Below are 57,671 nucleotides of genomic sequence, written 5' to 3' on the forward strand. Positions count from 1 at the left end.
GCCGGGTCGGCGGAGGATCGTTACGCGTTCCGGGCACGTGCCGGTATCGTGCCTTCCGGGACGCTCGCGCGCATGGCCGGGGTCCTCGGCGCGAACGCAGTGAGCGCTGGGGTGGCGGTTGCGCGCGAGCGAGCCTACCGGGATGTATTTACGGCGGTCCCGGAAGGCGCGATGCCGGCGCGTGCCCGGAACGCCGCAGCGACCTCACAACTGCGCCGACGCGCCTACCCGCCCAAGAGCTCCGCGTCGATCAAATCACACAAGCAATGAACGATGAGAATGTGCACTTCCTGGATGCGGCACGTCCGCTGCGCCGGCACGCGAAGCTCGACGTCGTCCGCGCGCAGCGCCTGCGCGATCTCGCCGCCGTCGCGCCCGGTCAGCGCCACGACTTTCATGCCGCGCTCGTGCGCCGCGCGAATCGCGCGCAGGACGTTCTCCGAGTTGCCGGAGGTCGAGATGCCGACGAGCACGTCCTCCGCCTGCCCCAGCGCGCGCACCTGCTTGGCGAAGATATCCGCGAACTCGTAGTCGTTCGAGATCGACGTCAACGTCGAGCTGTCCGTCGTCAGCGCCACCGCCGGAAGCCCGGGCCGCTCGAGCTCGAAGCGATTCAGCAGCTCGGCCGAGAGGTGCTGCGCGTCGGCCGCGGAGCCGCCGTTGCCGCACGTGAGGATCTTGCCGTCGGACAGTAAGGCCTGCGTCATCAGACGAGCCGCGGCGGTGATCAGGGGCGCAAGCTCCGCCGAAGACTGCTTGACCGCGATGCTTTCGCGGAAGTGATCGAGTACGCGTTCGTCCATGACCGAGAACGGTGCCGAAACCCCGCCACTGTGCCTGCAACCCGCGGACCGTTCAACACATTGCCGTCGGCGCGATCAGCCGGCGTCGAACGCGCTGCGGATCCATTCGAATCGCGGCTCCGGGGATTCGATGGCCTCGATGGCGACGACGTCGAAGCGGAGCGGCCGCTCCGCCCAGCGAGGACGGCGCATCAAAAGGTGCCGCGTGGCGTTCACGATCCGCCGGCGCTTGCGCTGGTCCACGCTCGCGAGGGCCGTGACGTACCCCGTGCTGCGGCGGGCGCGGACCTCGACGACGATCAGCATCGTGCCGTCGGTGCAGACGAGATCGAGCTCGCCGAGACGGCAGCGGTAGCGCTTCAGCAGCGTGCGGATTCCGCGTTGCTCGAGATAGCGGCTCGCCGCTTCCTCCCAATGCAGCCCGGCGGCGACGCGGTCGCGGCTCATCCGCAAAGCGCCCGGCGGCGTCTCGACGGGGCGCGCCCCCGCCTGCTGCTGCGGCCGCTTTGCGCGGGCATCGGGGCGCGGTGCCGGCTCAGCGGGCGCCGACGATCTCTCCGGCATCCTCCGGCGACGCGAGCCCGGGCGCGGGCAGGGCCTCGAGCGCGACCGGCCGGCCGTTGCGGAACTGCGCGAACGGCAGCAGGCGGTGCACTCGGCCGATGGCGTCGAGCTCGAGCCGGCCGGAGAGCCCGTCCACGGGCCAGTCGCTGGACCCGCCGTACAGGTAGCCGACCAGCTCGTACGCGTCGACGCCCATCGCATAGAAGCGCAGGTTGCTCGATGCCGCGCGACTGGGCCAGTAGCTCTGAAGGCGCCGCCGCAGCTCGGCGGCTTCCGCGTCCGGCCGCAGCAACCAGGGCGCGTCCGGAAAATAGATGTCGTTCAGATCCTCGTCGCGGGCGACGTCGGCGGGCTCGTAGATGTCGGAGGTCGCGTACGTCGGAATGTCCCCGGCGAAGTGATACTCGAGCGCCGGCGCGAGCAGACGGCCGACGCTTCGCGCCGGCGCTGCGAGGAAGATCATGTCGACGTCCTGGCGACGCCTCGGCTCGAATGCGAGCGACAGGCCGAGGTCGGCGGCGAGCTGCCGGCGCCGCTGCTCGCTGTCGTCGAGATGGAGCAGCGCCTCGATCGGCGAGGAAAAGTCCTGCGCCTCGGTGCTGTAGCTCTCGTAGCCGAGGAAGCGCCCGCCGAGCGACTCGAACTCGGTTCTGAAGCTGTCCAGCAGGCGCAGGCCCCACGTGGTCGTCGGCACGAGCGCGACGGCGGTGCGGGCGCCGGCGGCAAACGCCCTTCTCGCGACGGCCTGCGCCTCGTCCTCGGGCCAAAGCGCGAACTGATAGAAGCCGTTCAGAAGGGAGGTATCCGCCTGCACGAAGTTCAGCGCAAGCGTGGGCACGAGCCCCGCTTGTGCGACGATGCTGTCGACCTCCGGACGCAGCAGCGGGCCGACGATGAACTCCGCGCCTTCGAGCTGTGCGCGGCGATACGCTTCCGGCGCGCTGATCCTGCCGGTGTCGTACACGCGGATCACGGGATCGCCGCCGGCCGCGTCCGCGCGGCGCGCCGCGAAGTGCGCGGCGAGAAAGCCGTCGCGTATCGCGATCGCGGCGTTGCGCTGCGGCGACGTGATCGGCAGCAGCACCGCGATCTGGCTCGGATAGGCGACGACGCCGCCCCGCAGGCCGCCCGAAAGCTCGGCGAGCAGCGCCGCGGCCGGATGGCCGGCATGCCCCCGCCGCCACTCGAGCAGCTCGCTGCGCAGCTCGGGACCGGTGACGCCCGAAGCGGCGATCGGCGCGAGCGCGAGCCATCCGTCGACGACCTCGTCGCCCGTGGGCTCGGTCGGAACCTCGCCCGCCGCGCCGAGCCCTTCCCAGATCATGCGCTGGTTCTCGAGGATCGCTTCGCCGTTCTCGAGCCACGTCTCGCGCTCGACGAGCGTGCGCACGGCGTCCACCGCACGGCCGACGTCGAACAGCGCGCGGCCGCGGATGCCCTGCGCCTCGGCCAGCAGCGGAATCGGGACCGGCTCCGAGAGCTGCCCGAGCCGGGCGAGCGCGCTCTCGGCGCGCCCTTCCCGCTCGTCGACCCCGGCGAGGAGGACGAGAATCTGCTTCGCCTGGGCCTCGTCGGCGTCGCCCTCCGCCTCGGCGAGCCATGCTGCCGCGGCGGCCGTGTCGCCGACCGCGGTGGACAGCCGCGCGCCTTCGATCAGGTAGCCGGCGCGTGCGGTGCCTCTCGAGCGGTCCGCGAGCTGCCGATAGAGCTGCGCGGCGGTGCGAAGGTCGCCGGCCTCGCGGGCGTCGGCCGCGCGCGCCGCGAGCCCCGAGACGGCGTCGGGCCGCACCGTTTGCGAGGGCGTGCATGCGGCGAGCCCGAGGACGGCGGCCGCGGCGCACGCGGCGAGGGCGAGATCAAGTCTGTTCATCGGCGCGCCTGTACACTGGGTCTCACTCCATGGACCGTGTATCCGGAAAACCGAGCGGCAAAGAGACGGCGGACCGAGCGACCGGAGCACCGCCCGGCGCCGGCACCCTCTTCGTGGTCGGCACCCCGATCGGCAACCTTCAGGACCTGACTCCGCGGGCCCGTGAAGTCCTCGGCCGCGTGGCAGCCGTCGCCGCCGAGGATACCCGCCGCACTCGGGGATTGCTATCGAGTATTGGCCTCGACAAGCCACTAATCGCGTACCACGAGCACAACGAGGAGCGGCGCGCCGACGCGATTCTGGATCGGCTCGCCGCAGGCCAGTCCGTGGCGCTGGTGAGCGACGCGGGGATGCCGCTGCTCAGCGATCCCGGCTGGCGGCTCGTCGCGCGGGCGCTCGATGCCGGCCGCGACGTGCAGGTCGTTCCGGGGCCGAGCGCGATCACGGCGGCCCTCGCCGTCGCAGGCCTGCCGACGGACCGATTCGTCTTCGAGGGCTTCCTGCCGCGGCGCCCGGCCGCGCGCGAGACCCGTCTGCGGGCGCTCGCGGCCGAACCGCGCACGATGGTCTTCTTCGAAGCCGTGCACCGGCTCCCGGCGACGGTCGCCGCGCTCGAGGCGGCGTTCGGGCCGGCGCGCCCGGCGGCGCTCGCGCGCGAGCTGACGAAGCTCCACGAGCAGGTCTTTCGCGGTCCCCTCGAGGCGCTCCGGCGCGCGCTCGGCCGCGAGGTCCCGCTGCTCGGCGAGTTCGTGCTCGTCGTGGCCGGCGCCGGCGACGCTCCGGCCGCCGACGAGGCGGAGGCGGGCCGCGTGTTCGCGATCCTGCGCCGCGAGCTGCCGCCCGGGAAGGCTGCGGCGCTCGCTGCCGAGCTGACCGGCGTCCCGCGCAACGCCGTATACCGGCTCGCCGGCGGCTCGCCGGACTGACGTGCGGCCGGCGCTGCCGGCACGCGGCGGAGCTTGCCGGCTGCTATCGCGGAGCTTGCCGGCCTCTGCAAAGGAATTTGCCGGGCTCGCGCGGAGGAACTTGCCGGCTCGCGCGGAGTCGTTAAGCTGGCAGCGGGGAGTCGGCCGAGCAGTCGCCGGGACGAGTTCCCGGAGGAAAGTCCGGGCTCCATTGGGCAGGGTGCCAGGTAACACCTGGGGGGCGCGAGCCCACGGAAAGTGCCACAGAAAAGATACCGCCGGGCGAAAGCCCGGTAAGGGTGAAAAGGTGCGGTAAGAGCGCACCGCGCAGGCGGTAACGTCTGCGGCAGGGTAAACCCCACCCGGAGCAAGACCGAATAGGGGAGTGCCGAGTGTGCCCACACGAGCTCCCGGGTAGGTCGCTGGAGGTGCGCGGTGACGCGCATCCAAGATGAATGGCTGCTCTCGACAGAACCCGGCTTACAGGCCGACTCCCCCTCTCTTCCGTCCCGATGCGGGTCCCTTCGAAGCCGTCCGCACCCGCCGCCGCGCGCATGCGTCGCCGCGCGCAACCTTTTAATCCAGTCGCTGTTTGGCGACACGCCATCTTTGAATGTAGTCGCTGTTTGGTGACGCCGCCGCGCCCTGGACCGCGCCGAGCCTGTGGAAAACCGCTGTCCGTCGAGGCCGGATCGTCGCGGCTAACCGACTGTCGGGGCAACGGAATTGTGAGATGGGTCCGGTTGACAGTGGGATAGGTGTGTCTCATAGTGTCGACAAGTGGTAGAAAGTGGGCAGGAATGGGGCGACCCGTCCGGCAATGTTTCGCGGTGCCTCGAAAGTTTCCTTGGATGCCAAGGGCCGGCTGGCCATCCCGAGCCGATACCGTGAGCGGATTGCGAGCCGGGCGGAGGGCCATCTCGTCGCGACGGTCGATCGGGACTACTGCCTGCTGATCTACCCCCTCCCGGACTGGGAGGAAATCGAACGCAAGCTCGTTCGGCTGCCCTCGCTGAACCCGCAGGTCCGGCGTCTCCAACGGCTGATGGTCGGCTATGCCACGGAACTGGATATGGACGGGCACGGCCGAATTCTGGTGCCGCGGGAGTTGCGCGAGTTCGCGGGGCTCGATCGGCAGGCGATGCTGATCGGCCAGGGCAACAAGTTCGAGCTGTGGGACGAAGAGCGGTGGAACACTCGCCGAGACGAGTGGCTCGCCGCCGACGACGGGAACGCGAAGGATTTACCTCAAGAGCTTGAAACGCTGTCTCTCTAGAGCGCCCTGACGATTGAGCGGCCAGCCCGAACATCAGCCCGTGCTGGTGAAGGAAGCGCTCGACGGCCTCGCGGTGGCGGCCGAGGGCCGATACGTGGACGCGACCTACGGGCGCGGAGGACACAGCGCTGAGATTCTCGAGCGACTTGGCGGACAGGGGCGTTTGCTCGCATTGGACAAGGACCCTGAAGCAGTAGCGGCCGGACGCCGTCGTTTCGGCGCCGACGCCCGCTTCTCCATCGTGCACGCGGGCTTCGAGCACTTCGAGGCGGTGGTCGCGCCGTGGCTCGAGGGCGCTCCGCTGCGCGGCGTGCTGTTCGACCTCGGCGTGTCGTCTCCGCAGCTCGAGGATGCCGCGCGCGGCTTCAGCTTCTCGCGCGAAGGTCCGCTCGACATGCGGATGGATCCGACCCGGGGCGCGTCCGCGGCGGAGTGGCTCGCGCGCGTGGCGCCTTCCGAGCTCGAGCGCGTGCTGCGCGAGTACGGTGAGGAGCCGCGGGCTCGGGCCGTGGCTGCGGCGATCGTCCGCGCACGCGCGAAGGCGCCGTTGACTCGGACGACGGAGCTCGCCGAGATCGTGTCCCGCGCGGCCGGCCGCGGCAAGCGCGGAATCCATCCGGCGACGCGGACGTTCCAGGCGATCCGCCTCGCCGTGAACAGCGAGCTTCCGGCGCTCGAGAAAGGGCTGACCGAGGCGGAGCGGATGCTCTCGCCCGGCGGGCGGCTCGTCGTCATCAGCTTCCATTCGCTCGAGGACCGCATCGTGAAGCGGCACTTCGCGCGCGCCGCGCGAGGCGATCCCCGGTATGCCGGGCTGCCGAACGTGCCGCCGGCGGCGCGCCCGACGCTGCGGCTCTGCGGCCGGCTCGTTCGGCCCACGGCCGCGGAGATCGCGCGCAACCCCCGGGCGCGGAGCGCACGTCTCCGCGTGGCCGAGAAGCTCGCGCCGGGAGCCGCGGCATGATCCGGTCGCAGAAGGGGGAGCTTGCGGTCGCGTTATCGCTCGCCGCGGCCGTCGTCGCGTCGGGCGTGATGCTCGTGCGCGCCGAGCACGACGCGCGCCAGCTTTTCATCGAGCTCGAGGAGCTGAACCGCGAGCAAGACCGCCTGCAGGTCGACTGGGGCCGTCTGCAGCTCGAGCAGAGCACGTGGGCGACGCACGCGCGAATCGAAACGCTCGCCCGCGAGCGCCTGAATCTCGCCGAGCCCGCGGCGGAGCAGGTCGTGATCGTCACGGAGCCGCCGCGATGAGCGCGCGCCAGAGACAGGCGCCGGTTCGGCCCGCGCGCTGGCGCGCGGCGCTGCTGCTCGCCGGCCTCGTGGCCGCGGCCGGCGCGCTCGAAGGGCGCGTGCTGTACCTTCAGCTCGCGCGCCGCGATTTCCTCGCCGAGCAGGGCGAGAACCGCCACCTCCGCACGGTGCAGATCGCCGCGCACCGCGGACCGATCGTCGATCGCAACGGCGAGACGCTCGCGGTCAGCACGCCCGTCGACAGCATCTACGCGAATCCGAAGGAGATGAAGCCCGCGCTCGACCGGCTTGGCGAGCTCGCTCGCGCGCTCGGCATGGACGAAGCGTCGCTCGCCCGGCGCATCACGAGCAATCTGAATCGCGAGTTCGTCTATCTCGAGCGGCACTTGCCGCCCGCGCGCGCCGCCGAGGTGCTGAGCCTCGGCATTCCCGGCGTTCACACGCTGCGCGAATACCGCCGCTACTATCCGGCCGGCGAGGTCATCGGCCACGTCATCGGCTTCACGGACATCGACGACGCGGGTCAGGAAGGGCTCGAGCTCGCGTTCGACTACTGGCTCGCGGGCGAGAGCGGCAGCAAGCGCGTCGTGCAGGATCGGCTCGGCCGCATCATCCGCGACATCGAGCTGATCGAGGAGCCGCGGCCGGGGCGCACGTTGACGACGAGCCTCGACCTGCGCATCCAGTATCTCGCCTATCGGGAGCTGAAGGCGGCCGTGACCGAGAGCCGCGCCCGCTCGGGCTCGCTCGTGGTCCTCGATCCGGCCACCGGCGAAGTGCTCGCGATGGTGAACCAGCCCGCGTACAACCCGAACGACCGCTCGCAGTTCGAGGTCTCCCGGTATCGCAACCGCGCGGTCACGGACATCTTCGAGCCGGGCTCGAGCTTCAAGCCGTTCGCGCTCGCCGCCGCGATCGAGGCGGGGCTCTACGGTCCCGACTCGATCATCGACACGTCGCCCGGATATCTCAAAGTCGGCTCGCGCATTCTGACCGAGGACCATTCGAACCTCGGTCCGATCACGCTGACGACGGTGCTCGCGAAGTCGAGCAACGTCGGGACCGGGCACGTCGCGCTCGAGATGGATGCCGAATATCTGTGGAGCGTGTTCTCCGGGTTCGGCATCGGCCGGCTGACCGACAGCGGCTTCCCGGGCGAATCCGCCGGCGTCCTGCACGATCCGCGGCACTGGGGGCTGATCGAGCAGGCGACGATGTCCTACGGCTACGGGCTTTCGGTCACGGCGCTGCAGCTCGCGCGGGCGTACGCGGCGATCGCCGGCGGCGGCGTGCTGCGTCCGGTCTCGTTCCTGAAGCTCGACGAGCCGCCCGAAGGCGAGCGGGCCATCTCGGCGAGCACCGCCGCATCGATGATCGAGATGATGGAGGCGGTCGTGAGCCCCGTCGGGACCGGCCAGCAGGCCGCGATCCCGAACTACCGCGTGGCCGGCAAGACCGGCACGGCGTGGAAATCGAGCCCCGGAGGGTATTCGAAGGATCGCTACACGTCGGTCTTCGCCGGCATGGCGCCGGCGAGCGATCCGCGGATCGTCGCCGTCGTCGTGATCGACGAGCCGAGAGGCGGGGAGTACTACGGCGGCGACGTCGCGGCGCCGGTCTTCTCTCGCGTCGTCGCCGGCGCGCTGCGGCTCCTCGCCGTGCCGCCGGACGCGCTCGCGGAGCCCCCGCTCACGATCCCGGTGCCGCCGCTCCGGGACCCGGCCCTGACGCACGTGCCGCCCGTGCCGCCCTCTCCGGCGGCGGGCGCCGGCCCGGCCGTGTCGCTCGCGGCCCACACCGAGGTGCCGCGATGATGACCGCGCCGATCCTCCCCGGCACGCCGCTCGCTGCCTTGCTCGGGCCCGAGGCCGGGGCACTCGCTTCCGTGCGGATCGACGATCTCGTGATCGACAGCCGCGAGGCGCGGCCCGGCGCGGCGTTCGTCGCCGTCCGCGGCGGGCGCAGCCACGGTCTCGATTTCGCGGCCGAGGCGCTCGCGCGCGGCGCCGCGGTCGTCCTCTACGATCCGGACGGCGCCGGCGAGATGCCGAGCGGCGTCGCGGGCCGCGCCGTCGCCGTGCCCAGGCTCAAAGGCCGTCTCGGCGATCTTGCGCGCAGGCTCTACGGCGCCGCGCTCGGCGACGTCGACCTCGCCGGCATCACCGGCACGAACGGCAAGACGACCGTCGCGTATCTGATCGCACAGGCGATGGCCGAGCTCGGGAGGCCGTGCGGCTACATCGGCACGCTCGGCTACGGCGTGCCGCCCCGGCTCACGCCGCATGCCCTCACGACACCGGACTGCTTCACGCTCCATCGGGAGCTGATCGCGCTCGCGGCCGGCCATTCTGCCGTGGAGGTCTCGTCGCACGCGCTCGCCCAGGATCGCGTCGCGGGCCTCGTGTTCGCGACCGCGGCGATCACGAACCTGACGCGCGATCATCTCGACGAGCACGGCGATTTCGAGCACTACGGCCGCGCGAAGGCGCGGCTCTTCGCACGCGAGGGGCTGCGTTGCGCGGTGCTGAACGTCAACGATCCGTTCGCCGCTCATGTCGGCGCGACCCTGCCCCCGGCCGTGCGCACGATACGCGTCGCGGCCGCCGGCGCGCGGCGCGGCGCGAACGGTCGCTCGGCCGACGACGCGCTCGCGAGCGCCTCGGCCGCCGAGGCCGATCTCGCGGCGGCCGTGACCGCACGGGGGCTCGCCGGTCTCGAGCTCGACGTGTTCGGCCGCTACGGCGAGGCGCGGCTCGTCTCGCCGCTGATCGGCGGCTTCAACGCCGAGAACCTCCTCGTCGCGCTCGGCGTGCTCGTCTCGTGGGACGTGCCGCTCGGTGCCGCGTGCGACGCGCTCGGGCGCGCCGCGCCGCCGCCCGGCCGGCTCGAGGTCGTCGCGGCGGGCGACGCCGGCGGGACGGCGGGGGCGCCCTGCGTCGTCGTCGACTACGCCCACACGCCGGACGGCTTGGAGCGCGCGCTCGATGCGGTGCGCGCGCCGACGTCCGGCGAGGTGTGGTGCGTGTTCGGCTGCGGCGGCGACCGCGACCGCGGCAAGCGCGCCGCAATGGGCCGCGCGGCCGCGGCCGGCGCCGAGCATCTCGTGCTGACCGACGACAACCCGAGGAGCGAGGACCCCGAGCAGATCGTCCGCGACGTCCTCGAAGGCGTCGGCGCGCATCCGAGCGTCGCGATCGAGCACGACCGCGGCCGGGCGATCGCACGCGCGATCGCGGCGGCGAAGCCCGGCGACGTCGTGCTGATCGCCGGCAAGGGTCACGAGACGTCGCAGTGGATCGGCACCGCGCAGCGGCCGTTCAGCGATCGCGCCGCCGCGCTCGACGCGCTCGGAGAACGCTCTTGATGGCGCGCACGCTTGCCGCCGTCGCGGAGGCCGTGCACGGCCGCCTCGTCGGCGCCGATGCGCCGTTCGGCGACGTCGGCACCGACACGCGCACGCTTCGCCGCGGCGCGCTCTTCGTCGCGCTTCGCGGCGAGCGCTACGACGGGAACGCGTTCGTCGCCGACGCCGCGGCGAAGGGCGCGGCGGGCGCGCTGGTCTCCGCGCGCTCGCCCGCGGCGCTGCCGCAGATCGAGGTCGCCGACACGCGGGCGGCGCTCGGGCAAATGGCCCGCGCATGGCGCGCGGGCTTCTCGATACCTGTCGTGGCCGTCACCGGCAGCAGCGGCAAGACCACGGTCAAGGAGCTGATCGCCGCGATCCTCGGCGTGTCGCGACGGGTGTGCGTGACGCAGGGCAACCTGAACAACGACATCGGCTTGCCGCTCACGTTGATGCGCCTCGCGCCCGAGCACGAAGCGGCCGTCGTCGAGCTCGGCGCGAACCACGCCGGCGAGATCGATGCGCTCGCGCGGATCGCGGCGCCCCGGGTCGGCGTGATCACGAATGCCGGCGCCGCGCACCTCGAGGGGTTCGGGTCGCTTGCGGGCGTCGCGGCCGCGAAAGGCGAGCTGCTCGACCACCTGCCGCCGGACGGCGCCGCGGTGCTGAACGCCGACGACGCCTTCGTCGGCGAGTGGCGAGCCCGCTCCCGTGCCGGACACGTGCTCACGTTCGGTGTGCGGAGCCGCGCCGACTTCATGCCCGCCGGCGAGCCCGAGTTCGGCGCGTCCGGCGCCCGCTTCGCGATGACGACGCCGGGCGGCAACGTCGAAGTCGAGCTGCCGCTTCTCGGCCTTCAGAACGTCGCGAATGCGCTCGCCGCCGCGGCCGCCGCGCATGCCGCGGGTGCCGGGCCGGCGGAGATCGCCGCGGGTCTCGCCCGCGCGGTGCCGGTCCGCGGCCGGATGACGGCGCTGCCGGGACGGGGCGGATCGCGCGTCGTCGACGACAGCTACAACGCGAACCCGTCGTCGGCGCGCGCCGCGCTCGACTACCTCGCGACGGTCGCGGACGGGCGAATTTTCGTCCTCGGCGACATGCTCGAGCTCGGCCCGGACGCCGCGGCCCTGCACCGCGACGTCGGCGCGTATGCACAAGGGCGCTGCGACCGGCTGATCACGATCGGGACGCTGTCGAGGCATGCGGCCGCGGCATTCGGCGAGCGCGCCGCGGCGTTCGACGACGTCGAGTCGGCGATCGCCGAGATCGTGCCGGCGTTGGCCGAAGGTGTGACGGTGCTCGTGAAGGGATCGCGGGCGATGGGCCTCGAGCGCGTCGTCGCCGCGCTCGCCGCGCCGGTCGGCACGGAGGGCGCACCGTGCTGATCCAGATCACCGACTTCCTGACCCGCTATCACTCGGGCTTCAACGTCTTCAGCTACCTCACGATGCGCGCGATCGCGAGCGCGCTTACCGCGCTCGTGCTGTCGCTCGCGGTGGGCCCGTATCTGATCCAGCGCCTCTCGAAGCAGCGGATCGGGCAGAACATTCGCGACGAGGGGCCGATCTCGCACCTGCCGAAAGCCGGAACGCCGACGATGGGCGGCGCGCTGATCTTGGTTGCGATCGGCGTGAGCACGCTGCTCTGGGCGGATCTCCACAACCGCTTCGTCTGGATCGTGCTCGTCGTGATGCTCGCTTTCGGCATCGTCGGCTTCGTCGACGACTACAAGAAGCTCGTGCTCGGCAACGCCGAGGGGCTCAAGGCGCGCAGCAAGTATTTCTGGCAGTCGCTGGCCGCGCTCGCGGGGGCGATCGCGCTCTACGTGACGGCGGAAAACCCGGCGGTCGAGCATTCGCTGCTTATCCCGTACTTCAAGAACCTGACGATTCCGCTCGGGTCCGTCGCTTACATCCTCTTCACTTACTTCGTGATCGTCGGCAGCTCGAACGCGGTGAATCTCACCGACGGTCTCGACGGTCTCGCGATCATGCCGGCCGTGCTCGTCGGGGGCGCGCTCGGCGTGATCGGCTGGGCCGCCGGCAACGTCGTGTTCGCTTCCTATCTCGGCATTCCGTACGTCGCCGGCGCGGGGGAGATGCTGGTTTTCTGTGCGGCGCTCGCAGGCGCCGGCCTGGGCTTCTTGTGGTTCAACACGTACCCGGCCCAAGTGTTCATGGGCGACGTCGGCGCACTCGCGTTGGGCGCGGCGCTCGGGCTGGTGGCCGTGGTCGTGAGGCAGGAGCTGGTGCTGTTCATCATGGGCGGTGTCTTCGTCGTCGAGACCGTCTCGGTGATCATCCAGGTCGCCTCCTACAAGATGACGGGCCGGCGCATTTTTCGCATGGCGCCGCTGCACCACCATTTCGAGCTCAAGGGCTGGGCGGAGCCGAAGGTCATCGTGCGCTTCTGGATCATCACGGTGATCCTCGTGCTGGTCGGCCTCGCGAGCCTGAAGATACGGTGATGGGGGCCGCGATGATGCAGAGCGAGCGCGCGCGGCAGTCGTCGACGACCGGGGCCGCGAGGAAGCGGACGCTGATCGTCGGCCTCGGGAGCACGGGGCTTTCCGCCGCCCGCTATCTCGCGCGGCTCGGCGAGCACGTGCTCGTGATCGACAGCCGCGCGCACCCGCCGTGCCTCGACGCGCTGCGTGCGGAGCGGCCGGAGATTCGGATCGAGCTCGAGACGCTCGATCCGAAGTGGCTCGCGTCCGCGTCGCGCGTCGTCTGGTCGCCGGGTCTCGATGCCGCGATGCCGCTCGCCGCGGAGGCACGCCGGCGCGGCATCGAGCTCGTCGGCGACATCGAGCTCTTCGCCCGTGCCGCGCGCGCGCCGGTGATCGCCGTGACCGGCTCGAACGGCAAGAGCACGGTCACGACGTTGACCGCGCGGATGCTGGAGGCCGCGGGCTTCGCCGCGCTCGCCGGCGGCAATCTCGGTCCGCCGGCGCTCGATCTGCTGGACGGTCCGTCCGAGGTCGGCACGGAGCCGCCGGACGCGTACGTGCTCGAGATCTCGAGCTTCCAGATGGAGACGACCGACTCGCTCCGCCCGCTCGCCGCCGCGGTGCTGAACGTCTCCGCGGACCACCTGGACCGGCACGGCGACCTCGACCGGTACGCGGCGCTGAAGGCGAAGCTCCTGGCCGCGGCCGATCACGCGGTGTTCAACCGCGACGACCCGCTCGTGCGCAGCGTCGGCGAACGTTGCACGCGGCCGGTGCCGTTCTCGACCGCGGCGGCGCTCGATCGGGGCTACTCGATCGTCGAGACGAACGGCGTCCGCCATCTCGGGCGCGACGGCAAGCCGCTCGTACCGGTCGGCGAGCTCTCGCTTCGCGGCTTGCACAACGAGGCCAATGCCCTCGCCGCGCTCGCGCTCACGGCGACCTTCCTCGACTCCGTCGGTGCGCCGGCGGACGTGCTCGACGCGGCGATCGAGGCGCTGACGCATTTCGAAGGGCTGCCGCACCGCTGCCGGCCGGTGGCCGTGCGCGGCGGCGTCGAGTACATCGATGATTCGAAGGGCACGAACGTCGGCGCCACCGTCGCCGCGCTAGGCGGTCTCCCCGGTCCGCTCGTGCTGATCGCCGGCGGCCTCGGCAAGAGCGCCGACTTCGCGCCGCTCGCGCGCGCGGCCCAAGGCAAGGTCAAGGCCGCGGTGCTGATCGGCGCCGCGGCGCGGGATATCGAGGCGGCCCTCGCGGGCGTCTGCCCGACGCGGCGCGCCGCCGATCTGCCGGCGGCCGTGCACGCCGCCGCCGGTCTCGCGTCGCCGGGCGACACGGTCCTGCTCTCGCCGGCCTGCGCGAGCCAGGACATGTTTCGCGACTACAAGCATCGCGGCGAGGTCTTCGCCGCGGCGGTCCGGGAGCTGCCGCAATGAACGCGCCGGCGAACGAGCGGATGGAGATCGATCCCGCGCTCGTCGGCGGCGTGATCGGGCTCGTCGTGCTCGGCACGATCATGGTCGGCTCGGCGTCGATCTCGATCGCCGACAGGGCGACGAGCGAGCCGTACTACTACTTGCTGCGGCACGCCGGCGCGCTCGCGATCGGCTTCGCGTGCCTCGCCGTCGCCGTGCTCGTGCCGGTCGAGACCTGGTACCGGTTGAGCTGGCTGTCGCTGCTCGGCGGCATCGCGCTGCTCGCCGTCGTGCTCGTGCCGAACGTCGGTCAGACCGTGAACGGCGCGTCGCGCTGGCTCTCGGTCGGCCCGTTCACCCTTCAGCCGTCGGAGCCCGCGCGGCTGTGCCTCCTCGTTTATATCGCGAGCTACGCGGTGCGGCGGCATCGCGAGCTCACGAGCAGCTTCCTCGGGTTCGCGAAGCCGCTCGCGGTGATCGGGATCGCGGCCGTGCTGCTTCTCAAGGAGCCGGACTTCGGCGCCGCCGTCGTGCTGGTCTGCGCAGCGCTCGGCGTGCTGTTCGCGGCCGGCGCGCGGCTTCGGGACGTGACGCTCGCGGTCGCCTTCGCCGCCGGGACGCTTGCCGTGCTCGCGTACTCGGCCGAGTACCGGATGCAGCGCCTCACGGCGTTCCTCGATCCGTGGGCCGATCCGTTCGCGAGCGGCTTTCAGCTCACGCAGTCGCTGATCGCGATCGGCCGCGGCGACTGGATCGGCGTCGGCCTCGGGGAAAGCGTGCAGAAGCTTTTCTATTTGCCGGAGGCCCACACGGACTTCGTCTTCGCGGTGCTCGCCGAGGAGCTGGGTCTCGTCGGCTCGACGACGGTGATCGCGCTGTTCACGCTGGTCGTGCACCGCGCGGTCACGATCGGGCGGCGCGCGCTCGACGCGCAGCTGCCGTTCCACGGTCTCGTCGCGATCGGCATCGGCCTCACGCTCGGCCTCGAGGCCTTCATCAACATCGGCGTGAACACGGGGTTGCTGCCGACGAAGGGACTCACGTTGCCGCTGCTGAGCTACGGGCGCTCGAGCACGGTGGTCACGCTCGCGGCGCTCGGGCTGCTGTTCCGCATCCGCCACGAGCTCGGCGCGGCCGAGCGGCGCGCGAAGAAGAGGAGCGCGGCGTGAGCGGCGGCCCGGTGATGATCATGGCGGGCGGCACCGGCGGGCACGTCTTTCCGGGGCTCGCCGTCGCGGACGAGCTTCGCGAGCGGGGCCGGGGCGTCGTTTGGCTCGGCACGCGGCGCGGCCTCGAAGCGCGCGTTGTGCCGCAGCACGGCATCGAGATCGAATGGATTTCGATCTCGGGGCTGCGGGGGAAGGGAATCGGCGCATGGGCCGCGACGCCGTTCCGGGCGGCCTTCGCGGTCGCGCAGGCGCTCGCCGCGCTGCGCCGCCGCAAGCCTTCCGCCGTGCTCGGCATGGGCGGATTCGTCTCGGGTCCGGGCGGCGTCGCCGCATGGCTCGCGCGCAAGCCGCTCCTGATCCACGAGCAGAACTCGATCGCGGGCACGACGAACCGCTGGCTTGCGCGCTTCGCGGCGCGCGTCTTCGAGGCGTTCCCCGGCAGCTTCCCGAGCGGCGTCGACGCGGAGTGCATCGGCAATCCGATCCGCCGCTCGATCGCGGCGCTCCCGCCGGCCGCCGAGCGAATCGCGAGTGACGCGCGCCGCGCGCGCGTGCTCGTCCTCGGCGGCAGCCAGGGCGCGGCCGTGCTGAACCGCACGCTGCCGGCGGCGCTCGCGAGGCTGCCGGCGGAGGCGCGTCCGGACGTGCGCCACCAGGCCGGGGCGCGACACGAGGAGACGCGCGCGGCGTATCGCGACGCCGGCGTGGATGCCGACGTCACGGCGTTCATCGACGACATGGCCGCCGCATACGCGTGGGCCGACCTCGTCGTCGCGCGCGCCGGCGCGCTCACGCTCAGCGAGCTCGCCGCGGCCGGGCTCGGCGCGGTGCTCGTGCCGTATCCGCATGCGATCGACGACCACCAGAGCCGCAACGCCGAGCGGTTCACGGCCGCGGGCGCGGCGGTCGTCGTCGCCGAGCGCGACCTCGATCCCGCCCGTCTCGCGGCCGAGCTCGAGGCGCTGCTCGCGGACCCCGGGCGCCTCGCGTCGATGGCGCGCGCCGCGCGCGGGCTCGCGCGGGTCGACGCCGCGGAGCGGCTCGCGGCGGCATGCCTCGAATACGCGGAGGCGGCCGCATGACGAACCGGATGGGCCGCATCCGCTGCGTGCATTTCGTCGGCATCGGCGGCGCCGGCATGGCCGGGATCGCCGAGGTCCTGCTGAGCCTCGGCTATCGCGTGCAGGGCTCGGACCTCAAGCCGAGCCCGCTCACCGCGCGCCTCGAGTCGCTCGGCGCCCGCATCTGGCAAGGCCACAGTGACGAGCACGTCGAGCAGGCCGATGCGGTGGTCGTGTCGAGCGCCGTGCCCGCGGACAACCCGGAGGTCGTCGCTGCGCAGCGCCGCCGCATTCCGGTCGTGCGCCGGGCGCAGATGCTCGGCGAGCTGATGCGTTTCCGTTACGGCATCGCGGTGGCCGGCACGCACGGCAAGACCACGACGACGAGCCTCATCGCGAGCGTGCTCGCCGAAGGCGGCCTCGACCCGACGTTCGTGATCGGCGGCCGGTTGTTGAGCGCGGATGCGAACGCGCGGCTCGGCGAGGGGCAGTACCTCGTGGCCGAGGCGGACGAGAGCGACGCGTCGTTCCTGCACTTGAATCCGATGATCGCGGTCGTCACGAACATCGATGCGGACCACCTCGGCGCGTACGACTACGACATGGAGCGGCTCAAGCAGGGCTTCCGCGACTTCCTGCACAACCTGCCGTTCTACGGGCTCGCGGTGCTCTGCAGCGACGACGAGAACACGCGCTCGCTGATCCCCGATCTCGGCCGGCGGGTGATCAGCTACGGGCTCGGCGAGCGCGCCGACACCCGCGCGGTCGACATCGAGCGGCTCGGCCCGCGCACGCGCTTCAAGGCGCTGCCGGCCGGCGGTGCCGCGCCCCTCGAGCTCGAGCTGAACCTTCCCGGGCTGCACAACGTGCTGAACGCGCTCGCGGCCGTCACCGTGGCGCTCGAGCTCGAGATCGATCCGGACGCGGTGCGCCGTGCGCTCGGCGCGTTCTCCGGGATCGACCGGCGCCTGCAGGTGCTCGGCACGGTGAATGCTCGCGGCGGGGCGGTCACTTTCGTCGACGACTACGGCCACCACCCGACCGAGATCGCGGCGACGCTCGCCGCGGCTCGCGACGCATGGGCGGGGCGGCGGCTCGTGGTCGTGTTTCAGCCGCATCGCTACACGCGCACGCATGCGCTCCTCGACGACTTCGCGCGCGTCCTCGAAAGCGCCGACGTGCTCGTGCTCACGAACGTGTACCCCGCCGGCGAGGCGCCGATCGTCGGGGCTGACAGCAAGGCGCTCGCGCGCGCCGTGCGCGCGCGCGGCAAGGTCGAGCCGATCCACGTCGAGGAGCTCGACGAGATCCCGGCCGTGCTCGCGAACGTCGTCGAGGCGGGCGACGTCGTGCTCACGCTCGGCGCCGGCAGCATCGGCGCTCTCGCGCCGACGCTGCCCGCCGCGCTCGCGGCCGAGCCGCCCGTCGGAGCGGGAAAGTGAGGGCGGCCGTGAGCGAGCTCGAGACGTTCGACGTGCGGCGCGACGAGCCGATGCGTAAGCACACGTCGTGGCGCGTCGGCGGGCCCGCGGATCTCTTCTTCGAGCCCGCGGACGAGGCCGTGCTCGAGCGCTTCCTGCGCGCGTTGCCCGCGGATCTGCCGGTCTGCTTCGTCGGGCTCGGCTCGAATCTGCTGGTGCGCGACGGCGGCATTCGCGGCGCGGTGATCTCGACGCGGCGGCTCGCGAAGCGCCTCGTTCGCGTCGGCGACGAGCGCGTGATCGCCGGCGCCGGCCTGCCTTGCGCGCGGCTCGCACGCCAATCCGTGCAGTGGAAGCTCGGGCCCGCGGCGTTCTTCGCCGGGATTCCGGGGACCGTCGGCGGCGCGCTCGCGATGAACGCCGGCGCGTTCGGCGGCGAGACCTGGAACAACGTCGAGGCCGTCGAGATCATCGACCGCCGCGGCGACCGCCGCACGCTCCCGCGCGCCGCCTTCTCGATCGGCTACCGCACCGTCCGCCTCGCGCCGCCCGTGTCTGACACGTTTTCTGAAAAGGTGTCTGACACCTTTTCGGCGGCCGGCCTTCCGTTCTGGTTTCTCGCCGCGACGTTTCGGTTCGAGCGCGACGAGACGCTCGACATGAGCGTGATCAAGACGATGCTCGAGAAGCGCGGTGCGACGCAGCCGCTCGGCGTGCCGAGCTGCGGGTCGGTGTTCCGCAATCCGGAAGGCGCGCATGCGGGCGCGCTGATCGAGCAGGCGGGCCTCAAGGGGCTCGCGATCGGAGGCGCGCGCGTCTCCGAGAAGCACGCGAACTTCATCGTCAACACGGGAGGCGCCGCCGCGGACGACATCGAGCAATTGATCGAGACGGTGCGGCGGCGTGTAGAGGAGCGCACGGGAGTCGTGCTCGAGCTCGAGGCAAGAGTGATCGGGGAACGCCGACGGGAGGGGCGTTGATGCGAAGCCGGCCGAACCGCCGCAGGAAGAACCCGCGCAAGCTGCGCGTGCCCGCGTTGCCGCGCATGCCGCGCCTATCGCGCATTCGCATCGGTTGGAGAATCTTTCTCTGGCCGGTGCTGGCAGGCAGCACGGCCGCCGCGTTGCCGGCCGTGCTCGACGACGTCGTCGACCGGCCCGTCGGCCGCCTCGTGATCCAGAGCACGTTTCAGCGCGTGTCGCCGCTGCAGATCGAGGCCGCGCTCGCGCCGGCGCTCGACGAAGGTTTCTGGTCGCTCGACCTCGCGTCGCTGCGGCGCCGCGTCGAGGCCCTGCCGTGGGTGGATTCGATCGAGCTCCGACGCTCGTGGCCGGACGCGCTCGTCGTGCGCGTGAAGGAGCAGAAGGCCGCGGCGCGCTGGGGCGACACCGGCGTGCTCAACGTCCGCGGCGAGCTGTTCGCCGAGCGGCCCGAGCACGGCTTTCCGGAGCTGCCGAGGCTTTCAGGGCCCGAAGGGAGCGAGCGCGACGTGGCGCGTGTCTATTTGGCGATCCGCGACCGCCTGATCGCCGCGCACCTCGCCCTCGGCACGCTCAGCGTCGACGAGCGCGGCGCGTGGAGTCTCGTGCTCGCCACCGGGCAGGAGATCCGCTTCGGCCGGCGCGACGTGGGCGAGCGCATCGACCGGTTCTTCGAGGTGGCCGCGCCCGCGCTCGCAAACGAGCTGCACCGCATCGGCTACATCGACATGCGCTACACGAACGGGTTCGCCGTCGGGTGGCGAGACGCGGAGGCCGAGGACACGGCCGTCGCGGCGGGCGGGGAGAACGCGGCACATGGCTAAGCGCGACGATCGCAAGTTGCTCGTCGGCCTCGACGTCGGGACGTCGAAGGTCGTCGCGATCGTCGGCGAGCTCTCGCCGGAGGATCGCCTCGAGGTCATCGGAATCGGCTCCTGCCCGTCGCGCGGCCTGAAGCGCGGCGTCGTCGTCAACATCGAGTCGACGGTGCAGTCCATTCAGCGCGCAGTCGAGGAAGCCGAGCTGATGGCCGGCTGCGAGATCAACAGCGTCTACACCGGAATCGCCGGCAGCCACGTGAGGAGCCTAAACTCCCACGGCATCGTCGCGATCCGCGACAAGGAAGTGACGCCGAGCGACGTCGAGCGCGTGATCGACGCCGCGCGCGCGGTCGCGATCCCGGCCGACCAGCGCGTGCTTCACGTGCTGCCGCAGGAATTCATCATCGACGCGCAGGAAGGCATTCGCGAGCCGGTCGGAATGTCGGGCGTGCGCCTCGAAGCGAAGGTGCATCTCGTGACGGGCGCCGTCAGCGCGGCGCAGAACATCGTGAAGTGCGTGCAGCGCTGCGGGCTCGGCGTCGACGACGTCGTGCTCGAGCAGCTGGCGTCGAGCTACGCATGCCTCACGGAGGACGAGCGCGAGCTCGGCGTATGCCTCGTCGACATGGGCGGCGGCACGACGGACATCGCGGTCTTCTTCGGCGGGGCGATCCAGCACACGGCCGTGATCCCGATCGCCGGCGATCAGGTCACGAACGACATCGCGGTGTCGCTGCGCACGCCGACGCAGTACGCGGAGGAGATCAAGATCAAGTACGCGTGCGCGCTGTCGCAGCTCGCGAATCCGGACGAGACGATCGAGGTGCCGAGCGTCGGCGAGCGGCCGCCGCGAAGGCTCGCCAGACAAACGCTCGCCGAGGTCGTCGAGCCGCGCTACGAGGAGCTCTACCACCTCGTGCGGGACGAGCTGCGCCGCTCGGGGTTCGAGGAGCTGATCGCGGCCGGAATCGTGCTGACCGGCGGCAGCGCAAAGATGGAAGGCGCGGTGGAGCTTGCCGAGGAAGTGTTCCACATGCCGGTGCGTCTCGGCGCGCCGCAGCACGTGGACGGTCTCTCGGACGTCGTACGCAACCCGATTCACGCAACCGGAGTCGGGCTGCTCCTGTACGGCAAGGATGCCGTGCACAGCAAGGCCGAGTCGTCGGCGTCTCGGTTCGGCCTCTCGCATGCGTTCGGTCGGATGAAGGCGTGGTTTCAGGGGAACTTTTGAGCGGTCTCGGCTACGGGGAAAACGGATAAAAGGAGTGCAAGCATGTTCGAGTTGATGGACGGCTACAGCGAATCAGCGGTGATCAAAGTGATCGGCGTCGGCGGCGGAGGAGGCAACGCGGTCGGCCACATGGTTCGGGCCGGCATCGAGGGCGTCGACTTCATCTGCGCGAACACGGACGCGCAGGCTTTGAAGAGCGCGAAGGTCAAGACGAACCTGCAGATCGGCTGCAACATCACGAAAGGTCTCGGAGCCGGCGCGAATCCGGAGATCGGCCGACAGGCGGCGATGGAGGACCGCGACCGTATTCAGGAGGTGATCGAAGGCGCGGACATGCTCTTCATCACCGCGGGCCTCGGCGGCGGCACCGGCACGGGCGCGGCGCCGGTCGTCGCGCAGCTCGCGAAGGAGCTCGGCATCCTCACGGTCGCCGTCGTGACGAAGCCGTTCCTGATGGAGGGCGGCAAGCGGATGCGCGTCGCCGAGCAGGGCATCGCCGAGCTCGGCCGATTCGTCGATTCGCTGATCACGATCCCGAACGAGAAGCTTCTCTCCGTCCTCGGTCCGCAGACCACCCTGCTCGACGCCTTCAAGGCGGCGAACGAAGTGCTGCAAGGCGCGGTCCAAGGCATCGCGGAGCTCATCACCCGGCCGGGCCTGATCAACGTCGACTTCGCGGACGTGCGCACGGTGATGTCGGAGATGGGCATGGCTATGATGGGGTCCGGCGTCGCCACGGGCGAGGACCGGGCACGAATCGCCGCGGAGGCGGCGATCTCGAGCCCGCTGCTCGAGGACATCAACCTCGCCGGTGCGAACGGCATTCTCGTGAACGTCACGGCCGGCATGGACATGGGCATCGGCGAGTTCCAGGCGGTCGGCGAGACGATCAAGCAGTTCGCGTCCGACGACGCGACCGTCGTGATCGGCACCGTGATCGATCCCGAGATGACGAGCGAGATCCGCGTGACCGTCGTGGCCACCGGTCTCGGCCAGGGGGCGAGCGTGCGCGAGGAAACGCCGATGCGCGTCGTCCGGCGAACGCCCCTGCGCCGGGAGCCGAACTTCGCGGAGCTCGAGAAGCCGGCGGTGCAGCGGAAGCGCGCGGTCGGCGACGGCGTGCTCGGCGGCGGCGAGGATCTCGAGGACTTGCTCGACATCCCGGCGTTCCTCCGGCGGCAGGCGGATTAGCGGCCGGCGCCCACGCCAGGTGACTGACGACACGGAGGAGCGACTAGGGGACGCTACCGACGTCGGCCGGCGTGAACTGCGCGCACAATGCAACGCTTGACCACAGCGCGCCATTTGCGCTAGGGCCGCTCGGGCGAAACGGGGGACCGAAGGGCAGGCCGGTTGACACCGGCGGGAAGGACTTTCCGTGAATTGCAAACGTTCCTTGATGGAGACTTCGGCCCTGTGCTAGGGTTCCCTGCCGCTTCTGCCGGCCGGTGCTTTCCGCCGGCAGAGCGAGCGGGAGGGCCGGCGTCTGTGGGAGACGCCTCCCGGCAACGATCGCGGTGCGCCGCCGCCATCCACGGGCGGCTCGAGCGGCCCGTGCCGGCGACGTGCCCGAAAGGAGTTTCGGGAGCTTGAAACAGCGCACTCTCAAGGATTCGATCCGCGCGACCGGCATCGGACTGCATAGCGGTGCCAAGGTCTTCATGAGCTTGCGGCCCGCGCCGCCGAACACCGGGATCGTTTTCCGCAGGCTCGATTTGCCGGAGCCGGTCGACGTGCCGGCTACCGCGCTGAACGTCACGGAGACGATGCTCGGCACCACGCTCGAGCACAACGGCGCTCGCGTCGCCACGGTCGAGCACCTGCTCTCGGCGATGGCGGGCCTCGGCATCGATAACGCCTTCGTGGATCTCACGGCCGCGGAAGTGCCGATCATGGACGGCAGCGCGGCGCCGTTCGTGTTCCTCCTTCAATCCGCCGGCATCGAGGAGCAGAACGCGCCGAAGCGCTTCATCCGCATCGTGAAGGCGGTCGAAGTGAAGGAAGACGACAAGTGGGCGCGTCTGTCCCCCTTCGACGGCTTTCGATTGAACTTCGAGATCGACTTCGATCACCCCGTGCTGCGCAAGCACCGGCAGCGCGTGAGCCTCGACTTCTCCGCCACCGCGTTTCTGAAGGAGATCAGCCGCGCCCGCACGTTCGGGTTCCTTCGCGATCTCGAGACCCTGCGCGCCCGCGACCTCACGCTCGGCGGGAGCCTCGACAACGCGATCGTGATGGACGACTACCGCGTGCTGAACGAGGACGGTCTGCGGTTCAGAGACGAGTTCGTGCGGCACAAGGTGCTCGACGCGGTCGGCGACCTGTACCTGCTCGGGTCGTGCTTGATCGGCGAGTTCTTCGGCTACAAGTCGGGGCATCGGCTGAACAATCTGCTGCTCCGCGCGCTGCTCGAGCGGCCGGAGTGCTTCGAGGAAGTGAGCTTCGAGGACAGCCGCCGCTCTCCCGTGTCGTACCAGCTCGCGCCCGGCCTCCCGGACTAGCAGGGCGTCCCGCAAATACCCATACCTGATGCCTGCCGGGAACGCCGTAAATACATCCGTGTAGGCTCGCGCGCGCGTCCCTGCGCGCGAGCGTCCCGTCAGGCATCAGGTATGGGTATTTGCGGGACGCGAGTCGTTCCCCCGGCCGTCATTCTGTCGAATTCGACGCGCGGTGCCCGCCGATCCGCGAGGCGGCGGGGCCCGGGGCTGCGCGCCCGTCTTATGACAACGGGACGACCCGCACGCGCAGCCGCTCGGTCCCGAGCTCGGCCGCCCGATAGCGCACTTTCGCGGCCCAAACCGGGGAATCCATCACGACGACCAGCTCCCCGGCCTCGTTGGTGGTGGCCGAGACGACGTGCGCTGCCTCGTCCTCCGGGAGCCGCGCCCGGACCGCGTCGGTGGTCGCGCGACGCCGCTCGGCCTCCTGCCGGAGGCCGAGGAGGCGCCCGGTGCTCAGCAGGTCGGCAAGGCGTTTCGGGGAGCTCGGGGGCATTCTGAGAAGGTCATCACCCTTCGATTCGAAGAATCTTGAGGCGAAACGAGTTTCTGAGGCATTCTACCGGCATCGATCAGGGCAAACCGCCCGAAAGGGCGGGACGCAAAGCCACCGATCTACAGGAACGATTCCCAGGATAGCGGGGTTGCCGAGTGTCAGCGAACAATTACAAGAACGCCTCTTCGATGGCCGGCGGCCGACCGTCAGCCGGCGCCCCCCGCGCTTCGCGGCGCCAGCGTAGCCCGCGCCCGAGCGTTCGAGGCGGCGCCGGATGGATCTGATCCTCCTCAGCAAGGACCGCGGCCGGCTCGCTCAGCTCCGGCTGACGTCCGCGAAGCTCTGGCTCGCCGTCGGCGGCCTGTCGTTCGCGCTCGCCGGCGGCGCCTTCTACGTCGGGGTCAGAAGCGCGAGCGCTTTCGGAATCAGCGATCCCGCGGCGAACGTCGAGGAGTGGCGTGCGGAGCTCGAAGCGCAGCAAGCGCTTCTCGACCAGACGCGCCGCGGGCTCCAGCAAAGCGTCGACGCGCTCGCCCTTCGCCTCGGACAGATGAACGCGCACGTCGTGCGCCTCGACGCGCTCGGCGCCCGTCTGACGGAGATGGCGGGCCTCGACGACGGCGAGTTCGACTTCACGTCGCCTCCGGCGCTCGGCGGCCCGGAGGAAGTGCTCGGCGAAGCGGAGCAGCTCGATCTCGGCGGCATCGTCGCGTCGCTCGACGTGCTCGCCGAGCAGCTCGACGACCGCGGTCGCCAGCTGAGCGTGCTCGAGGATCTACTGCTGAACCGCAAGCTGCAGGATGAAGTGCGGCCCGAGGGCCGGCCCGTCGCGTCGGGCTACATCTCGTCGAGCTTCGGGCAGCGCACCGACCCGTTCACCGGCCGCAGGGCTTACCACAAGGGCATCGACTTCGCGGGCCGCGAAGGCGCCGACGTCCTCGCGGTCGCGTCCGGAGTCGTCACGTGGTCCGGGCCGCGCTACGGCTACGGCCAGCTCGTCGAGATCAACCACGGCAACGGCTACGTCACGCGCTACGCGCACAACGCGACGAACCTCGTCTCGGTCGGCGATACCGTCAAGCGGGGCCAGGTCATCGCCCGGCTCGGCGACACGGGCCGTGCCACCGGGCCGAACCTCCACTTCGAGGTTCTGCACAACGGGCGCGCCGTCGACCCGATGACCTACGTCCGCTGAAGCCGCGTTGCCCTGAGGCGCCGCGGCCGCCCGCCGCGGCCCTGGCGCCCGTCTCGGAAACGCGCGAGCGCCGCCGAGCTGCGGCTCCGCCCGCATTTCGTCCGCTCGCCGGAAACCCCGGCGGCCGAATGGCGTCCAAGCCTTGAGCCGCTCGGGGAGCGCCCTCATCTCGAAACGATCGCGCCGCCTCGGCGGCACCGGGGAGTCCTGTGCCGCAGCGTCGGGGATGGCGCGGACAGGCTGTTAGAATTCGTGCTTTCACTCCGCCCAGGGATCCGCCGTTGGCCAATATTGCAACGAACCTCTTCACCGGGCTCTTCGGCAGCCGCAATCAGCGGCTGCTGAAGAGCTATCAGCAGCTCGTCAACGCCGCGAACGCGCGCGAGCCCGAGATCAAGGCGCTCAGCGACGAGGCGCTGCGGGCCAAGACGGGCGAGCTCAAGGCCCGGTACGCCGAAACGAAGGACCTCGACGCGCTGTTGCCGGAGGCGTTCGCCGTCGCCCGCGAGGCCGCGTGGCGCACGCTGCATATGCGCCACTTCGACGTGCAGCTGATCGGCGGTATCGCGCTCCACCAGGGCAAGATCGCGGAGATGCGCACCGGCGAGGGCAAGACGCTCGTCGCCACGCTCGCGGCGTACCTCAACGCGCTCACCGGCCGAGGAGTCCACGTCGTCACCGTCAACGAGTACCTGGCGCAACGCGACGCCGACTGGATGGGCCCGGTCTACCGCTTTCTCGGGCTCGAGGTCGGCGTGATCAAGGCCGGCCAGTCCGTCGAGGAGAAGCGCCGCGCCTACCAGGCCGACATCACTTACGGCACGAACAACGAGTTCGGCTTCGACTATTTGCGCGACAACCTCGCCTTTCGGCCACAGGACCGGGTTCAGCGGCAGCTCGCTTTCGCGATCGTCGACGAGGTCGACTCCATCCTGATCGACGAGGCACGCACTCCGCTGATCATCTCCGGCCGCTCCGAGGAGAGCACCGAGCTCTACATCCAGATCAACCGCCTGATCCCTCACCTGAGGAAGCACGACCCGCCGCCGGGGCGCGCCAACGAGGAGATCGAGGCTTCCCAGGTCGAGCTGCTCGACGTGAAGGGGAAGTCGCTCGGCACGATGTCGCTCGGGCAGGCGCTCGCAAAGGCGCGCGAGGGCGGCCACCACCTGATCGAGGTCGGGCCGGGCGAGAAGCCGGTGAAGTGCCAGCTTTACGTTCCGGGCGATTACACGGTCGACGAGAAGACGAAGCAGGCGCACCTCACCGAGGAGGGCCACGAGCACGTCGAGCAGCTGTTCGCGAAGGCCGGCATTCTCGGCGAGGGCGAGAGCCTCTACGACCCGGCGAACATCCGCCTGATGCACCACTTGAACGCGGCTCTCCGGGCCCACGCCCTGTTCCGCCGCGAGGTGGAGTACATCGTCGTGAACGGCGAGGTCGTGATCGTCGACGAGTTCACGGGCCGCACGATGCCGGGCAGACGCTGGTCCGACGGCCTCCATCAGGCCATCGAGGCCAAGGAAGGCGTTCGGGTCAAGGAGGAGAATCAGACCGTCGCGTCGATCACCTTCCAGAACTACTTTCGGCTCTACGACAAGCTCGCCGGCATGACCGGCACGGCCGATACCGAGGCCTACGAGTTCCAGCAGATTTACGGGCTCGAGGTCGTCGTGATCCCGACGCACAAGCCGATGATCCGCCAGGATGCGCCGGATCTCGTCTACCTCACGCAGAAGGACAAGTTCGACGCGATCATCGAGGACATCATGGATTGCCATTCGCGCGGGCAGCCCGTGCTCGTCGGCACCACGTCCATCGAGACCTCCGAGTTCCTCTCCGGCTTGCTCAAGCAGAAGAAGATTTCTCATCAGGTGCTGAACGCGAAGTACCACGAGCAGGAGGCCGAGATCGTGATGCAGGCCGGCCGGCCCGGCACCGTGACGATCGCGACGAACATGGCGGGCCGCGGCACCGACATCGTGCTCGGCGGCAACCTCGAGGCCGAGCGGTCGCGTCTCGAGAACCCGACCGAGGAGCAGCTGAAGGCGCTCGAGGAGGACTGGAAAGCCCGGCACGAGAAGGTGCTCGCCGAAGGCGGCCTGCACATCATCGGCACCGAGCGCCACGAGTCGCGGCGCATCGACAATCAGCTGCGCGGCCGCTCCGGCCGTCAGGGCGACCCGGGCTCGAGCCGGTTCTACCTCTCGATGGAAGACAACCTGATGCGCATCTTCGGCGATCCCGAGCGCACCAAGCGGCTGTTGTCGCGCGCGGGCATGAAGCCCGGCGAGGCCATCGAGAGCAAGATGCTGTCGAAGCAGATAGAGCGCGCGCAGCGCAAGGTGGAGGCGCACAACTTCGACATCCGCAAGCAGCTGCTCGAATACGACGACGTCGCGAACGACCAGCGCAAGGTCGTGTATCAGCAGCGCAGCGAGCTGATGGACGCGGAGAACGTGGCCGACGCGATCCGCGGTATCCGCGCCGACGTCGTCGACGAGGTCGTGAGCGAGTACGTGCCGCGCGACAGCGTCGAGGAGATGTGGGACAAGGAAGGGCTGACGAAGGCGCTCGAGCGCGACTTCGGTCTCGAGCTCGACGTCGCGAAGCTGCTCGAGGAAGACAAATCGCTCGACGAGAAGGGCCTGCGCAAGGTGATCCTGGAGCGGATCGAGGCCGCGTACGACGCGAAGGTGGAGTCGATCGGAGCGCCGATCATGCGCGAGCTCGAGAAAGGGATCATGCTCCGCCAGCTCGATCTGCATTGGAAAGAGCACATCGCCGCGCTCGACTACTTGCGCCAGGGGATTCACCTTCGCGGTTACGCCCAGCGCAATCCGAAGCAGGAATACAAGCGCGAAGCGTTCGAGATGTTTTCGAGCATGCTCGATCGCGTGAAGCACGACACGATCAGCGTCCTCTCGAAGATTCAGGTCCGCCGTCCGGAGGACGTGCAGGCCGTCGAGCGACCGGCGAGCGACCCGTCGACGCTGCGCGCGCAGCATGCGGAGGCCCCGTCGCTCGTGGCGCCGCCGCCTCCGCCTGCCGGCGCGCCGCTCGGCGCCCCGCGTCCGCGGCCGGCGATGGCCGGCGCGGGCGCCGCGGCCATGCGTCCGGCGCCGGCGGGCATGCAGCGGGCGGTGCCGGCCGCCGAGCCGGTAGCGCCCTACGTGCGGGGCGAGCGCAAGGTCGGGCGCAACGAGCCGTGTCCGTGCGGGTCGGGCAAGAAGTACAAGCAGTGCCACGGCCGGCTTCAGTAAGTCCCTTGCATCCGCTGCTCGTTTCGGCGAGCGAGCCCGGCCGCACGTGCCCGGCCGGCGCGTGACTCTCCCGGAGGTTCACGTCGTCGCCGGCGTCCTCGAGGACGCCGACGGGCGCGTGCTCGTCAATCAGCGCCTCCCGGGCACGCACATGGCCGGCTTCTGGGAGTTTCCGGGCGGCAAGAGCGCGCCCGGCGAGACGCCGCTCGGCGCACTGCGGCGGGAGCTTCGCGAGGAGCTCGGCATCGAGGTGTCCTGCGCCTCTCCCCTGATCGAGCTCGTGCACGACTACCGGGAGAAGCGCGTTCGGCTGGACGTTTGGAGGGTCGAGCGCTGGGACGGCGTTCCGCGCGGGCTCGAGCGGCAGCCGCTCCGGTGGGTGGACGTGGAGGAGCTTACCGAGATCGGATTGCTGCCGGCGGACGCGCCGATCGTCGAGGCGTTGCGCAGCCGGCGCGGGTGATCAGGTGCCCGGCGTGAAGGGCGGGCAAGCGACGAGAACCGGTTGCAGACCGCCCCGAGAGGCCGCGCGGATCAGCAAAGCGCCAACAGGAAGCGCACGTCGCGGTGCGCTTGCGTCGCCCTCTTCTCCACCCCCTGCCACTCGACGAAGCGAATCGTGAAGCGGTGTTGCCCGGCGCTGATCTCCGGGAAGACGCCGCCGTTGGCGGGCAGCAGCACGCGCACCAGATTGAACTGCTCGTTGCGGGGCAGGCTGCACTGGTAGAGCCCGCCGGCCGCGACCTGCGGTGCCGGCTGGATCGTCTCGCGGGTGAGCCACAGCACCTTCGATACCGGGTCGCAGACGCGGCGCAGCTTCGTCGTCCAGTCCTCGAACTGCCGCGCGCGCTCGTTGTACGGCAGATGCAGCCAGTACGCGTAATCCGGCAGGTCGAAGACGCAGGTTCCGCCGGGGATCGCGCTGCGATGCCGGATCGAGGTCAGGAAGTCGCACTCCTTCAGCGGGTTCATGAACTGAGGGCCGGCCTCCGCCAGCTGCGCGCGCAGCGCGGCGAGATCCGCGATCAGCCCGTCGAGGCGGCGGACGTCGACGCCGGGCTTGCGCCGGAAGCGGTTCAACAGCTCCGCGTGGCGCTCGAGCTCCTTCATGACCTCGGCCCGGATATCGCCGCGGCCGAGAATCACGAGAATCTCGAGCAGGCTCGCGATCGCTGCGCGCGTGCCGAACTGCGTCGGGTCCTGGCTGTGGAACGACGCTTGCTCGAACAGGAACTCGATGCGCAGAAACGTGCGCATCCGTTCCGTGAGCGGCTGCTCGAACTTGATATGCCCGTCCTCGGGCGACGAGCTCTGAAGCTGCTCCGCGGGGTCGACCATACCGCGCTATTCTGCGCGACCGGGATGCTGTCGGCAAACCGTCGCAAGTTCGAGATACGTGCGGTGCAGTCGCTCGACTTGAGCTCGAGTCGAATCGACGGCGCCGCCGTTGTCCACGACGTCGTCCGCGGCCGCGAGACGCGTCGCGCGGTCGACCTGCGCGTCGATCATCGCTTGCGCTTCCGCGGGCGCGATCCCGTCCCGATCGACGAGGCGCGCGAGCTGCGTCTCGACGGGAGCGTCGACGACGAGCACGCGGTCGACCAGCTCGCCGAAGTTCGTTTCGACGAGCAGCGGCACGACGACGATCGCGTAGGGCGCGTCGATCTCGGCGAGCCTCGCGAGGACCCGCGCGCGGATCAGCGGATGCAGGATGCGCTCGAGGCGCCGGCGCTTCGCCTCGTCGGCGAATACGACCGAGCGGAGCTTGCGGCGGTCGAGCGTGCCGTCCGGCGAAACGACGTCCGGTCCGAACGCATCGCGCACCGCGGCAAGGCCGGGCTCGCCGGGCGCGACGACCTCGCGGGCGATCACGTCCGTGTCGATCAGAGGCACCCCGAGGTCCGCGAACATCCGCGCGACCGTCGACTTGCCGCTCGCGACGCCGCCCGTCAAGCCGATCGTCAGCACGGCCGGATCGGGCGGGTGGCGGCCGGCCCGCGCGAGACGGCCGGCCCGTGCGAGACGGTCGGCCCGCGTGGGGCGGCCGGGCCGCGTGGCGCGGACGGACGCCGAACGGGCGTCGTGCACCGAGGATCGAATGGGCTCGCCATCGCGTGCATTGGACACCCGAAAGCGGGAGCCGGCAACCGGCGAGGGCGATCACGCGCGCGGGACGGCGCGCGTCAATTCAGGAATCGCACGTACCAGGCGACCAGCTCTTCCCCCCAGAGCAACGCGATCCACCCCGCGGCGGCGAGATAGGGGCCGAACGGGATCGGCGTCTGCCGCGACTGCCCGGAAGCCATCAGCATGATCGACCCGATCACGGCGCCGACCGCGGCCGACAGCAGGATCACGAGCGGCAGCAGCTGCCAGCCGAGCCACGCGCCGAGCGCCGCGAGCAGCTTGAAGTCGCCGTACCCCATCCCTTCCTTGCCGGTGAGCAGCTTGAAGAGGTGAAAGACGACCCAGAGGCTCGTGTAGCCGGCCGCGGCGCCGATCACGCTCGACCGCACGTCCGTGAAGAGCGGCTCGCCGTCGACCGAGAGAAGGCTGATCAGGAGCCCGGCCCACAGCAGCGGCTGCGTGATCGAATCCGGCAGCAGCTTGTGATCGATGTCGATCAGCGCGAGCGCGAGCAGTGCCCACGTGAAGCCGAGCGCGGCCACGAGCTGCCAGGTCGGCCCGAAGACCACGGCGGCGACGACGCTGAGAAGCCCCGCCAGCGCTTCCACGATCGGGTAGCGCCGCGAGATCGACGCACCGCAGCTCGCGCAGCGGCCGCGAAGCCACAGATAGCTCAGCACCGGCACGTTGTGCCACGGCACGATGCGCTGCCCGCAGCTCGGGCACGTCGAAGGCGGCCAGACGAGGTTGAACGTCTTCTCCGCGGCGTGCGCCGGAACGGACGGCGCCTCCTCGCCCGCGAGCTCGCTGCATTGCTCGCGCCACGCGCGCTCCATCATCAGCGGAACGCGGTACGCGACGACGTTCAAAAAGCTGCCGACGATCAGGCCGACGACGATCGCCACGACGAAGAGGGCGACCGGCCAGACTTCGAAGAGCTCTACCAAAACGTACCGTTCTCGCCGTTATCGCGCCCGGTGACGGTCCTGCCCGAGGGGCTCGGCGCGTCTATACGACCTGGCCCATCTTGAAGATCGGGAGGTACATCGCGACGACGAGCCCGCCGACGAGGACGCCCAGAATGGCCATGATCATCGGCTCGAGCAGGCTCGACATGCTGTCGACCGCATTGTCCACCTCTTCCTCGTAGAAGTCCGCGACTTTCGACGCCATCTCGTCGAGCGAGCCCGACTCCTCGCCGACCGCGATCATTTGATTCACCATGTTCGGGAAGAGGTCCGTGGCCTCCATGGCCCGTTGCAGCCGCTGTCCGGTCGCGACCTCGTCGCGCATCTTGAGAACCGCCGTCTCGTACACGATGTTGCCGGTGGCGCCCGCGACCGAATTCAGCGCCTCGACCAGCGGCACGCCCGCGGCGAACGTCGTCGACAGCGTGCGGGCGTAACGAGCGATGGCCGACTTCTGCAGAATCGGGCCGACCACGGGCACGCGGAGAACCGAGCGGTCCACGAAGTGCTGGACGCTGCGGTTGCGCTTCTTGGCTTGAAGGAACGCGACCACCGCGACCACGATGCCGACGAGGATCAGCCACCCCTTCGACTGCACGAAATTCGAGAGGTCGATCACGAGCCTCGTGAACGCCGGGAGGTCCGCGCCGAAGCCGCGGAACAGCTCCTCGAACTGCGGCACGACGTAAATCAGGAGGATTGCGGTGACGACGATGGCGACGACGACGACCGCCGCCGGGTAGAAAAGCGCCTTCTTAATCTTCTTCTTGATGGCCTCGGTCTTCTCCTTGTACGTGGCCACCTTGTCGAGCAGCGTCTCGAGCGCGCCGGCCTGCTCGCCCGCTTCGACGAGGCTCACATAGAGGTCGTCGAAGTGGAGCGGGTGCTTCGCGAGGGCCTGCGCGAGGGACGTGCCCGCTTCGATATCCGCCTTGATGCCGAGAATCAGCTTCTGCATCGCCGGATTCTCGTGGCCCACGCCGATGATGTCGAAGGATTGGACCAGCGGGATGCCCGCCGTCATCATCGTGGCCATTTGGCGCGAGAAAATTGCTATGTCCGCCGGCGTGACCCGGCCCTTCTTGCCGAGCTGGCGCTGCTTGCGCACGCGAATCGGCACGACGCCTTGGCGGCGCAGCTCCGCCCGCAGCGCCGTCTCGCTGGCCGCGACGGACTTCCCCTTGACTCTCTTGCCGGAGCGGTCCGTTCCCTCCCAGCTGAACGGAATCTCCTTGACCGCGACACTCTGAGCCATGACTCCCTATCTCCTGCGGGCCCGCGCCAGCCGTTGTTCGCCGGCTAGTCGACGGTAACCCTGTTGATCTCTTCCAGGCTCGTGATGCCGTCCTTGACCTTCTTCAGGCCCGACATCCGAAGGTCGGGTACCTTCTCGCGTCGAGCCTGCTCGGCGATCTGCATGGCGTTACCGCCTTCCATGATGATCCGGCCGATCGTCTCGGTGACCGGCATGACCTGATAAATGCCGACCCGGCCCTTATAGCCGCCGTTGCATTGGTTGCAGCCCTTCGCGTGGTAGACGGTGACCCCTTCGTTGACCTGCTCCCGCGAAAAACCTTCCTTCAGCAATGCCTCCGCCGGGACGTCGACGGGCTCCTTGCAGTTGTCGCAGAGCCGCCGCGCCAGCCGTTGGGCGATGATCAGGCTGACGGAGCTCGCGATCGCGTAAGGCTTAACCCCCATGTCGACGAGGCGTGTGAGCGTCTTCGGAGCGTCGTTCGTATGCAGCGTGGAGAGCACCAGGTGGCCGGTCTGCGCCGCCTTGATCGCGATCTCGGCCGTCTCTAGGTCGCGTATCTCGCCGACCATGATGACGTCCGGGTCCTGCCGCAGGAACGCACGGAGCGCCGACGCGAACGTGAGCCCGACCTTCGGGTTGACGTTGACCTGATTGATGCCGGGGACGTTGATCTCGGCCGGATCCTCGGCGGTCGAGATGTTGCGGTCGCCCGTATTCAGGATGTTCAGACCCGTGTAGAGCGAAACGGTCTTGCCGCTGCCCGTGGGGCCGGTGACGAGGATCATGCCGTACGGCTTCATCAGGTAGTCGAGGTAAAGCCGCTTCTGGAAGTCCTCGTACCCGAGCGCGTCGATGCCGAGCTGAGCGCTCGCGGGGTCGAGGAGCCGGCAAACGACCTTCTCGCCGAACAGCGTGGGGCACGTGTTGACGCGGAAGTCGATTGCGCGGTTCTTCGAGAGCCGCATCTTGATGCGCCCGTCTTGCGGAATCCGCCGTTCGGCGATGTCGAGACGAGCCATGACCTTCAGCCGCGCCGCCACCTTCATCGCCAGCGCCACCGGCGGCTTGGCGATCTCGGTCAGCACGCCGTCCTGGCGGAGGCGAATCCGGTAGAACTTTTCGTACGGCTCGAAGTGGATGTCGGAGGCGCCGCGCTTGATCGCGTCGAGCATGACCTTGTTGACGAAGCGGACGATCGGCGCGTCGTCGACGTCGGCGCTCGTGATCTCCCCGCCGACTTCCTCCTCGCCGCCCGATACCTCGAGCTTCTCGAGGTCGAAGTCGTCTTCGTCGAAGCTCGACATCGTCGTGTCGACGGCCTCGATCGCCCGCGCCACACGGTTCTCGAGCTTGTCTTGCTCGACGACGATCGGCTCGACACGCATCGTGGTCTGGAACTTGATCTCGTCCAGAGCGTGGAGATTGGTCGGATCGCTGACCGCGACGTAAAGCCGCTTGCCCCGCTGGAGGATCGGCAGGACGCGGTGCTTCGAGAGCAGCTTGTCGTCGACGAGGCGGACGACGTCGAGGTCCGGCTCGACGGCGTCGAGGTCGAGGAGCGGGACGCCGAACTCGTGGGCCGCGGCGACGGCGATCTGGCGCGCGGGTGCGAGCCGGTTCTCGACGAGGTACGAAACGACGCTGCCCTCCCCCTTGACAGCATTGAGCGCATTCAGGATGTCGTCCTCGGAAACGATCCCGTCTTGAACCAGACGTCTGGGCAGCCCCGTAAGAGGTCCTTGCGTTACGCTGACGGCCATCACACGTCCAAGGTTAGGATTTGTGGGAAGATTTGTCGTCTCGATGCAGGTTCGATACTTTCACCGCATGCCGAGGGAACTGTCAACTATGCGCTTCTCCTTTTGTGACAAGGATTTGAAGGGTGGCGCGTCATCCGGCCGATGCCGCCGTCTACGAGTTTCGCGGAGGCCCAGGTCAGAGGTGGCGCTCCCCCCACACAGGGGGCTGAGCAGTCGGAGAATATGTCGAATTCTCGCCAAGTTTCACGTCGGTTTCGGGTCAGGACATTCGGAAATCGGGTCCGGCTGCCGTACGGGATGGCGGCTTGAATGCGTTTCCCACGTAGTGGGTGCTCGAGCCCGTATGCCCGTGCCTCGGATGAGAAGGCTGGGACGCTGAACGGACTTGACTGCGCTCGCCGAAACAGCCCTGCTCGTGACGCGCAACCTTCCACCCCTCCGAGGGGGAATGGAACGTCTCAATTTGCACTTGGCGTTGTCGTTGGCATCCCAATATGAAGTGGCCGTGTCCGGTCCGGCGGGTTGCAGTCGATACTTGGCGGGCTGCAAAGGGTCCATCGCCGAGACTCGGCATCAGCCGCTTTCGCGGTTTCTGGTCGGAAGCGCGCTCCGCGCTCTTTGCATCGCCAGGCGCGATCGCCCTGCTTTGGTCATAGCCGGTAGCGGCCTGACGGCGCCGGTTGTGTGGGGGATAGCGCAGCTGGTTGGCGCACGCAGCGCGGTTTACCTGCATGGGCTCGATCTGGTGGTCCGCAACTCGATCTACCGCAGCGCGTGGCTGCCCTTCATTCGCAGGATGCAGGTGGTACTCGTGAATAGTCGGCATACGGCCCGACTAGCCGAACGTGAAGGTATTCCCAGTAAGAGAATACATGTCCTGAACCCCGGTACCGAGCTGCCGCAGCTGAAGCCCGATGTGGCATGGGAGTTTCGGCAGCAGCATGGTCTCGGCGATAACCCGCTGCTGCTCTCCGTTGGTCGGCTCACCGCACGGAAGGGCATCGCAGAGTTCATCCAGCGCTCACTACCGGCACTTTTGGATTTGGTGCCCCGTGCGCTGTTCCTCGTGATCGGCGACGATGCACACGATGCGCTCAAGAACGGGCCCGGGTCGGAGCTCAACCGCATCAGGCAGCTCGCGATCGATTCGGGCGTCTCCGAATCCGTGTTGTTCCTACCGCCTTGCGACGACGCAACGCTGTCGGCCGCCTACAGTGCTGCAGACGTTCACGTCTTTCCGATAGTGGAGGTGCAGGGGGACGTCGAAGGGTTCGGCATGGTGGCGATCGAAGCCGCGGCTCATGGCCTACCGACCGTGGCGTTCGCCGTCGGCGGCGTGAGTGACGCAGTGCTCCACGGATCTACCGGCGAGCTTATCGCTCCCGGCGACTATGTCGCGTTCACGGCTGCAGTGGCTCGTCGCCTTGCCCAACGGCATGAGCCCGCGGAGCGACTTGCGTGTATGCAAGCGGCTGGAACCTTCGCCTGGGAAAAGTTCAGTGAGAGACTGCTGGCGCTTCTCCATGAGCCAGAGGTTGCAGCAAGGCAATGAGTCGGGAGCGTCAATGACGGTAGATCACGACCATGTACGGCGATTCTATGATTTGGAGTACTACGGTGCGGATCGTGCGAGCACTGCGTCTTGGCACACGAAGAGAGTGGCGGGGCAGCTCGGCGACTTGCGGGGCAAGGCGGTACTGGACGTAGCTTGCGGGGCCGGCGAGTGGCTGGAGGAACTGGCAAGGCGAGGAGCACGGACCGCGGGCGTGGACATTTCGGCAGTCGGTATTGAGCGCTGCCGGAATCGTGTTCCCGATGCCGAACTTTTTTGCTGTGCGGCGGAGGAATTGCCTTTCGACGATAATATCTTCGATATTGTCACGTGCTTGGGCTCACTCGAGCATTTCCTTGATGAGCGCAGGGCGTTGCTTGAGATGTGCCGCGTGGCGCGGCAAGATGGACAAATCCTCCTTCTGGTACCCAATGCCGGCTTCCTTACGCGTCGCTTGGGACTCTATCAAGGTACTGAGCAGACCGTCGTCAAGGAGGACGTCAAGTCCCTGGTCGAATGGGAGGAGCTGTTCAGTTCCGTAGGGCTGCGAGTCGCGGAGCGCTGGCGTGACCTACACGTTCTCTCGCGTAGCTGGATTGGGCGCGGAGCTTGGCCGAATTGGCCGCTTCGCTTGTTGCAGGCGATTGCGCTGCCGCTATGGCCGTTACCTTGGCAGTATCAGGTCTACTATTTGTGCCGCATCGAAGGTTGCGTCCGAGAAATCGATCAAGGCAAATAGGATCTGAGACTTAGCGTTGGAGTCCCGTCAATTTGGCGCATCCGACCCGTGCGCCGCCCCAGTGCGTTCTGTCGCTCTGACCTCTCTTCACTGCCGAGCGCGTTGCGGCCGGATGTGCCGGTAGTTCTCGACTGAGCGGGAAGATTCAGGGCCCGAACCCCGACAAACCCGGGCGGCTCGGCAATTGTGCTCCGCTCCGCGAGCACGCCGTCGAACGCTCCGGCGACGGCAGCCGCCCCCGCATATTCGTGACCCACTTCATCGTGCGGGACGACGCCGGTTGCCGTAGCCGTGCGATATGACGGAATCCACAGCGCAGTGTTGACGGTTGTGACATCATGCGCGCGCCGTCGTCTGGTCAACGAACGTAATCGGCAAAACGTTAGGCAGTTTGCTTGACGAAGCTCATTCTTTGCGAAGCCCGGACTTGCCCGTCGTACGAAAACTGCAGATGCTCCTTCAAGGCATTCGATTGAAGCAATTCTGTCGACGGGTTCGCGGTCAACTGAGCATTTCAGCGGGCCTTTCACGGCTCTAAAGGGAAAGTGCGGTGCGCGTTCTGGTTGTTGGTGCGGGCTTTGCGGGCGCCGTCCTCGCTCGGGAAATGGCGGAATCGGGGCACAACGTGCTTGTTATTGACCGAAGACCCCACATTGCGGGAAACGCGTACGATGAGTATGACGACTTCGGCGTGCTGGTTCACCGATACGGCCCACACATTTTTCACACGAACGCTGAGCGCATTTTTCGCTACCTGTCGCGGTTCACGGAGTGGCGCCCCTACGAGCACAGGGTTCTAAGTGTAGTCGGCGGAGTGCAATATCCCTTTCCCATCAACCGCATCACATTGAGCATGCTGTATGGCATCGAGCTTGACGAAGCCGGAGCAGCTGCTTGGCTTGAAAGGGTGAGGGAGCCCAAGAATCCAGTGCTTACGAGCGAAGACGTGATTCTCAACTCTGTAGGGCACGATTTATACGAGAAGTTCTTTCTGAACTACACGAAGAAGCAGTGGGGTTTGCATCCTTCGCAACTGAAGGCAGGGGTTGCTGCCCGCATACCTGTCCGAACGAACACGGATGATCGCTACTTCACCGACCGCTATCAGGTGATGCCACGGGACGGCTACACCGCCATGTTCCGGAACATACTGGACCACCCCACCATCACACTCGACCTTGGCGTCGCGTTTGAATCCATCAACCGTGACAAGTTCGATCACGTCATCTATACAGGTCCGATCGATGCATACTTCAGCTATGTCTTCGGCCGTCTGCCGTATCGGTCGCTGCGCTTCGAGCATGAGCATTTGTCGAATGTCCAATCGTATCAACCAGTCGGAACGGTGAACTACCCCAATGAGCATGCCTACACGCGGATCACCGAGTTCAAGCATTTGACCGGCCAGCAGCACAGCGGGACGTCGATCGTGCGCGAGTATCCGGAGGCCGAAGGTGAGCCGTACTATCCCGTGCCGCGACATGAGAATGAAGCGCTCTACAGACGCTATGTGGAGCTTGCCGACCGCGAAAGCAGCGTGACTTTTGTGGGGCGGTTGGCACAGTACCGCTACTACAACATGGACCAAGTCGTTGGTGCGGCTTTGGCTGCCGCTGATCGCCTGCTGGGGAAGGACCGTGGTAGCTGAGTCGGTTTGTGCACTTGTTGTTACCCATAACAGGAAGCTTCTGCTCGCTCGTTGCCTGGAGGCACTAGCCGCGCAATCAGTGCCTCCACAGCGAATCCTTGTGGTCGACAATGCCTCCACTGACGGCACGCCCGAGTTCCTTCGCGAGTCAGGGTGGCGGGATCGCCCCGACCTTGAGCTGTTGAGGTTGAACGAGAACACAGGAGGCGCCGGCGGTTTCAGCGAGGGCATTCGTCACGCACACGCGACGAGAGCTGAATGGATCTGGCTGATGGATGATGACGCGGCCCCCCACAGGGATGCGTTGGGCTCTCTGTTGGCCGCGGAGCCGGATGTCAAGAACCTCTATGGCTCTGTGGCAGTAGCCGGGAGTCGCTTGTCATGGCCAATGGTTGGCCCGCAGGGTGGCGATCAAAACATGGTCTTGGACGTGGCTGCGCTGCGCCCGCTACACGAAGTCCTGTTCATTCCATTCCTGGGCTTGCTTCTTCACCGTACTATGGTGGACCGCATTGGCCTGCCCCATGCGGGCTTCTTCCTGGCTGCGGACGACGTGGAGTACTCATTGCGCGCGCGCAAGGCCGGTGCGCGTATCCTGCTCGTGTCTGCGAGCCGCATTGAGCACCCGGCAGCTGACCGCTATGCATTGCGCCTGCCATTCAAGAAGCTGTGGTGCCTTCGGCTTCCCCCTTGGAAGCGATACTACGACACTCGCAATCGACTTCTTGTTGCACGACAGCATTACGGCTTGGCGCTCTGGTACAAGACGATCCCCGGATCGTTCCTTCGTCTGGTTGCATGCCTCTTGAAGGAAGACAATCGCCTGCAGCAAGCGTACGCATTCCTTGCCGGGTTCATTGACGGCATGCTCGGAAGGAATGGATGCAGGCACCACCGCTGGGGGCTGGGGTAGTAATGAGGATCGCTTTCCTTTGCAAGCGCCGCTACATGGGCAAGGATGTCATCCACGATCGGTATGGGCGCCTGTATCAAATTCCACTCCAGCTTGCCCGGTTAGGTCACGAAGTGCTTGGGCTTTGCGCGGACTACCACGGCGCGGAAGAGGGTGAGTGGCTCCATGACACTTCGAACGGCGAGCTGCGCTGGCGGTCTGTGCGGTTGAGGGGAAGCCCAGTTCGCCTTTTCCGCTATCCGTTGGACACATTGAGGGAGCTGCGCAAGTACAAGCCAGATGTGGTGATCGCTGCCTCGGATGCGCCGCATATTGTCATGGGAGTTTGGTTGGCACGGCAACTCCGAGTCCGCTTTGTTGCTGACCTGTATGACAACTTCGAGGGTTTTTCGCTGACGCGCTTGCCCGGACTGGTAGGCCTCTACCGGAATGCAGTTGCCCGTGCTGACGCGGTGACCTGCACGAGCGAGGCGTTGGCGGAGCACGTTCGCTCGAACTACGGTGCTCGAGGCGCCGTAATTGCAGTCCCAAGTACGGTGGACCTTTCCGTGTTTCGCCCGCGCGACAAGCTCGAGTGCAGGGCACGACTCGGGCTGCCCTCCGATGCCCGCCTCGTTGGGACTGCTGGAGGGCTGTACGTGGACAGGGGCATTAGCACCCTGTATGAGGCGTTCGAACTATTGGATTCCGAACTGAATGTCCATCTCGTGCTAGCCGGGCCATTCCATGGCGCCCACCCTCCGCCGGCACGCGAGCGCATCCATTACCTGGGGGAGCTACCGCACGAGCGAACGGCAGAGCTGTTCTCTGCACTGGACGTCGGTGTGATCTATTTGCGGAACACGGTTTTCGGAAGGTACTGTTTTCCGCAGAAGGCCTACGAGATGCTCGCGTGCGGTTTGCCGATTGTGGCAGCCGCGGTTGGGGCCATGCCGGGGCTGCTGGCTGGTACGCGCGATTCGCTCTATCCCTCCGATGACGCCTCCGCGTTGGCCCGCTGCATTGCCGCGCAGATCGCCCATTCGTCGCGCCCAGACGTTGTTGTGGAGGACTGGTCACAGCTCGTGACGCGCATTGAGCCACTGCTTCACTAACGGCCTTGTGGAGCGCCGAGGCTCAGCTGCTGTATTTCCCTTAATGTTCTTTCGAAGCTCATGGCTCGAAAAGTAGTCGTACGCGTGACGCAATCAGGTGCTTTCGGCGCTCACGAGGAGGCATCTAGCCTTCGGCGGAAAATGTGACTTACGATGCTCGTTCGCCCACTACGACCCTCCGAACTCGCTGATCGACCGTATCGCCGTTCGGCACCCCGCTCTCCACTCCAGGTTGACCAATTCTGAGCGTCGCTTGAACTGGCCGGTATATCAACTGAGTAATTTGCTCAGAGACCAACCCGATCAGGAACACCAACACCGCAGTCGTCAGCATCAGTGCACTCATGTTCGTAAATCGACTCGAAGTGACGAATGTGTAAAGGTAGTAGCAGAGCCCTGTCAGGAAAAATGTCACGCTCACGGGAAAGAATAGCTTCAGCGGTGAGTACAACGTTCCGACCTTGAAGATGATCAGGAGAAATCGTAAGCCGTCTTGTAGCGGGCGGATATGGCTCGCTCCGATTCTCTTCTTTATCTCCACAGGCAGATACCCGACCGGATAGCCGGCACGGAAGAACGACATTGTGCTGGTCGTCGGGTACGAAAAGCCGTTTGGCAGAAGGTACAAAAATTCCCGAAACTTACTCGCACGTGCAGCGCGAAAGCCCGAAGTAAGGTCTTTGACTTGCTGGCCGGTCATGTAGCTGGCCAGACAGTTGTAAAACCGGTTCGCTAAAGCTCTGGCTCTGTTCGCCTGGGATGCATCTGTTCGACTTCCGACGACCATGTCGAAGCCCTTGGAGAGCTCAGAGAGGAGGCGAGGAATGTCTACGGGATCGTGCTGACCGTCGGCGTCCATGAAAACGAACACATCTCCCGTGGCCGCGCGCGCCCCGGTCTTGATGGCCGCTCCGTTACCCATGCCATACGGATGTCGGACGACCACTGCGCCGAAACGCGCAGCGACCTCCGCCGTCGAATCGGACGATGCATCATCGACGACGAGAACTTCCGCGTGGGGGACGACCGACTTTATTCTCGGCAGCAGTTCTGCCAGCGGAACTGCTTCATTCTTGGCCGGGATTATTATCGAGACGTTCGGCTCGGACGACGCCGCGGAACGCAAGCGTGAGCTAATCATTGGCTGCGACCTTTATGGCTTGTTCCAGTTGGGCGAGTTGTTCGTTCCACCGCACGGCCCGAAACGGATTGCGAGGCTGGTGGGCGTAAGCCTCTTCGACGAAATGCTGCGCCGTCGAATAAAGGCCGGCACTCGCGAGCATCTGCACGGCGCGTATCAGGGTCGTCATCGTGTAATTCGCTGCCAGCGCGGCTTCGATGTGTCGCATCGTCATGTCGAGGTCGCGCCTTGCGAATCCTTCCTCGGACATGAGGAGATGCAAGTTGTGCCGCATGATGGGAACCGAGCGGAATGCGGGCTGGGCGGCGATGGCGGCCGCAAGCTCGTAAACGGACTCGCGGTCCAAGGTCTTGCATTCCCCGTTCGAGGCCGCACGGTAAAGCTGTCGAACGGCTTCGAACATCGAGTACTCGAATTTCGCTTCCGGCAAGCGCGCCCGAATGGATCGCAGCCTCTTCGGATACGAAGTCTCGTCTCGCCCCGAGAGGCAGGAGTAGAAAAGCGCCTGCACCGCGGTGCTGGCGCTCTGCGGGTGCGCTTCGGCAAATCGATCGAGCACCCGGCTCAGACCCGAAAGATCTCCGGCACGATAGAGCTGCTGGGCGACGTACTGTACGGCGCGCGTGGAGTCCGGGTGTTGCTTGAACCACATCTCGGCTGCGAGCGCCGGGCGGCCCCACAACGAGGTCGTGCTGAAAAGCACCGTGGCCAGAACGAGGCTATAGGCGGCTAGGCCTGCGTTGATCAGCGGTCGACTCACCCGTACGGCGTTCGCTCCCGACACGAGAGCGAATACAGGTCCCACGAGAGGCAGGTAGTTGCGGTGCTCGAAGTACAACTCCAGGGGAAGCGTCGTGGACTCGAGGCTGTGGCCAACGAGGTACCAGCCGACGGCGAACGAAAGGAGCGGGGCGCGACGCCTCGACAAGATCGCCGCGGCAATCACAGTAATCCAACCGCCGACGGCTATGAGTGACGACGCGTCCAGCCAATCGCGAAAGACTGGGTAGTCGTCGTGAAAAGGCCCCAGGGTGGAGGAGATCGGTAGAAAAGCGCGGAAGAGATACTCCCACAAGACGCGCACTTCGGTCAGGAGGCGGTCCGCGCTGGAAAAGCCCCGCATCAGCACCGTGGATTCGCTGTAATCGACTCGCAGCGCGAGATAGACGAGCAACGCTACCGCAGGAGCGGCGAGAACTACTGCGAACCACACAGACCACAGGCGGCGAAATCGCGGCATCGTCGGCCGCGACAGCAGCGTCGTTTCGATGATCAGGACGAAGAGCGGCAGTAGCGCGCCGTTCTCCTTCGTCAATGTTGCAAGACTCGCGCCGACGACCAGGGAGAGGGTCATCAGCACGATTGCGGTGATCGGCCGCCGCTCGCACAAGCGCCGGCTGAAGAGGTAGCCGATCAGCCCCAGCAGGGAAAACGTTGCCGACAGCGTCGTCATTCGCTGAACGATCAGCAGCGAGCTCGAGGCGAGTATCGGCATCAGCATCCAGAGCGCGCCGCTCATCGCCGCGACCCATGCCGCCCGCGGTGCTTCGACGCCCCTTGCGAGGCTCAACAGGTGGAGCGCCCAGACGACCAGCGCACCATTCAGCAGATGGATGCAGACGTTGACGTAAAGGAACGTACCCGGATCCACGGGCCACGCATGCGCTTGAGGCACGAACGAGGCTAATGCAACCGGGCGTCCGAGCGGCCCCGCGATGCCCTCGGTTATGAACCGAAGGGCCGACGACCAGCTCACGACGTTAGTTAGGCCTTGGAGACTGCCAGGATCATCGAAGTGAAAGGAGCCGCCGAGGCCCGGGGAATACGCAATGGCCGTCAGAACGAGGGCGAGAACGAAGACGAGCGGTCCGCAGGAGTCGAAGGACAGCCGATCCGGTCGGCGCAGGCTCGTGGTGAACTGTCCCATCCTGATTCGTAGCGCTGACTCGTAGCGATGAAGGTTGGTTAAGTCGACGCGTCCGGACGGAAAAAGCCCGGGCCGATGCCGGCCCGGGCTGCTGTACCAAGAGAAATGACGATCGATCTGGGTCTAGCGGCAGCTGGCCGGCAGGTACTTCTGCTCGATTGTGCTGTTCGCGCACGTCCACTCGACGCTGCCGCCGTTGTCGCTGCCCTCCAGGATGAAATTGCCGCTCGTCAGCTTCGGGTTGGCACCATTGCCAAACGTTACCGTGATGAGGCTTTCGTTGACGGCAACGTCGGTCACATAGTTACCGGTGATGGATGCAGAGGCCGAAACGCCTGCCGAGGCGTTGCTCCCCGGCCACCTACCGGTCGTCTGGAAAAACTCCGACACGGCCGTCCGCACGCCCGACGCCAGGCTCATCGCCTCGGACACCTGCGCCCGAATCGTGTAGTCCTGGTACGCGGGAATCGCGATAGCCGCGAGAATTCCGATGATAGCCACCACGATCATCAATTCGATGAGCGTGAAGCCTTCCTGCATCTTTCTCATTCGAGAAGCTCCTCTAAGCGTTTTCTTGAGTCACGATGGACAGACGCACGCTGCGTCTTGCGGCGTAATCTGCAATCGATATGCCAAGGGTAAAGCACTATGTCAAAACAGTTGTAGCGGCGCGACCTCCAGACGTGACGCGGTTCACGTGCTGGACATATTGCAACCACGAACGTGACCGCCGAAGCCGAATATCCGTCACAATGTGACCAAATTTGTCACGTCCGCGTCGCCGCCCTGCGACATCCCGAGCATCGAGAAATGCGGGGATCGCCGAAACGACCGGCGCCGACACCTTCTCGAGCCCGGCGACGCTTCGCCTCGATGTCGAGCGACCTCACTCGATGCCGAGCTTCTTGATCCGATACCGCAGCGCCCTGAAGCTGATCCCGAGGATCTGCGCGGCGGCGGTCTTGTTGTAGCGCGTCTGCTCGAGCGCCTTCATGATCTTGTCGCGCTCGATTTCCTCGAGCTGCGTGCCGAGCGGCGTGCCGTCTTCGATGCGTGTCGCGCTCGAGGCCGCCCCGCCCCCGCGGGGCTCGTCGTGGCTCATCCGAAGCTGAATGTCTTCCTCGTCGATCTCGTCGCCTGAGCAGAGCGTCAGCGCGCGCTCGAGAATGTTCTCGAGCTCCCGCACGTTCCCCGGGAAGCGATACCCGAGGAGCGCGGCGTGCGCCTTCTTCGTGAGCCGCGGCGCTGCGACCCCCTGGCTCGCGGCGAGGCGCGACAGGATGCGGTGCGCGAGCATCAGCACGTCGTCGCCCCGCTCGCGAAGCGGCGGCACGTGGAGCTCGATGACGTTGATCCGGTAGTAGAGGTCCTCGCGGAAGCGGCCTTCCGCGACGAGCTCGCCGAGATCCTTGTGCGTGGCGCTCAGAATTCTCACGTCGACCGGCACCTCGCTCGTCTGCCCGACGGGCCGGATCGACTTCTCCTGAATCACCCGCAGTAGCTTCACCTGCATGTGCAGCGGCAGGTCCGCGACCTCGTCGAGGAAGAGCGTGCCGCCTTCCGCGGTCTGCACGAGACCGATCTTGTCGCCGACGGCGCCGGTGAAGCTGCCCTTGCGGTGGCCGAAGAACTCGCTCTCCATCAGCTCGGTCGGGATCGCGCCGCAGTTGATCGGCACGAACGGGCCGTCGCGCCGCGGCCCGGCCTCGTGGATCATTCTCGCGACGAGCTCTTTGCCGGTGCCGGACTCCCCGGAGATGTGCACCGGCGCCTGGCTGCGCGCGACCTTCGCGATCATCGCCCGCACGCGCTCGATGGCGGGGGAGGCCCCGACGAGCTCCTGCGACGCGGCGGTTTTCGGGGCGGCGCCTCCTTTGAGCTTCAGCGCGGCGGTCACGAGCTTGCGCAGGTCGTTCAGGTCGAGCGGCTTCGAGACGAAATCGAAGGCGCCGACCTTCAGCGCCTTGACCGCGGTCTCGACGCTGCCGTGGGCCGTGATGACGGCGACGGGAGTGCCCGGCGCCTCGCGCTGGATCCACTCGACGAGCTCGAGCCCGTCGCCGTCGGGCAGGCGCATGTCGGTGAGACAAAGGTCGAAGTGATCGCGCGCGAGCGCGCGCTTCGCGCCCGCGACGTCGCCGCACTTGCGTGATGCGATGTCCATGCGCTCGAGCGTGATCGACAAAAGCTCGCAGATGTCCGGTTCGTCGTCGACGACGAGTGCGGTCGGCTTCATTGTGCTTCTGCTCCGTGAGCCGTTTGCCAACGATTCGGGTCCGCGAACACGATGCGGAACTGGCTGCCCCCCCCGGGCCGCGCGAAGTAGCGTAGCGTAGCGCCGTTGCGCTCGCACAGCTCCCGGCATACGTAGAGACCGAGGCCCGTGCCGCCGGGCTGGCCGGTGAAGAACGGCTCGAAGATCTGCTCGGCCTGAGCCGGGTCGATCCCCGGGCCGCGGTCCCCGACCTGGAGGAACGGTCTCCCGGTGGTCTCGACCTGGCCGCACGTGAGATCCACGGCGATCGCACCCGCGGTCGCGCTGGCGTACTTCACGGCGTTTTCGCACAGGTTCCAGACGATCTGGTGGAGATGCGTCGGATCCATCTCGACCTCGACGTCGACGGAGTCGGGTGTCACCGAGACCGCGCCTTCGTAAAGCTCTTGCGTCTGTACGAACTCGTTCGCGAAGTCGTGCATCCACGGCTTCAAGAGCAGGCGCTCGGGCCGCGCCTTCTCGCGGCGCGACAGCGAGAGCACGCTCTCGACGATCTGGCTGACGCGCTTCGCGTTCACGCGGATGATGTCCGTCAGCCGTCGGTCCTCGGCGCCGATGCTCTCCGACTCGGCGAGGAGCTGCCCCGCGTGGCTCATCGCGCCGATCGGGTTGCGGATCTCGTGCGCGATGCTCGCGCTCAGGCGGCCGAGCGCAGCGAGCTTGGTCTGCTGCACGCGCTCGGCGATCAGCGACACGTCCTCGAGAAAGATCACGACGCCGCCGGCGCGGCTGCTCCCGAGCGGCGCGAAATGCGGCTGGATCGTCGTCGAGCCGTCGGCCGCGGCGAACGGCGAGCCGGAGCCGTTCGCGACCGCGCCCTCGCGGCGCCACTCGCCGAGCCGCTCGACCAGCTCCGGGGAGAGCGTGCGCAGCGGCAGCCCGTCCGTGCGTCCCGACGCGCCGAGATGCTTGAGCGCCGACTCGTTGATCAGCCGCACGCGGTCGTCGCCGTCGACGACGACGATGCTCTCGCGGAGGTGCTGGATGATGTACTCGTTCAGCTCGACGAGGTTGCGGAGGTCCACGCTGCGTTGCTCGGCGAGGGCCTCCGTCTCGACGATCCGGCGGCGCACGAGCTGCGCGACGGCCGTGATCAGAAACACGACGACGCCGAGGATCCCGGCGGCCGCGTACTGCTCGACGCCGCTGACGCCGCGAAGATGCGCGAACGTCTGCTCGAGCAGCAGCGCGAGCGTCGTGATCGCGGCGAAGAAGAACGCACGCCGCAGCGGCACCAGCAGCGCGAGCGCGCCCACCGAGACCGCGAGCAGCCCGCCGAGCGCGTTCGACTGCGCGCCGCTCGCGTGAATCAGCGCGACGACGACGGCGAGATCGGCGCCGAAGAGCAGGTAGGTTTGCAGCTCGACGCGCGGCGTGCGCCGATAGAGCAGCCACATCTCGACGCAGCCGACGGCGAGCATCGCGACGAGCGCCCGAAAGGCCACCGCCGGATCGAGGTCGCCGATCAGGCGCGGGCTGTCGACGAGCAGAAACGCGGCGAGCAGGATCGCGCCGAGGGCGAGCCGAAAGACATTGAGCAGGCCGAGGATGCGCCAGCCGAACTCGCCCGCTTCGCCGATGGCCGAGTCCCGGCGAGCGGAAGCCGCCTTGGCGGGCTTGCGTATGTCGACGGCGGACATGTCGCGGCGAATCTTAACCGAAGGACTCGGTCCCGGCGCCGCCCGCCCTTGCCTTTACGAAGCCGAGCGCTTTCATGGACAATACCGAACCCTCGCGGCCCCCATTTCCTCAAGATGACTGCTGAGACTCGAGCCTCATGAATCTGCACGAATACCAGTCCAAGGCGCTCTTCGCCGAGTACGGCATCCCGATACCGAAAGGTCGGGTCGCGGCGAGCGAGAAGGAGGCCTGCCAGGCGGCGGAAGCGCTCGGCGGCGGCCTGTGGGTCGTCAAGGCGCAGGTGCACGCCGGCGGCCGCGGCAAGGCCGGCGGCGTCAAGCTCGCCCGCTCCGTGGAGGAGGTTTCGGCGTACGCGAAGGCGATGCTCGGCAAGCGTCTCGTCACGCACCAAAGCGGTCCGGACGGGCTGCCGGTCGATCGCGTTTATATCGAGTCGGGCTCGGAGATCGCGCGCGAGCTCTACTTGAGCCTCTTGGTCGACCGCTCCGCGGAGCGGATCGCGATCATGGCTTCCGCGGCAGGCGGCATGGACATCGAGGAGGTCGCGCGCGAGACGCCCGAGAAGATTCTCACGGTCCACCTTCACCCCGCCGCGGGGCTCCAGGCGTATCAGGCGCGGCAGATCGCGTTCGGCCTCGGGCTCGACGCGAATCAGCAGAAGGAGCTGCACCAGATCCTTGCGCAGCTCGTGCAGCTCTTCAAGGAGTGCGACGCGAGCCTGGTCGAGATCAACCCGCTGATCGTCACGAAGGACGGCCGCGTCGTCGCGCTCGACGCGAAGATCAACGTCGAGGAGAACGCGCTGTTTCGCCAGCAGCGCCTCGCCGGCATGCGCGACGTGGCGCAGGAGGACGAGCGCGAGCGCCGCGCTCACGAGCACGACCTGAACTACGTCTCCCTCGACGGCAACATCGCCTGCCTCGTCAACGGCGCGGGCCTTGCGATGGCGACCATGGATTTGATCAAGCTGCACGGCGGCGAGCCCGCGAACTTCCTCGACGTCGGCGGCGGCGCCACGGCCGAGCGCGTCAAGGAAGCGTTCAACATCATCCTCACGAACGAGAAGGTGAAGGCGATTCTCGTGAACATCTTCGGCGGCATCGTCCGCTGCGATCTGATCGCCGAGGGCGTGATCTCCGCGGTCAAGGACGCCCACGTCGGCGTGCCGGTCGTCGTGCGGCTCGAAGGCACGAACGTCGACAAGGGCAAGAAGCTGCTCGCCGAGAGCGGCTTGAAGATCATCGCGGCCGAAGACCTGAAGGACGCCGCGTCGAAGGTCGTGAAGCTCGCCGGAGGTGCGGCATGAGCATCCTCGTCGGCGCGAATACGAAGGTGATCTGCCAGGGGCTGACCGGCCGGCAGGGCACGTTCCACACGCAGCAGTGCCTCGAGTACGGCACGAAGGTCGTCGCGGGCGTCACGCCGGGCCGCGGCGGCACGGAGCACCTCGGCCTGCCGGTGTTCGATACGGTCGCGGAAGCCCGGCGCGAGACCGGCGCGACCGCGAGCATGATCTACGTGCCGGCGCCGTTCGCGGCCGATGCGATCCTCGAGGCGGCGGACGCGGGCATCGAGGTGATCGTCTGCATCACGGAAGGCGTGCCGGTCCTCGACATGGTGCGCGTGAAGGCGGTGCTGAAGGACCACGAATGCCGCCTGATCGGCCCGAACTGCCCCGGGATCATCACGCCGGGCGAGTGCAAGATCGGGATCATGCCGGGCGCGATCCACCGCCCCGGGTCCGTCGGCATCATTTCGCGCTCGGGCACGCTGACGTACGAAGCCGTGGGGCAGACGACGGCGCGCGGCCTCGGCCAGACCACGTGCGTCGGCATCGGCGGCGATCCGGTCCGCGGCATGAACTTCATCGACTGCCTGGAGCTGTTCGAGGCGGACCCGGCGACGCGCGGGATCGTGATGATCGGTGAGATCGGCGGCACGGACGAGGAGGCGGCGGCGGAGTACATTGCCGCGCATGTCACGAAGCCCGTCGTCGCCTACATCGCGGGCGTGACCGCGCCGCCGGGCAAGCGCATGGGCCACGCGGGCGCGATCATCTCGGGCGGCAAGGGCACGGCCGTCGAGAAGTACGCCGCGCTCGAGAAGGCCGGCGTCGCCACGGTCCGGTCGCTCGCGGATCTCGGGCAGGCCATGGCGGAGGCCCTCCGCTAGAAAAAAGGTGTCAGACACCTTTTCTCGGGAGCAGTGATGGGCGCGATGACTCTCGGCCCAAAAAGGTGTCCAAAAAGGTGTCAGACACCTTTTTCGGTCTGACGCCTTCTCTCGACGAATGAAGATCGCGCTCGCTCAGCTCAACACGCGGGTCGGGGGCATCGACGAGAACACCCGCAAGGTCCTCGACGCGGCCTCCCGCGCCCGCGACGCGCTCGGCTGCCGGCTCGTGATGTTTCCGGAGCTCACGCTCTCGGGTTATCCGCCCGAGGATCTGCTGCTGCATCGCGGCCTGCGCAACCGCGTCGAAGCCGCGTTCGAGAAGGTCCGCACGGGCGTTTCCGGGATCGCGATGTATCTCGGGTATCCGGAGTATCAGGGCGAGTTCATCTACAACTCGGGCGCCCTCCTCGACGACGGCGAGATCGTCGCGAAACATCGCAAGCGCGTGCTCCCGAACTACGGGGTGTTCGACGAGAAGCGCTATTTCCAGCCGGGCATGAATGCCACCGTCGCGACGGTCGACGACGTCTGCTTCGGGCTGATCATCTGCGAGGACGGCTGGGATCCGGAGCCGAGCCGGGCGGCGGTGGAGGCGGGCGCGAAAGCGCTGCTCGTGATCAACGGCTCGCCGTATCACGTGCATCAGCCGCGCGTCCGCGAGGAGGTGCTCGCGCGCCGCGCGCGCGAGTGCGGCGTGCCGCTGATTTACCTGAATCTCGTCGGCGGGCAGGACGAGCTCGTCTTCGACGGCGGCTCGTTCGCGGTCGACGCGGCCGGCGAGGTCGTGTTCCGCGCGCCGATGTTCGAGGAGGGGATCTACGTCGTCGAGATCGAGACGCAGCAAGGCGCCGTGCGCGTGCTCCCGGGTCCGAAGACGCCTCATCCGGAGCACGAGAAGAGCGTTTACGAAGCGCTCGTGCTCGGCACGCGCGACTACGTGGAGAAGAACGGCTTCAAGGGCGTCGTGCTCGGGCTTTCCGGCGGCGTCGACTCGGCGCTCACCCTCGCGATCGCGGTGGACGCGCTCGGCGCGGAGCGCGTGCACGCGGTAATGATGCCGTCGCGATACACGTCGCAAATGAGCCTCGACGACGCGTCCGAGCAGGCGCGGATGCTCGGCGTGCGCTACCACGTGATGTCGATCGAGCCGATGTTCGAGGCGACGCTCGGCGTGCTGAAGGACGTCATCGGCGGACTGCCGCCGGATGCGACCGAGGAAAACATCCAGGCGCGCTGCCGCGGCCTGCTGCTGATGGCGATCTCGAACAAGCTCGGCGAAATGCTGCTGTCCACGGGCAACAAGAGCGAGATGGCCGTGGGGTACGCGACCCTTTACGGCGACATGGCCGGCGGGTTCGCGCCCCTCAAGGATTGCAGCAAGACCCTGGTGTACCGTCTCGCGCGCTACCGCAACGCCATCTCGCGCGTGATCCCGGAGCGCACGATCACCAGGGCGCCGAGCGCGGAGCTCAGGCCCGACCAGAAGGATTCGGACTCCCTTCCGCCCTACGATCAGCTCGACCCGATCCTCGAGCTTTTCATCGAGAAGGACTACTCCGTGGAGCAGATCGCGGCGCTCGGCTTCGAGCGGGAGACGGTCGTGAAGGTGCTTCAGATGGTGAAGCGGGCCGAGTACAAGCGCCGGCAGGCGCCGCCCGGCGTGCGCGTCAGCGGCCGCGCGTTCGGCCGCGACTGGCGCTACCCGATCACGTCGGCTTATTGAGCGCGACGAAAAAAGGTGTCAGACACCTTTTCCACGGAAAAGGTGTCAGACACCTTTTTCAGACACCTTTTTCAGACGACGCGTTTTCAATCCAGCCGGATCGGCTCCGACGGCGTCGCGCCGTCCCCGAAGCTGCGCTCGAGCACGCGGCGCGCGTCGGCGGCGAGCTCGGTCATGCCGAGCTCGTTATACGCCTCGATCATGATCTCGAGGCTTTCCTCGAGCTGCGGTGCGCCGGGGTAGTGCTCGATCGCGTATTCCGCGCGCTGCACGGCGGCGACGTAGGCGCCGCGACGAATGTACCAGCGCGCGACGTGATTCTCGTACTCGGCGAGCCGGTTGCGCAGGAAGACCATACGGCGGTGCGCATCGGCCGCGTAGCGGCTGTCCGGGAAGCGCCGGAGCAACTCCTGGAACACGTTGAACGCTTCCTCGGTGTCCTTCGGCGGCCGGGCCGACATGTCCACCTTGAACAGCCGCTCGAGGACATTCGGGCCCTCGTCGAAGTACACCAGGCCCTTCATATAGAGCGCGTAGTCCACGCGCGGGTGCGTGGGGTTCTCGCGGATGAACTCGTCGGCGGCGTCGATCGCGGCCTCCGGCTGGCGGCTCTTATAATAGGCGGAGATGATGTCGAGCTGCGCCTGCCTCGTCAGATTGCTGAACGGGTAGCGCGCCTCGAGCTGGAGAAAATACTGGACCGCTCCTTGATAGTTGCCCGCCTCCATCATCTCGCTGCCGCGGTCGTAGAGCGCCTCGGGTCCGGCATCCTCCACGATGTTGTCGTTGCCGCCGCAGCTCGCCGCGGCGCAGGCGATGGCGCCGAGCAGCAGTCGTTTGATCATCGAAGGCATCGATCCCCGCTCATGGCTTTTGTTGGGCCGCCCGCCGCGGCCGCCGTCCGGAAGGCGAATTTTACCTTTTGACGAGGAGCCATGGCCGAAAGTTTCGCCGACGACGATGACGGGGGGGCCGACGTCGTCTTCCGGCGCGCCGTGATCCCGCCGGAGCTCGCCGGGAAGCGCCTCGACCAGGCGGCCGCGGCGCTGATCCCGGAGTTCTCGCGGAGCCGCCTGAAGGCCTGGATCGACGCAGGCTGCATCACCCTCGCCGGCGAGCCGGCCGAGGCGAAGCGCAAGGTCCGGGCCGGCGACGAGCTCGTGCTCGCGGCCGAGCTCGAGGCCGCCGTGCCGGTCCGCCCGGAGCCCATTCCGCTGACCGTCGTTTACGAGGACCCGGCGCTCCTCGTCGTCGACAAGCCCGCGGGGCTCATCGTCCATCCGGGCGCCGGCAACCCGTCGGGGACGCTCCAGAATGCGCTGCTGCATCTCGACCCGGCGCTCGCGGCGCTGCCGCGCGCGGGATTGGTTCACCGCCTGGACAAGGACACGAGCGGTCTCTTGCTCGTCGCACGGACCCTCGAGGCGCAGGCGGCGCTCGCGGCCCGGCTCGAACGGCGCGAGATCCGCCGCACCTACGTCGCCGTCTGCCAGGGCGTGCTGACCGGGGGCGGCGTCGTGGATGCGCCGATCGGGCGCCATCCGCGCGATCGTCTGAAGCAGGCGGTGACCGGGCGCGGGCGCGCGGCGCGCACGCATTACCGCGTGCTCGAGCGGTTCCGCGCGCACACGTCGATCGAGGTCGAGCTCGAGACGGGGCGCACGCACCAGATCCGCGTGCACATGGCGCACCTGCGCGCCCCGCTCGTCGGCGACCCGCTCTACGGCGGGCGCCCCCGCTTTCCGCCGCAGCCGACCGAGGGGCTCCGCGCCTTGCTCGAGACGTTCGGCCGCCAGGCGCTCCACGCCGCGCGGCTCGCGCTCCGGCACCCCGGCACCGGGGAGCCGCTCTCGTTCGAGAGCGCGCTCCCGGCGGACATGGAGGCGCTGCTCGCCGCGTTGCGGGCCGACGCGGCCGCGGCGGCCGGCCGCGGGCGGGAGCGCGATGCCTACGGAGCAAGCCGATGAGCGCCGCCGGGGACGGCTTCGCGATCGCGCCGGAGTGGCCCGCCCCGCAGGGCGTGCGCGCCTGCGTCACGCTGCGGACGGGCGGCGTGAGCACGGGCGCCTACGCGAGCCTGAACCTCGGCGGCCACGTGGGCGATGACCCGGCCAACGTCGCGGAGAACCGCCGGCGCGTTGCCGCTCGCCTGGCGCTTCCCGAGGAGCCGCGGTGGCTCGAGCAAGTCCACGGCACGCGGGTCCTCGACCTCGACCGGGAAGCCGTCGCGCCGGCCGACGGCGCGGTCACCGGGCGCCTCGGCGTCGTCTGCACGGTGCTGACCGCCGATTGCCTGCCGGTCCTCCTCGCCGACCGCCAAGGGCGCCGTGTGGGCGTCGCGCACGCCGGCTGGCGCGGGCTCGCGGGCGGCGTGCTGCCGGCCGCCGTCGAAGCGCTCGGCGTCCCCGGAGCCGACGTCGTCGCGTGGCTCGGCCCGGCCATCGGGCCGCGCGCCTTCGAGGTCGGGGACGAGGTCCGCGCGGCGTTCGCCGAGCGCGGGTTCGCCGTCGAGCGGAGCTTCGTGCGCAACGCGCGCGGGCGCTGGCTCGCCGACCTCTACGCTCTCGCGGCCGAGAGCCTCGCGCGGGCCGGCGTCGGCGCCGTGTTCGGCGGCGGGTACTGCACGCATTCGGACGGCGACCGCTTCTTCTCGCACCGCCGCGAGGCCCCGTGCGGCCGAATGGCGGCACTGATCTGGAAGGAGAGCTGAGCACGCGGCACCGGAGCGGTTGATATCGCGGCCGCGGGGCCCCATGTCTCTGGGCGGAATCGAAGTTTTCACCCGAGCGAATTCAGGGAGCGCGTCGTCATGCGCATGGACAAACTCACCAGCAAGTTTCAGCTCGCGCTCGCCGACGCGCAGTCGATGGCGGTCGGCCGCGACCATCAGTACATCGAGCCCGTGCACGTGATGGCGGCGCTGCTCGAGCAGGAGGGCGGGACGATCCGCGGCGTGCTGACGAAGGCGGGCGTGAACATGAACCGCCTGCTCTCGTCGCTGGGCCAGGCCCTCGACCGCCTGCCGACCGTTCAGGGCGCTTCGGAAGGCGAGGTCCACCTCTCGAACGAGCTCGGCAAGCTGCTGAACATCATGGACAAGCTCGCGCAGGAGCGCGGCGACGCCTACATCTCGAGCGAGCTTTTCGTGCTTGCGGCGCTCCAGGCGCGCGGCGAGCTCGGCCGCATGCTCGAGGAGGCCGGAGCCGTGAAGGGCGCCATCGTGAAGGCCATCGACGAGATTCGCGGGGGCAACAAGGTGCAGGACCCGAACGCGGAAGAGATGCGGCAGGCGCTCGACAAGTACACGATCGACCTGACCGAGCGCGCCGAGCAGGGCAAGCTCGACCCGGTCATCGGGCGCGACGACGAGATCCGCCGCACGATCCAGGTGCTCCAGCGGCGCACGAAGAACAACCCCGTGCTGATCGGCGAGCCGGGCGTCGGCAAGACCGCGATCGTCGAAGGCCTCGCGCAGCGCATCGTGAACGGCGAGGTGCCCGAGGGCCTGAAGTCGAAGCGCCTGCTCGTGCTCGACCTCGGCGCGCTGATCGCGGGCGCCAAGTTTCGCGGCGAGTTCGAGGAGCGCCTGAAGGCCGTGCTGAACGAGCTCGCGAAGCAGCAGGGCCAGATCATTCTCTTCATCGACGAGATGCACACGCTGGTCGGCGCCGGCGCGGCCGAGGGCGCGATGGACGCCGGCAACATGCTGAAGCCCGCGCTCGCGCGCGGCGAGCTCCACTGCGTCGGCGCCACGACGCTCGACGAGTACCGCAAGCACGTCGAGAAGGACGCGGCGCTCGAGCGGCGCTTCCAGAAGGTGCTCGTGGACGAGCCGACCGTCGAGGATACGATCGCGATCCTGCGCGGCTTGAAGGAGCGCTACGAGGTCCACCACGGCGTCGAGATCACCGACCCGGCGATCGTTGCCGCAGCGACGCTCTCGCACCGCTACATCACCGATCGCAACCTTCCTGACAAGGCCATCGACCTCGTCGACGAGGCCGCGTCGCGCATTCGCATGGAGATCGACTCGAAGCCGGAGGAGATGGACCGCCTCGACCGGCGGCTGATCCAGCTCAAGATCGAGCGCGAGGCGCTGAAGAAGGAATCGGACGAGGCCTCGAAGCGCCGCCTCGCGGACCTCGAAGCGCAGATCCAGCGGCTCGAGAAGGAGTACTCGGACCTCGAGGAGATCTGGAAGGCCGAGAAGGCGGCGATGCAGGGCACGACGCACATCAAGGAGGCGCTCGAGCACGCGAAGGTCGAGCTCGAGAAGGCGCACCGCGCGGGTGACCTCACGCGGATGTCCGAGCTTCAGTACGGCCGGATCCCGGAGCTCGAGCGCCAGCTCGCGCAGGCCGCGGCGGCCGAGAAGGACACGTCGGCCCACAAGCTGCTGCGCAACCGCGTCACCGAGGAGGAGGTTGCGGAGGTCGTCTCGAAGTGGACGGGCATCCCCGTCTCGAAAATGCTCGAGAGCGAGCGCGAGAAGCTGCTCAAGATGGAGGAGTTCATCGGCAAGCGCGTCGTCGGTCAGGAGGAGGCCGTGCATGCCGTCGCGAACGCGATCCGTCGCTCACGCGCGGGGCTCGCCGATCCGAACCGGCCGAACGGCTCGTTCCTGTTTCTGGGGCCGACCGGCGTCGGCAAGACCGAGCTCACGAAGGCGCTCGCCGCGTTCCTGTTCGATACCGAGGACGCGATGGTGCGCATCGACATGTCCGAGTTCATGGAGAAGCATTCGGTCGCGCGGCTGATCGGCGCGCCGCCGGGGTACGTCGGCTACGAGGAGGGCGGCTATCTCACCGAGGCCGTGCGGCGCAAGCCCTACTCCGTCGTGCTGCTCGACGAGGTCGAGAAAGCGCACCCGGATGTCTTCAACGTGCTGCTTCAGGTGCTCGACGACGGCCGCCTCACGGACGGGCACGGCCGCACGGTCGACTTCCGCAACACGGTCGTGATCATGACGTCGAACCTGGGCAGCCAGCGCATTCAGGAGCTCGCGGGCGCGGAGAACTACGCGCGGATGAAGGCGGAAGTCATGCAGATCGTCGGGCAGCACTTCCGGCCGGAGTTCATCAACCGCATCGACGACGTCGTCGTGTTCCATCCGCTCGAGACGGAGCACATCCGGCGGATCGTCGACATCCAGCTCGAGTACTTGCGCCGGCGCCTCGGCGAGCGCGACATCGGCCTCGAGCTCGACGCGTCGGCGGTCGACCGGCTCGCGGAGGCGGGGTACGACCCGGTGTATGGCGCCCGGCCGCTGAAGCGCGCGATTCAGCAGCAGCTCGAGAATCCGCTCGCCGAGCGGATCCTGCGCGGCGACTTCGGTCCCGGCGACACGATCCGCGTCACGGCCGAGCCCGACGGGCTCGGCTTCCGCAAGGGCCCGGCAGCCGCCGCCGCGTGACCGAAAAAGGTGTCTGCCCGAGAAAAAAGGTGTCAGACACCTTTTTCCCCGGAAAAGGTGTCTGACACCTTTTTCGGAGGCGGTTTTTGTCGATTTTCGGGCGGAATCGCTTCCCCCCGCGGGACGTCCCGCCGATAATCCGACGCGCCGCGCGGGACCGCGCGAAGGCCGGGGCGTGCCGCCTCTTGAAATCGCGCGGGACGCCCCAAATGGTTGACCGGCCATGGATTAGCGAGAGAACTTCAAGCATGCCGATCTACGAGTATCGATGCGCCGCCTGCGGACATACGCTGGACGCGTTGCAGAAGCTGAGCGACGAGCCGTTGAAGGACTGCCCGGAATGCGAGGAGCCGTCGCTGCGTCGTCTGGTGTCGGCGCCTGCCTTCCGGCTGAAGGGCGGCGGCTGGTACGAGACCGACTTCAAGTCCGACAAGGAGAAGAAGCGCAACCTGGCCGATGACGGTCAGCGCAAGTCCGCCGAGGACGGCAAGTCCAAATCGGCCGACGACGGGTCGAAGAAGTCGGGCGACACGGCGAAGAGCGCCGACGCGTCGAAAGCCGAGAAGAAGGAAAAACAGGCAAAGGGCACGAGCGGGGCGAGCAGCGCGGTCGCTTGAGGGGCTCCGGTGGCTCGTCTCCGCCGCTATCTCGTCGCCGGCCTGCTCGTCTGGGCCCCCGTCGGCGCCACGATCTTCGTCTTCCGGCTGCTCCTCGGTCTGATGGAGCGGCTGCTCTTCTGGCTGCCGGCGCCCTATCGGCCGGAGGCGCTTTTCGACTTCGGCGTGCCCGGACTGAACGCGATGGTCTCGGGCTTTCTCGCGTTCGCCGTGCTGCTCGCCACCGGCATCCTCGCCGCGAACTTGATCGGCCGCCGGCTCGTGAGCCTCTACGAGTCGTGGCTCGCGCGCATTCCGTTCGTGCGCACGGTCTATGGCTCGGTCAAGCACTTCGTCGAGGTCGTCTTCAGCGACACGAGCCAGTCGTTCAAGCGCGTGCTGCTGATCCAGTACCCGCATCCGGGAATGTACTCGCTGGCGTTTCAGACCTCCGACACCGTCGGGGAAGTGCAAGAGCGCACCGGCGAGACCGTCGTCAGCGTGTTCCTGCCGACGACGCCCAATCCGACGTCGGGCTTCATTCTGTTCGTGCCCCGGGAGCAGATCGTCGAGCTCGACATGACGGTCGAGGACGCGTTGAAGATGATCGTCTCGCTCGGCGTCGTCACGCCGAGATGGGAGCCGGAATCCTCTAAGCAGGTCGAGCTCGAGCTGCCGGCAGGCGCGGTACCGCCGTCCCACCC

Annotated in this window: 48 protein-coding genes, 1 other RNA gene and 1 riboswitch (1 of these 50 running past the window's edge); of the genes, 34 read left to right on the plus strand and 15 right to left on the minus strand. The window is 67.9% G+C overall.

Going from position 1 to position 57,671, the window contains the following annotated elements:
* Window positions 1–224 precede the first annotated feature (224 nt).
* The 3 genes from VF329_06820 to VF329_06830 form a co-directional block, all read right to left on the minus strand.
* On the minus strand, window positions 225–803 hold the full coding sequence (locus VF329_06820; protein ID HEX7080709.1) for a phosphoheptose isomerase: 579 nt from the start codon (window positions 801–803) through the stop codon (window positions 225–227).
* Window positions 804–878: 75 nt separating this feature from the next.
* On the minus strand, window positions 879–1,250 hold the full coding sequence (locus VF329_06825) for a YraN family protein (GenBank protein HEX7080710.1): 372 nt from the start codon (window positions 1,248–1,250) through the stop codon (window positions 879–881).
* A gap of 88 nt (window positions 1,251–1,338) precedes the next feature.
* Window positions 1,339–3,237, minus strand: coding sequence for a penicillin-binding protein activator (locus VF329_06830; GenBank protein HEX7080711.1), 1,899 nt, complete (start codon window positions 3,235–3,237; stop codon window positions 1,339–1,341).
* Window positions 3,238–3,350: 113 nt separating this feature from the next.
* Here VF329_06830 and rsmI point away from each other — a divergent pair, with 113 nt between their 5' ends.
* The 18 genes from rsmI to lpxC all read left to right on the plus strand — a co-directional run bounded on the left by rsmI (window position 3,351) and on the right by lpxC (window position 23,063).
* Entirely contained in the window at window positions 3,351–4,163 is an 813-nt protein-coding gene (gene rsmI, locus VF329_06835; protein ID HEX7080712.1) for a 16S rRNA (cytidine(1402)-2'-O)-methyltransferase, read from the plus strand.
* A gap of 136 nt (window positions 4,164–4,299) precedes the next feature.
* Window positions 4,300–4,641, plus strand: an RNA gene (rnpB, locus tag VF329_06840) — RNase P RNA component class A.
* A 321-nt stretch (window positions 4,642–4,962) separates the two neighbouring features.
* A complete protein-coding gene (mraZ, locus tag VF329_06845) occupies window positions 4,963–5,418 on the plus strand; it encodes a division/cell wall cluster transcriptional repressor MraZ (protein ID HEX7080713.1) in 456 nt (151 codons plus the stop codon).
* Between the two features lie 13 nt (window positions 5,419–5,431).
* Window positions 5,432–6,382, plus strand: a complete 951-nt coding sequence (rsmH, locus tag VF329_06850; protein ID HEX7080714.1) for a 16S rRNA (cytosine(1402)-N(4))-methyltransferase RsmH — start codon at window positions 5,432–5,434, stop codon at window positions 6,380–6,382.
* Window positions 6,379–6,669 carry a cell division protein FtsL gene (gene ftsL, locus VF329_06855; protein HEX7080715.1) on the plus strand — a complete coding sequence of 97 codons (291 nt, stop codon included), beginning with the start codon at window positions 6,379–6,381 and terminating at the stop codon, window positions 6,667–6,669. The genes rsmH and ftsL overlap by 4 nt, the downstream gene beginning before the upstream one ends.
* On the plus strand, window positions 6,666–8,483 hold the full coding sequence (locus VF329_06860) for a penicillin-binding protein 2 (protein ID HEX7080716.1): 1,818 nt from the start codon (window positions 6,666–6,668) through the stop codon (window positions 8,481–8,483). The genes ftsL and VF329_06860 overlap by 4 nt, the downstream gene beginning before the upstream one ends.
* On the plus strand, window positions 8,480–10,033 hold the full coding sequence (locus VF329_06865) for a UDP-N-acetylmuramoyl-L-alanyl-D-glutamate--2,6-diaminopimelate ligase (GenBank protein ID HEX7080717.1): 1,554 nt from the start codon (window positions 8,480–8,482) through the stop codon (window positions 10,031–10,033). The genes VF329_06860 and VF329_06865 overlap by 4 nt, the downstream gene beginning before the upstream one ends.
* Window positions 10,033–11,397, plus strand: coding sequence for a UDP-N-acetylmuramoyl-tripeptide--D-alanyl-D-alanine ligase (gene murF, locus VF329_06870; GenBank protein HEX7080718.1), 1,365 nt, complete (start codon window positions 10,033–10,035; stop codon window positions 11,395–11,397). Before VF329_06865 ends, murF begins: the two co-directional genes overlap by 1 nt.
* On the plus strand, window positions 11,391–12,479 hold the full coding sequence (mraY, locus tag VF329_06875) for a phospho-N-acetylmuramoyl-pentapeptide-transferase (protein ID HEX7080719.1): 1,089 nt from the start codon (window positions 11,391–11,393) through the stop codon (window positions 12,477–12,479). The genes murF and mraY overlap by 7 nt, the downstream gene beginning before the upstream one ends.
* Complete coding sequence (gene murD, locus VF329_06880; protein HEX7080720.1) at window positions 12,479–13,900, plus strand: UDP-N-acetylmuramoyl-L-alanine--D-glutamate ligase; 1,422 nt, start codon at window positions 12,479–12,481, stop codon at window positions 13,898–13,900. The genes mraY and murD overlap by 1 nt, the downstream gene beginning before the upstream one ends.
* Entirely contained in the window at window positions 13,897–15,048 is a 1,152-nt protein-coding gene (gene ftsW / locus VF329_06885) for a putative lipid II flippase FtsW (protein HEX7080721.1), read from the plus strand. Before murD ends, ftsW begins: the two co-directional genes overlap by 4 nt.
* 14 nt (window positions 15,049–15,062) lie before the next feature.
* Window positions 15,063–16,130 (plus strand): undecaprenyldiphospho-muramoylpentapeptide beta-N-acetylglucosaminyltransferase, encoded by a 1,068-nt coding sequence (gene murG, locus VF329_06890; protein ID HEX7080722.1) that lies wholly within the window; start codon window positions 15,063–15,065, stop codon window positions 16,128–16,130.
* The gene (murC, locus tag VF329_06895; GenBank protein HEX7080723.1) at window positions 16,127–17,551 is read left to right on the plus strand and encodes a UDP-N-acetylmuramate--L-alanine ligase; all 1,425 of its coding nucleotides are present in this window, start codon (window positions 16,127–16,129) and stop codon (window positions 17,549–17,551) included. Before murG ends, murC begins: the two co-directional genes overlap by 4 nt.
* 8 nt (window positions 17,552–17,559) lie before the next feature.
* The gene (gene murB, locus VF329_06900) at window positions 17,560–18,510 is read left to right on the plus strand and encodes a UDP-N-acetylmuramate dehydrogenase (GenBank protein HEX7080724.1); all 951 of its coding nucleotides are present in this window, start codon (window positions 17,560–17,562) and stop codon (window positions 18,508–18,510) included.
* A complete protein-coding gene (locus tag VF329_06905; protein HEX7080725.1) occupies window positions 18,510–19,334 on the plus strand; it encodes a cell division protein FtsQ/DivIB in 825 nt (274 codons plus the stop codon). The genes murB and VF329_06905 overlap by 1 nt, the downstream gene beginning before the upstream one ends.
* Window positions 19,327–20,562 carry a cell division protein FtsA gene (gene ftsA, locus VF329_06910; protein HEX7080726.1) on the plus strand — a complete coding sequence of 412 codons (1,236 nt, stop codon included), beginning with the start codon at window positions 19,327–19,329 and terminating at the stop codon, window positions 20,560–20,562. Before VF329_06905 ends, ftsA begins: the two co-directional genes overlap by 8 nt.
* Before the next feature lie 42 nt (window positions 20,563–20,604).
* Window positions 20,605–21,753: a cell division protein FtsZ gene (gene ftsZ, locus VF329_06915; protein HEX7080727.1), complete on the plus strand. Its 1,149-nt coding sequence runs from the start codon at window positions 20,605–20,607 to the stop codon at window positions 21,751–21,753.
* Between the two features lie 398 nt (window positions 21,754–22,151).
* Window positions 22,152–23,063: a UDP-3-O-acyl-N-acetylglucosamine deacetylase gene (gene lpxC, locus VF329_06920; GenBank protein HEX7080728.1), complete on the plus strand. Its 912-nt coding sequence runs from the start codon at window positions 22,152–22,154 to the stop codon at window positions 23,061–23,063.
* A gap of 220 nt (window positions 23,064–23,283) precedes the next feature.
* Here the strand turns inward: lpxC and VF329_06925 are convergent, their stop codons facing one another.
* Entirely contained in the window at window positions 23,284–23,559 is a 276-nt protein-coding gene (locus VF329_06925) for a DciA family protein (GenBank protein HEX7080729.1), read from the minus strand.
* Window positions 23,560–23,629: 70 nt separating this feature from the next.
* Window positions 23,630–23,715, plus strand: a riboswitch (cyclic di-GMP riboswitch).
* 118 nt (window positions 23,716–23,833) lie between these two features.
* Here VF329_06925 and VF329_06930 point away from each other — a divergent pair.
* The 3 genes from VF329_06930 to mutT all read left to right on the plus strand — a co-directional run bounded on the left by VF329_06930 (window position 23,834) and on the right by mutT (window position 28,480).
* Window positions 23,834–24,754: a M23 family metallopeptidase gene (locus tag VF329_06930; protein HEX7080730.1), complete on the plus strand. Its 921-nt coding sequence runs from the start codon at window positions 23,834–23,836 to the stop codon at window positions 24,752–24,754.
* 290 nt (window positions 24,755–25,044) lie between these two features.
* Complete coding sequence (gene secA / locus VF329_06935; protein ID HEX7080731.1) at window positions 25,045–28,017, plus strand: preprotein translocase subunit SecA; 2,973 nt, start codon at window positions 25,045–25,047, stop codon at window positions 28,015–28,017.
* 46 nt (window positions 28,018–28,063) lie between these two features.
* Complete coding sequence (mutT, locus tag VF329_06940; protein ID HEX7080732.1) at window positions 28,064–28,480, plus strand: 8-oxo-dGTP diphosphatase MutT; 417 nt, start codon at window positions 28,064–28,066, stop codon at window positions 28,478–28,480.
* A gap of 71 nt (window positions 28,481–28,551) precedes the next feature.
* On the opposite strand, the gene zapD is transcribed toward mutT, so the two are convergent.
* The 5 genes from zapD to pilB all read right to left on the minus strand — a co-directional run bounded on the left by zapD (window position 28,552) and on the right by pilB (window position 34,130).
* Window positions 28,552–29,355, minus strand: a complete 804-nt coding sequence (zapD, locus tag VF329_06945; protein ID HEX7080733.1) for a cell division protein ZapD — start codon at window positions 29,353–29,355, stop codon at window positions 28,552–28,554.
* Between the two features lie 6 nt (window positions 29,356–29,361).
* Entirely contained in the window at window positions 29,362–30,105 is a 744-nt protein-coding gene (gene coaE / locus VF329_06950; protein HEX7080734.1) for a dephospho-CoA kinase, read from the minus strand.
* A gap of 95 nt (window positions 30,106–30,200) precedes the next feature.
* Window positions 30,201–31,091, minus strand: a complete 891-nt coding sequence (locus tag VF329_06955; GenBank protein ID HEX7080735.1) for an A24 family peptidase — start codon at window positions 31,089–31,091, stop codon at window positions 30,201–30,203.
* A 61-nt stretch (window positions 31,092–31,152) separates the two neighbouring features.
* Window positions 31,153–32,367: a type II secretion system F family protein gene (locus VF329_06960; GenBank protein HEX7080736.1), complete on the minus strand. Its 1,215-nt coding sequence runs from the start codon at window positions 32,365–32,367 to the stop codon at window positions 31,153–31,155.
* A gap of 44 nt (window positions 32,368–32,411) precedes the next feature.
* Entirely contained in the window at window positions 32,412–34,130 is a 1,719-nt protein-coding gene (gene pilB, locus VF329_06965; GenBank protein ID HEX7080737.1) for a type IV-A pilus assembly ATPase PilB, read from the minus strand.
* Between the two features lie 448 nt (window positions 34,131–34,578).
* Between pilB and VF329_06970 the strand changes: the two genes are divergently transcribed.
* The 5 genes from VF329_06970 (at window position 34,579) to VF329_06990 (ending at window position 40,076) form a co-directional block, all read left to right on the plus strand.
* A complete protein-coding gene (locus VF329_06970) occupies window positions 34,579–35,682 on the plus strand; it encodes a glycosyltransferase family 4 protein (protein ID HEX7080738.1) in 1,104 nt (367 codons plus the stop codon).
* Between the two features lie 13 nt (window positions 35,683–35,695).
* Window positions 35,696–36,421 carry a class I SAM-dependent methyltransferase gene (locus tag VF329_06975; GenBank protein ID HEX7080739.1) on the plus strand — a complete coding sequence of 242 codons (726 nt, stop codon included), beginning with the start codon at window positions 35,696–35,698 and terminating at the stop codon, window positions 36,419–36,421.
* Window positions 36,422–36,971: 550 nt separating this feature from the next.
* Window positions 36,972–38,069 (plus strand): UDP-galactopyranose mutase, encoded by a 1,098-nt coding sequence (gene glf, locus VF329_06980; GenBank protein ID HEX7080740.1) that lies wholly within the window; start codon window positions 36,972–36,974, stop codon window positions 38,067–38,069.
* The gene (locus VF329_06985) at window positions 38,059–38,982 is read left to right on the plus strand and encodes a glycosyltransferase family 2 protein (protein ID HEX7080741.1); all 924 of its coding nucleotides are present in this window, start codon (window positions 38,059–38,061) and stop codon (window positions 38,980–38,982) included. Before glf ends, VF329_06985 begins: the two co-directional genes overlap by 11 nt.
* A gap of 35 nt (window positions 38,983–39,017) precedes the next feature.
* Window positions 39,018–40,076: a glycosyltransferase gene (locus VF329_06990; protein HEX7080742.1), complete on the plus strand. Its 1,059-nt coding sequence runs from the start codon at window positions 39,018–39,020 to the stop codon at window positions 40,074–40,076.
* 148 nt (window positions 40,077–40,224) lie between these two features.
* Here the strand turns inward: VF329_06990 and VF329_06995 are convergent, their stop codons facing one another.
* The 5 genes from VF329_06995 to VF329_07015 form a co-directional block, all read right to left on the minus strand.
* Window positions 40,225–41,217: a glycosyltransferase family 2 protein gene (locus tag VF329_06995; protein HEX7080743.1), complete on the minus strand. Its 993-nt coding sequence runs from the start codon at window positions 41,215–41,217 to the stop codon at window positions 40,225–40,227.
* Complete coding sequence (locus VF329_07000) at window positions 41,210–42,670, minus strand: hypothetical protein (GenBank protein ID HEX7080744.1); 1,461 nt, start codon at window positions 42,668–42,670, stop codon at window positions 41,210–41,212. The genes VF329_06995 and VF329_07000 overlap by 8 nt, the downstream gene beginning before the upstream one ends.
* 597 nt (window positions 42,671–43,267) lie before the next feature.
* Entirely contained in the window at window positions 43,268–43,693 is a 426-nt protein-coding gene (locus VF329_07005; GenBank protein ID HEX7080745.1) for a pilin, read from the minus strand.
* Between the two features lie 337 nt (window positions 43,694–44,030).
* Window positions 44,031–45,380, minus strand: coding sequence for a sigma-54 dependent transcriptional regulator (locus VF329_07010; protein ID HEX7080746.1), 1,350 nt, complete (start codon window positions 45,378–45,380; stop codon window positions 44,031–44,033).
* Window positions 45,377–47,059, minus strand: a complete 1,683-nt coding sequence (locus VF329_07015; GenBank protein ID HEX7080747.1) for a HAMP domain-containing sensor histidine kinase — start codon at window positions 47,057–47,059, stop codon at window positions 45,377–45,379. Before VF329_07015 ends, VF329_07010 begins: the two co-directional genes overlap by 4 nt.
* A gap of 137 nt (window positions 47,060–47,196) precedes the next feature.
* Between VF329_07015 and sucC the strand changes: the two genes are divergently transcribed.
* The 3 genes from sucC (at window position 47,197) to VF329_07030 (ending at window position 50,958) form a co-directional block, all read left to right on the plus strand.
* The gene (gene sucC, locus VF329_07020) at window positions 47,197–48,366 is read left to right on the plus strand and encodes an ADP-forming succinate--CoA ligase subunit beta (GenBank protein ID HEX7080748.1); all 1,170 of its coding nucleotides are present in this window, start codon (window positions 47,197–47,199) and stop codon (window positions 48,364–48,366) included.
* Window positions 48,363–49,232: a succinate--CoA ligase subunit alpha gene (sucD, locus tag VF329_07025; GenBank protein ID HEX7080749.1), complete on the plus strand. Its 870-nt coding sequence runs from the start codon at window positions 48,363–48,365 to the stop codon at window positions 49,230–49,232. The genes sucC and sucD overlap by 4 nt, the downstream gene beginning before the upstream one ends.
* A gap of 118 nt (window positions 49,233–49,350) precedes the next feature.
* On the plus strand, window positions 49,351–50,958 hold the full coding sequence (locus tag VF329_07030; GenBank protein HEX7080750.1) for an NAD+ synthase: 1,608 nt from the start codon (window positions 49,351–49,353) through the stop codon (window positions 50,956–50,958).
* An 86-nt stretch (window positions 50,959–51,044) separates the two neighbouring features.
* On the opposite strand, the gene VF329_07035 is transcribed toward VF329_07030, so the two are convergent.
* On the minus strand, window positions 51,045–51,803 hold the full coding sequence (locus VF329_07035; GenBank protein HEX7080751.1) for an outer membrane protein assembly factor BamD: 759 nt from the start codon (window positions 51,801–51,803) through the stop codon (window positions 51,045–51,047).
* Window positions 51,804–51,893: 90 nt separating this feature from the next.
* Between VF329_07035 and rluD the strand changes: the two genes are divergently transcribed.
* From rluD to VF329_07060, 5 genes are all read left to right on the plus strand, one after another.
* The gene (rluD, locus tag VF329_07040) at window positions 51,894–52,925 is read left to right on the plus strand and encodes a 23S rRNA pseudouridine(1911/1915/1917) synthase RluD (GenBank protein HEX7080752.1); all 1,032 of its coding nucleotides are present in this window, start codon (window positions 51,894–51,896) and stop codon (window positions 52,923–52,925) included.
* Window positions 52,922–53,668, plus strand: coding sequence for a peptidoglycan editing factor PgeF (gene pgeF / locus VF329_07045; protein ID HEX7080753.1), 747 nt, complete (start codon window positions 52,922–52,924; stop codon window positions 53,666–53,668). Before rluD ends, pgeF begins: the two co-directional genes overlap by 4 nt.
* Before the next feature lie 99 nt (window positions 53,669–53,767).
* Window positions 53,768–56,371 carry an ATP-dependent chaperone ClpB gene (clpB, locus tag VF329_07050; GenBank protein ID HEX7080754.1) on the plus strand — a complete coding sequence of 868 codons (2,604 nt, stop codon included), beginning with the start codon at window positions 53,768–53,770 and terminating at the stop codon, window positions 56,369–56,371.
* A 248-nt stretch (window positions 56,372–56,619) separates the two neighbouring features.
* Window positions 56,620–56,988 carry a zinc ribbon domain-containing protein gene (locus VF329_07055; GenBank protein ID HEX7080755.1) on the plus strand — a complete coding sequence of 123 codons (369 nt, stop codon included), beginning with the start codon at window positions 56,620–56,622 and terminating at the stop codon, window positions 56,986–56,988.
* Window positions 56,989–56,997: 9 nt separating this feature from the next.
* A protein-coding gene (locus VF329_07060; protein ID HEX7080756.1) for a DUF502 domain-containing protein crosses the window boundary here: on the plus strand, window positions 56,998–57,671 show its 5' portion. The gene runs 169 nt beyond the window's last position; the window shows 674 of its 843 coding nt (coding positions 1–674); its start codon is at window positions 56,998–57,000; its stop codon lies beyond the right edge, outside the window.

It is taken from the genome of Gammaproteobacteria bacterium, assembly GCA_036381015.1.
Taxonomy (GTDB): domain Bacteria; phylum Pseudomonadota; class Gammaproteobacteria; order Steroidobacterales; family Rariloculaceae; genus ZC4RG20.

Coding starts and splice junctions, on each gene's coding strand:
- VF329_06820 (HEX7080709.1), bottom strand. CDS start 803: ATGGACGAACGCGTACTCGATCACTTCCGCGAAAGCATCGCGGTCAAG.
- VF329_06825 (HEX7080710.1), bottom strand. CDS start 1,250: ATGAGCCGCGACCGCGTCGCCGCCGGGCTGCATTGGGAGGAAGCGGCG.
- VF329_06830 (HEX7080711.1), bottom strand. CDS start 3,237: ATGAACAGACTTGATCTCGCCCTCGCCGCGTGCGCCGCGGCCGCCGTC.
- mraZ (HEX7080713.1), top strand. CDS start 4,963: ATGTTTCGCGGTGCCTCGAAAGTTTCCTTGGATGCCAAGGGCCGGCTG.
- ftsL (HEX7080715.1), top strand. CDS start 6,379: ATGATCCGGTCGCAGAAGGGGGAGCTTGCGGTCGCGTTATCGCTCGCC.
- VF329_06860 (HEX7080716.1), top strand. CDS start 6,666: ATGAGCGCGCGCCAGAGACAGGCGCCGGTTCGGCCCGCGCGCTGGCGC.
- VF329_06865 (HEX7080717.1), top strand. CDS start 8,480: ATGATGACCGCGCCGATCCTCCCCGGCACGCCGCTCGCTGCCTTGCTC.
- murF (HEX7080718.1), top strand. CDS start 10,033: ATGGCGCGCACGCTTGCCGCCGTCGCGGAGGCCGTGCACGGCCGCCTC.
- murD (HEX7080720.1), top strand. CDS start 12,479: ATGGGGGCCGCGATGATGCAGAGCGAGCGCGCGCGGCAGTCGTCGACG.
- ftsW (HEX7080721.1), top strand. CDS start 13,897: ATGAACGCGCCGGCGAACGAGCGGATGGAGATCGATCCCGCGCTCGTC.
- murG (HEX7080722.1), top strand. CDS start 15,063: ATGATCATGGCGGGCGGCACCGGCGGGCACGTCTTTCCGGGGCTCGCC.
- murC (HEX7080723.1), top strand. CDS start 16,127: ATGACGAACCGGATGGGCCGCATCCGCTGCGTGCATTTCGTCGGCATC.
- VF329_06905 (HEX7080725.1), top strand. CDS start 18,510: ATGCGAAGCCGGCCGAACCGCCGCAGGAAGAACCCGCGCAAGCTGCGC.
- ftsA (HEX7080726.1), top strand. CDS start 19,327: ATGGCTAAGCGCGACGATCGCAAGTTGCTCGTCGGCCTCGACGTCGGG.
- ftsZ (HEX7080727.1), top strand. CDS start 20,605: ATGTTCGAGTTGATGGACGGCTACAGCGAATCAGCGGTGATCAAAGTG.
- VF329_06925 (HEX7080729.1), bottom strand. CDS start 23,559: ATGCCCCCGAGCTCCCCGAAACGCCTTGCCGACCTGCTGAGCACCGGG.
- VF329_06930 (HEX7080730.1), top strand. CDS start 23,834: ATGGATCTGATCCTCCTCAGCAAGGACCGCGGCCGGCTCGCTCAGCTC.
- zapD (HEX7080733.1), bottom strand. CDS start 29,355: ATGGTCGACCCCGCGGAGCAGCTTCAGAGCTCGTCGCCCGAGGACGGG.
- VF329_06960 (HEX7080736.1), bottom strand. CDS start 32,367: ATGGCTCAGAGTGTCGCGGTCAAGGAGATTCCGTTCAGCTGGGAGGGA.
- pilB (HEX7080737.1), bottom strand. CDS start 34,130: ATGGCCGTCAGCGTAACGCAAGGACCTCTTACGGGGCTGCCCAGACGT.
- VF329_06970 (HEX7080738.1), top strand. CDS start 34,579: ATGGAACGTCTCAATTTGCACTTGGCGTTGTCGTTGGCATCCCAATAT.
- VF329_06975 (HEX7080739.1), top strand. CDS start 35,696: ATGACGGTAGATCACGACCATGTACGGCGATTCTATGATTTGGAGTAC.
- VF329_06990 (HEX7080742.1), top strand. CDS start 39,018: ATGGGCAAGGATGTCATCCACGATCGGTATGGGCGCCTGTATCAAATT.
- VF329_06995 (HEX7080743.1), bottom strand. CDS start 41,217: ATGATTAGCTCACGCTTGCGTTCCGCGGCGTCGTCCGAGCCGAACGTC.
- VF329_07000 (HEX7080744.1), bottom strand. CDS start 42,670: ATGACGACGCTGTCGGCAACGTTTTCCCTGCTGGGGCTGATCGGCTAC.
- VF329_07005 (HEX7080745.1), bottom strand. CDS start 43,693: ATGAGAAAGATGCAGGAAGGCTTCACGCTCATCGAATTGATGATCGTG.
- VF329_07010 (HEX7080746.1), bottom strand. CDS start 45,380: ATGAAGCCGACCGCACTCGTCGTCGACGACGAACCGGACATCTGCGAG.
- VF329_07015 (HEX7080747.1), bottom strand. CDS start 47,059: ATGTCCGCCGTCGACATACGCAAGCCCGCCAAGGCGGCTTCCGCTCGC.
- sucC (HEX7080748.1), top strand. CDS start 47,197: ATGAATCTGCACGAATACCAGTCCAAGGCGCTCTTCGCCGAGTACGGC.
- sucD (HEX7080749.1), top strand. CDS start 48,363: ATGAGCATCCTCGTCGGCGCGAATACGAAGGTGATCTGCCAGGGGCTG.
- VF329_07030 (HEX7080750.1), top strand. CDS start 49,351: ATGAAGATCGCGCTCGCTCAGCTCAACACGCGGGTCGGGGGCATCGAC.
- VF329_07035 (HEX7080751.1), bottom strand. CDS start 51,803: ATGATCAAACGACTGCTGCTCGGCGCCATCGCCTGCGCCGCGGCGAGC.
- rluD (HEX7080752.1), top strand. CDS start 51,894: ATGGCCGAAAGTTTCGCCGACGACGATGACGGGGGGGCCGACGTCGTC.
- pgeF (HEX7080753.1), top strand. CDS start 52,922: ATGAGCGCCGCCGGGGACGGCTTCGCGATCGCGCCGGAGTGGCCCGCC.
- clpB (HEX7080754.1), top strand. CDS start 53,768: ATGCGCATGGACAAACTCACCAGCAAGTTTCAGCTCGCGCTCGCCGAC.
- VF329_07055 (HEX7080755.1), top strand. CDS start 56,620: ATGCCGATCTACGAGTATCGATGCGCCGCCTGCGGACATACGCTGGAC.